We start from the raw sequence: 57,671 nt of genomic DNA on the forward strand, positions 1-57,671 counted from the left end.
CCATCAAGGGAAAGCGAAAACTCGCAACCTGGGATACCGACTACCTGATGGCAGCTCTCCAACTCCGTTAACCTGGATTCGTTGCCCTGAGACGCCTTCGCAACCCATTGCGCCGACTCGTTTCTTTCTCTAAACGCTCGCCATGAAGATAGCCAATCATCCCGACACCGTCCTGCCCGACACTGTCCTGCCCGACACCGTCCTGATTGTCGATTTCGGCAGCCAGTTCACGCAGCTCATCGCCAGGCGCATCCGCGAGGCCGGCGTTTTTTCCGAGATCGTGCCGTTCCAGTCGGCCGAAGCGGCGTTCAGGCGCATCAATCCGAAGGCGGTGATCCTCTCCGGCGGCCCCGCATCGACCGGCGACATCGGCAGCCCGCGCGCGCCGCAGATCGTCTTCGACGCCGGTGTGCCGGTGCTTGGCATCTGCTATGGCCAGATGGCCATGTGCGTGCAGATGGGCGGCGTCGCCGAAAGCTCCGACCATCGCGAATTCGGCCGTGCCTTCGTCGAGATCCAGAAGGACAGCCCGCTGTTCGAGGGCCTTTGGGCGCCCGGCCAGCGCCATCAGGTGTGGATGAGCCACGGCGACCGCGTCATCTCCCTGCCCAAGGGGTTCGAGGTGTTCGGCAAATCGGAAGGCTCGCCCTTCGCCATCTTTGGCAATGCCGAGCGCAAGATGTACGGCATCATGTTCCACCCCGAAGTGGTGCACACGCCGGACGGCGCCCGGCTGCTGCAAAACTTCGTCCACAAGATCGCCGGCATCGAGGGCGACTGGACGATGCGCGCCTACCGCGAGCACGCGGTCGAGACGATCCGCAAGCAGGTCGGCAAGGGCAAGGTCATCTGCGCGCTTTCGGGCGGCGTCGATTCCTCGGTCGCCGCACTCCTGATCCATGAGGCGGTCGGCGACCAGCTCACCTGCATCCTTGTCGACCATGGGCTGATGCGCAAGGACGAGGCATCGGGCGTGGTGGAGATGTTTCGCCAGCACTACAATCTGCCGCTCATCCTGGTCGATTCCTCGGACCGCTTTATCGGCGCGCTCGAGGGCGAGTCGGATCCGGAAAACAAGCGCAAGACCATTGGCCGGCTGTTCATCGAGGTGTTCGAGGAAGAGGCCGAGAAACTCGGCGGCGCCGATTTCCTGGCGCAGGGCACGCTCTATCCCGACGTCATCGAAAGCGTCTCCTTCACCGGCGGCCCTTCGGTGACGATCAAGTCGCACCACAATGTCGGCGGCCTGCCCGAGCGCATGAACATGCAACTGGTCGAGCCGCTGCGCGAACTGTTCAAGGACGAGGTCAGGGTGCTCGGCAAGGAACTCGGCCTGCCCGACAGCTTCATCGGCCGGCATCCGTTTCCCGGACCCGGTCTCGCCATCCGCTGCCCGGGCGGCATCACCCGCGAAAAGCTGGAGATCCTGCGCGAGGCCGATGCCATCTATCTCGACGAGATCCGCAAGGCCGGCCTCTACGACGCCATCTGGCAGGCCTTCGCCGTGCTGCTGCCGGTGCAGACCGTCGGCGTGATGGGCGACGGCCGCACCTATGAATTCGTCTGCGCGCTGCGCGCCGTCACCTCGGTCGACGGCATGACGGCGGATTTCTACCACTACGACATGGCGTTCCTCGGCGCCGCCGCCACCCGCATCATCAACGAGGTGCGCGGCATCAATCGCGTCGTCTACGACGTGACGAGCAAGCCGCCGGGCACAATCGAGTGGGAATAAAGCGGGCTCGTTCGACAGCATTCGGCGACTATCGGCGACACTTCATTAAGCGTCTGAATTGTAAGCTCTTTCGTCTCTATGCCTATCGCTGACTATCGCCCCTAAGCGGAATCATTTGGCGGTAGATCTGACGGCATTCCTTTTCGCGTCATCCTCGCTGCAGACTAATGCCGTCACTGCGCCGGACTCAAGCATTTTGGCATCTTTCAAGATAAAGCATTGAATCCAAAGGGCTCTCACAGAGCCTTGACGGTAAAAAGGATGACGGTAAAATTAGGCATTGAACAATCCTAGATGCGCCTCACTTGTCTCCTCCTATGCTCACCGACATCGCACTTAAGAAGCTGAAATCAAAAGATAAAATATACAAAGTCGCTGATCGTGACGGTATGTACGCGACCGTGGCTCCCACAGGGCAGATATCGTTCCGATACGACTACCGAGTGAATGGTCGGCGAGAGACAGTGACGCTGGGCCGCTATGGTGAGGGAGGCATCTCGCTAGCAGAGGCGCGTGACCGCTGTCTTGCCGCACGAAAAATGGTGGCAGCCGGAAAATCGCCAGCCCAGGAAAAGCAGCGTGACAAGCGGCGCCTGTCTGGGACGGCCACGTTCGGCGATGCCGGCAGAAGATGGTTTAAAGAGGCGAAGATGGCGGACAGCACGCGCTCCATGCGCAAAGCCGTGTTCGATCGAGACATCTTGCCGATTTGGGACAAAAGGCTCCTCACAGAAATAACATCGGACGATTTGCGGGCGCTCTGTGCAAAGGTCAGGGACCGTGGCGCACCAGCAACGGCCATTCATGTCCGGGATATCGTTAAGCAGGTCTATGGTTACGCCATTCTGCACGGCGAGAAGATCGCCAATCCGGCGGACGAGGTGGGACCGGCGTCGATAGCAACCTTCGAGGCGAAAGACCGGGCGTTGTCACCCGTAGAAATTCGAATCATGCTGAAAGAGTTGGAAAATGTGCCGACGTTGCCGACCATTCGGCTGGGCCTAAAGCTAATCCTGCTCACGATGGTTCGGAAAAGTGAGCTTCTGGACGCGACGTGGGATGAGGTCGACTTCGAGAACGCGATATGGAACATTCCCAAAGAGCGAATGAAGCGGAAGAAGCCACATAACGTCTACCTGTCCCGCCAGTCCCTCGACATCATGATTGCGCTCAAGACTTGCGCTGCGAACTCTCGATACGTGCTTCCATCTCGCTACGACGCCGACGAACCCATGTCGCGCGCGACTTTCAATCGGATTACCTCGGCGATTGTGGACCGCGCAAAAAAACAAGATCTGCCACTTGCTCCCTTTACGGTGCACGATCTACGGCGGACCGGCTCCACGCTCCTAAACGAGATCGGATTTAATCGCGACTGGATCGAAAAATGCCTTGCCCACGAAGACAGTCGCTCCTCCCGCGGCGTCTATAACAAGGCTGAATACGAACCGCAGCGGCGCCACATGCTGCAGGAATGGGCCGACATGATTGAAGCGTGGGCGGCTGGCAATAAACACGCACCCACACTGCAGCCGATTTCCGGGGCAGCCGTTATCCTCGATCCGATTTGATGGGCCTCGTCTTCCGTGACCGCACGTCAGGTCCCGGGGCCAGTTCGATTGAACCAGCAGAGGACGCGTTCCGCCGTTCCTCAATCCAGGCTTCGACTTCTCCCAGGTCCCAAACGACGCAGCGGGGGGTCAGATTGAACCGTCGGGGGAACTCGCCTCGTTGTTCCATTTCATAAATGGTCGTGTCCGATAACGGGACGATTTCTCTCAATTGCGGTCGGCGAACAGTTCGCACGACCTGTCGCGCCTCAATGTGCGGTAGAACCGGAAGGGAGCGATCCGCTGGCGCGGTCTCTACGCCTTGGCAGCTTTCGCATTGAGTTGCCTTCTGCCGTCTGACCATGTGCATACCGAAGGGCTCCTTCGGGCCAATGATCGTGCATCTGCTCCAATCTGGGTATAGCTCTCAACTACGACCACATCGTCTCCTTTGACCAGCAGGCGAGCTTTGGAGGCATCATGACAGCAAGGTCTGGAATCTTCTATCGCCATCTCGCCAGCTCATCCTCCGCACCATAGGGACGCCAACAGCCCCCTGCACTAGGCAGCAAAATGTCCACGTCGAACTCTCGCCGCTTGTAGCGCCCACAAGCCGAGTGCACACGGGCAATTTCAGGCAGGCCTGAATGGCCGTCCGCTCCGGATGACTCCGTTCGGAAGTGCTTTCGCGATACGAACTGGCGAGCCACCCCACGCCCGAGTTTCTACAATGTTGTGCCGTACCTCTAGCTCTTCCAGGTCGAAGGACGTACTAGAAGGACAGAAATACTGACTTATTTGCTCGTGCTTTCAACAGAACGGGAATCTCTGTTTACTTGCCAATCAAGTTCTGCATAAAAAAGAGGCAGGCGACCGATTCGGTAGCCTGCCTCTGTCTCTACGCGTACTCGCGGTAAATGTGGCGCCGAGTGGACGAACAAAGACCGCGAGTCCGCTCCCTAGCAGGTCGGTAGCTAGCGTCCTGAGGCTTCATTGGCAAGCCACAGGAGTAAAGACTAATGGCGAAGAATCCTCCCCTTCGGCCTGGTCAACCCGCTCCACGGTCAGGTCAGTACGAAATTACTGGCCCACGTGGCGGCAAAGGACCGGAAAGAACAGTGACTCGCAATGAGCCACTGCCGCCGACTCCGTCAAAAGGATCCACTTACAAGCTTGTGGATCCGACCAAGCACGGAAAATAAAGTGACGGCGGGCTTCGGCCCGCCGGTTTCACGATCAATTGAGGGACGAAATGGTCAAGAAGATTGAAGTTGTTAAAAGGCCTGCCGGTGACGGTAAGACTCGCACTGGCGCAACCAACGAAACAAAATCTCTGAGTACCGATCACTACAAAGCGCGGCTGGGCGTGAAACCAACTGGCGGCGGGAAGAAGTCTTGAGCCTCAGCAATTTGGCCGATCTCGTCACCGTGATCGGCTTTCCTCTTGGCTTGGTGGGCGTCGGACTAGTTTTGTACCAAATGAGAACGGACAAATTGTCAGCCTCGGCAGGAGCCGTGGCTACAATACACGAGAATATTCGCATACGGATCGACATGTTGTCCCGCTTAGAACCGACTCTCGGCGATAGCGAAAACCCTGAATGGACCGGTGCCTTTCGCGACCTCCTAAACGATCTGGAAGTAGCTTGCGCCACCTACCTAGATAGCCAATTCAGCGGTAGGACTGGAAAGCTGGCCGAATTCCTCATTCACGACATGTTGAAGTTGTTCCAAGATGATCAGTCGCTACGGGAGCATCTAAGGGCCGCAATCCACGATCCAGATACATTCGCTAACATCAGGGATTTTTTTGCTCTGAAGAAATAGACGGAGGTGACCGCAGGGCCATCAGAGCTGGTAGGCGGCACCGAGCCGGTCTGCGACATCCTCTCGCGTCGCTCCTACCGTTGATCCCAAGCGATCGGTGACGCGATATTCACGGATGCCCATGCCGCTCCAGTTCATCGCCTCGACGTGCATCGCCCAGAACGCCTGGACGGCGCGGTTGCGCACATCCGTGCTCACCGCAAAGCGCAGCCGAGCGCGCTTGTTCTGCCGCTTCGCTCGCGCTTCCAGGCGCTTCTGACGGTGCAATTCCGCCAGATATTCCGCCTGTTTGCGCGCCGCGTCGTTACCGGCGAAGTACTTCAGCCAGCGATCGAGCGTGTCCTTCGTCAGGCGATGCACACGGCAATATTCCGTCCGCGTCAGACCGCTGCGCTGCCACGCCTCGACGTGAACCACCCAATAGGACTGCCGCGCCCTGTTCTCGAAATGTCTCAAATTCACCGGAGATCCTCCATGCAACGAAGGAGCCCGACATGTCGCGCCATTGCACTACTCAATCTGGGTGCAGAGACCGGACGCTTACCGGCAGAAGACCGATGACAGGATACAAGAGCGCACATTGCGAGTCGGTTGGGTGTTTGTTTTTTTCTAACTTTTTTGACACGGGTCGCACATTGTGGCGCTTCGGCCTAATGTGCGCAGAGTATGTAGAGTTTTGTTTTCGAACCCTGTTTTGCACATTGCGGGATCGGTTCACAGCATAGTCGCGAATTTGCGTTTGGTCTGGCCATTCGCCAGACACGAGCGCGCCAGGCGCGGCCGTTCATCGCTAAAAGGCTTAGCGATAACCGGCGGTGGCGGGTTCTCGCGCTGTGCATGGGGTAGTCCGCAATGGCTTGCGATGCCAGCATCACCTGAGGCCTACCGGTGGCATCGGTGTTGGGCCGAGAAGGAGAAGAATGTTGGCCCTAGGCCGTCAGCGAGCTTTCGGTCTTTTTTCAACAGGTATTCGAGCGCGCGAAAGAACCAAGTGAGCGACTGCGGTGAGGCGGAAAGCTTGCCTCGTAGCGCAACTTCGTCTCCCCGTTGTAGGAGTCACCGGTTCAATTCGGTGGTGATTCGCATCGATGCTCAGGAAGTCGTGGGCTTCTCAAAACAGGGGACCATAGCGCAGATTCGTTTTATCGAACTACGGTCAGATTCGAGCTCTAGACAATGATCAGGCAGACTCGCGATCTAGGTCTGAGCACAGCGTTTGCGAGCCATTTTATGACGACCGGCCATGAGCCGGGGTGTGCCGGACGCACAAGTGCTGGAGCAGCTTTTTTGACGAGCGTTTTCGGGTCAGGGCCAAGCCTCGATGCACCAAAGGGTGATGTCGCGCGCCAGGCAACCGCTGCGCTGCGCGGTTACGGCTATCAGCTCTACGCATCAGGCTTGGCCTGGCTGGGTTTGGGTGATGGCGAGATCCTCCACCTCGAGGTGGCCGAAGACTATGCAGTCGCGACGCGCGACGCGCTCGCAGGAACCCAGGTAAAAGACACAGGCGGAAGCGCGAACGTCACCCTCCAGTCGGCGGATGTTCGCGCCGCAATCGATTCCTTCTTCGATCTCGTGCACCGCAATCCCAAGCGCGCTGTTTCGTTTCACTATCTGACCACGTCCGAAATCGGCGTGGAGCGAAGCAAGGCGCACCGCATCGCAGGAGGTGCCGCGCTTCATTATTGGCGCCGGGCCGCAGCGGGAGCCGATGTCGGGCCGTTACGCACGCTGGTGGCAGCGCTCGATCTGAAGCCGTCCACGAAAGCCCATCTCGAAGCACTGCCGGACGACGATGCGTTCCGGAGCGATTTCCTCCGACGCATTCACTGGGATTGTGGTGCACTGGGCATTGCAGGCGTGCGCGCCGAGCTTGAGGCTGGGCTTATCGAATATGTCGCATCCGCAAGACGGCTCTCGAGCCATACGGGGAGGGCTGTTTTGCCGGCGGTTGTTGAGCGCCTGCTGATGACGGCGGTCACCGACAATGCGCGACAATTGCGTCGTGCCGACCTCCTCGCGCTAATCGACGAGACAGCCATTGTTCCAGTTCCGCTGGAGCACCTATCGGCGGCGTTCCAGGGCGGCGGTGCAGGCGCGACCTTCACGCGGCCGGCCTTGCTGGTACCGGCGAACGACTTACCTCTTCCCGCGATCCGGGCTCCGCGAATAGACTTAGTCGCCGCGCTCGACACCGCACGCCGCACAGCAGGGGTTGCGATCGCGAGCGGCGCGACGGGATTGGGCAAGTCGCTCGCCGCGCGCGTCGTGGCAGACTGCTGTGAAGGGCGGTGGTCGATCGTCGACTTCCGCAACTTATCTCCCGCCGAGACCGCCGCACGGTTGTCGCTTCTGCAGGGGGAACTGGCTGCCACGTCCGCAACGCACCTTATTCTGGATGACGTGAACGAGATCGACGATCCTGCCGTACGTGATGCGCTGCTGCGCGTCGTCACCAGCCTTCGGCGACGTGATTGTACTGCGGTAATCACAAGCTATCGCGCACCGACCAAGGCTACCCTTTACCAACTGGCACCCGAGGCGCCCTCAGCAGTCGAGGTCGCGTATCTGGCTGAGGAGGAAGTTACCGAACTCGTCGCGTTGGCCGGCGGCGATACCAAATATGCCGGTGCCGTCTATCGCGCTGCGGCACGCGGCCATCCTCAGCTCACCATGGCGGCGCTGCTCCATCTCAAGTCAGCAAATTGGTCAAGGGCATCGATCGGCGCGGTGCTGGGCGGGCAGCTCCCCGACGAACTGGGCGCGGAACGGCGCGCAGCGCGACAACGCCTGATCGCGGCGTTTCCGACCGACGCACAGACGCTGCTGCTGCGCGCTAGCCTGATCCGCGGCGGGTTCGACCGCGCCCTTGCCCTAGAGATCGCGGGGCTGGAACCGATCGTACCGCTTCCCGGCCTTCTGCTCGACCAACTCGTTGGTCCTTGGATCGAGCCCTATCGGACAAAGCGAATGCGGGTTTCGCCATTGCTCGAAGATGCCGCTGAGGATGTGCTCACCGCAGCACAGTGTCGGTCCATTCATCGCTGCATAGCCGACTCAATGATGCAAGCCGAGAACATCTCCGTGCTGGATGCGCCCTCTGCTATGCATCACGCGCTAAAGAGCGAGGAGGGCGGTCTAGTCTTCGCCTTTGCGCAAAGCGTGATTACCTGCCCGGTCGGTACACTAGACCTCCTCGCTCCCTTCTTGGGCGAACTCCTGATATTCCCAGCCGATGCGCCAATCTTCCCGCAGGACCTCGCAGCCTCGGCGGTACTGCGATTGGCCCAATTGCAAGTTCTTCTCCCTTATGGGACACCCGAAAAAGCCCGCGCCGTCTGGGACGCGTTCGAGCGCGAGCGTGTCCATGTGAAGGGACCCGACCTGATCGAGGGCTTCGCGCTCTCCAAGCTTCTGCTCCATCCACGCACTGGCGAGCTTTTTGCCGATTGGTTGGATATCTTGCTTCGGTTTGACCGCTTGCTCGGAACCTCGCCTGCACTCGCCATTGTCAACCGTAACTTCAAGTCTCCGGCCGGCGGCGATCCGCATGTTAGCGGCGTGTTGCTGGCGGCGCAGCTTGGCAACATTCGGACTGTCGCCCGGTTCAAGGAGATTCTGGAGCGGCTCGACGGCGAGGCGTCCGCGACGCGCGACCGGATTTTCTCATCCTTTCAGCTTGGGCGCGGCGATATTTCGATACTGGTCAATCATGCTTGGCTCAAGGAATCGCGAACGGATAATTTCGACTGGGAGGCTGCTGCCCGCGACTATGCTGACTGCGCAGAACTCGCGATGCGCTGGGGCAATGCAGTGCTCGCGTCGCGCTGTGCGATTGCGCAGGCCATTTGCCTCGACGAGAACGGTGACGATGCCGAACGGGCACTTGCCTGCCTGGCACAAGCCGAGGACAAGTTCGGCTTCGACATCGCGCTTTCGCGAGCGCGGGCGAAGATCCACTGGCGTAGACGCGATCATGCGGCGGCGCTCCCGCTGCTAACCGCAGCCGCCGAAGCAGGCGGCCAGGATACAATCGAACGGGCCTATATCGCTCGGGAGGCTGGCATAAGCGCGGCAACGCTCGACGACTGGGCAGCCGCGCAGCAATGGTTCGAACGTGCTCAGGGGGAGGCTTCGACGCTCGACAAGATGCCTTCGGTGCGCGCGATGGCGATCGGGCTGCTCGCAGATACCGCCCATGCCGCTTATTGCGCGGGCCGGCCGGACATCGCAATCGTCAAGATGCGCGACGCCCTGTCCGCCCTGCCTGGGATCGACGCGGAGGGCACCCTAGCCGAAGCCCATTGCCACCGTGTCGTGCGCCATGGCCTGCTCTGGCTTTACCGCGAAATCACGGGGACCAAGGCCGGCGGTCAGGAAGAAGTGATCTATTCGCCGGGCTGCGCCAGCAACACCGAGCCGCTTGAAGCTATCCGCGAACATCCAGTCGCCGCCCTCGATCTCGCCTTCTACTTGCTCGCCGATGCGGACGAAGCACTCGCTGAACCCACCGGCTTCTATCGCGATTTTCGCGACTATCTCGTCGAGGGCCCGATCGTCTCGTCGGAGCTTTCAGCGGCGATCGCCGAGGATCGAAGGACCATCGCAGCCCACGATCCAACCCATTTCGTCGAGCGAGTGCGGCGCCATGCTTCGGTCGCCCGGATGGTCGCCTCCGGTGAGTGGCTCGAAGTCGGCGACGCGCTCAAGAACCCCAGACGCGGCATGATCCCGTTGGCGACGATCGGCGAAGACGTCGATGGGGATCTGCGCCGTGCGGCTGAAGACTATCTGCTGAGCTTCGCCACGGCCGCGGCGCTCGCCGGCGCGTTCGACGCGATCGACGCAGCTGTCCAAGAGGGATTGGCCTCGCCCGAGATCGGATCAATTCACCCCTTGCTTCGACGAATGAGCGGCGAAGTCACGGCAATCGCGACCGATCGAGATGGCGCGGCCAGCACGATTTGGCTGCTGCGCGAGGATCTAATGGCGCGCCCCGTGGCATTCTGCTGGGCAGGCGCGTGGTTACTGTTCCATGTCAATGCCTCGCGGCTCCCTGTCGGTGTTGCAGAGCCCCTCGTGGCGTGGATTTTCGCTGGGTGCGCCTATCTGGTCAGCAACGGCCGCTTCCGCCTCTCGCTTCCGGCGACCACGGTGCCGCCGGTCGAGGCTGTGCTTGCACGACCCGAGCGAACGATCGCGTCTGCCGCCGAGCTGCTTCTCACGCTCGCGCCCGCAGTGGCGACACGGTTCATTCCACAGGCGCGATCTACGCTGGAGAAGATCGCCGGAATCTCGCCGGAGTGAACGCTGCGATGAACTCCACCGCAATTCTGCAGGGGGTGTTGCTGCTCTCAGCCTCGTCCTCCGGCTCCATCGCGGCAATTACGGTTTGGCCCGAGCGTTACCCGGCTTCCGGACTGTCTTCTTGGTTTCTTTTGCCGGCACCTTTCGCCCAAGCCCGCTCGACTTAGTAGACAGCGTCGACCGTTGGGCAGCGTAGTTCGGCGCCACCATCGGGTAATCAATCTTCGACCCCCCACTTCTCACGATATTCATCCGGCGTCAGGCCATAGTGCTACCCGCGATCAGATCGATGTGAGAGCCTAGCCGGCGCCCCGCCATTTTCGGGAATGAACTCCACCCCCGCCACTTCCAACGCAGTGCGGATCGCCTTTCGATTCGCGATAGTAGTAGACGGTACGCCGTCCTCGGACTCCGCGCGTCTGACAGTTGCTACTCCTACGCTAGCAGCGGCGGCTAAATCCCCCGCGCTCCACCGCACCAACGCACGCGCAGCCCGCATCTGAGCACCGGTGACGGCCACCTTCTAGAAGCACTAGCACTGTCAAAAGTTTGGTTGTGCGGTAGCCATACGGCCAAGGCCGCCTGGATTGGCTTTTCGGTCTCGCCATCTCTGCGGTAAACCGATTATGCTGCTGACCAAAGCGACTGCCGCCATAATTGGAGACTACCCTGATGCATGAACGGAATGAAAATGCGAAGCGCGCCCGCGAAATCCTGAAGGCGTGCGGGATCGATATATGCACAGCCTTCGAGGCGCTGGATGGGCGGCAAATCGATGCGCTGCTCGCACATCTGGATCAGCATCGGTTCAACAAGTACGGCCCTATGAGCAAACTTCGTCAACCGCCGGGCAGCGTCAATTCGCGAGTGCGATCGTTTCACGGCCTGCTTCAGGGCCGCGCTGCACTCCGGCAGCCTCGAATCGCTGCATCAGTGGGTATTGAACTCAGGTCGGAGACTGAAGAGTAGCTTGGCGACCTGATCGCTTCCCTCAGCTAGCCGTCCGCAGTCGGTTAGTCCCATGTGCTCGGTGGCTACGGTGAAGAGATATCCCGCGATCTCGCTCGCGGTGGCGCCTGGGCGCAATTATATGGCTCGGACTGATGTCATATCCTGCATCACCACAGAGACCTTTGAAGGTTACGACTGCACTGCCGACTGTTCAGGCCATGAAGCAGGATACGATTGGGCGGAGCGAAATGGCGTAACGGAGGCCAATGACTGCGATGGCAACAGTGAATCCTTCAACCAAGGCTGTCAGGCGTTTGTGGAAGAGCAGCAGCCTTTGCCGACGAAGAAGACACATCCCACGAAAACGACGAGGACGATTCAGAATAGAAGTTCTTCATGATTGCTGATGGCGAGGAAGTTTCAGCGCTCTCGCCGAAATCGGGCTGCTGCTTGTGCTCTCTGGACTCGTAACCCCAACGGAAGCATTCTCCCCCTTGGGGAGATGGCGATGGGCAAGATTGTTCAGCCATGGGCTAGACGGCAAAGGGCATGGTGGCGTCCGTTCTTGAGCGGCCGCCTTGCAATCGTTTTAGGGCTACTTGGAGCAACGTCCCTCGCTTACGTCGCGACAGACGCTAGGCATGATCTTCCGCGTGTCCATCCTACGGCACTTCACCAAGCCGGATTACCTCGCGCAAGGTGGGCTGTGACATCAAGGGAACATCAACGAACGTGGCGAGCATATCTATCACATGCCCGGCCAAGAATATTATCTGTCCACTCGTGTGAATCCGGCTCGAGGGGAGCGCTGGTTCTGCTCGCAATGGGAAGCATGGTGGGCGGGTTGGCGAAAGACCAAGGTTTAATGGCGGCGCAAATTATGGCTCTCCATTGGTTCAATCCTCCGGTCTGAGCCAAGCTAGCGCTGCTGCGTATCGTCTTTCTCCACCACACCCTTGCAGCGGCTATCGCCGAAGCCGGATTGATTAGGGTCGATTTCGACCTCGACCAGACCACCTTTGTCGATCCCCTTTTTGCTGATCAATGTCCCAGCCGGAACAACACACGCCGCTAAGTTGAGGAGGCGTGTCACGTCAACAACAGAAATTGGCCGATCGTTCTGCAAATCAGGCCACCCGAGTTCAATGGTGCGCCGCGCCTGTGCAAACGCCCTCTGATCACACCAAACAACTATGCTATCGATAGCAGACCGGCCCCATAGGACTTCACTTGCAGTCGCGTGATCAGTGAGGAGCAGCAACACCCCGCCTGTAATGAGAAGTTTGGACATGCCAGCATCCTTTTGCTGAGATAGCATTTTAGATCGTAGCCAAGCAAGAAATCCGGAAACCCTTGAGGCATGAGCACGTCAGTTCTCAGAGACGCAAGGGCCTACGCTACCCTTCGGGCAGCAACCCTGAACGGATGATCCATATCGAAGGCGTCTGGGCGGATACATCGCTCGACCTGTTTCCATGTCACAGGATGGGCAATTGGGAAGCCGGGCCGAGCTCGTGGGGAGAACGCTCCGACCGCCGTGTTGCCTCGTCCGTTGCGAAAGTAATCGATAAAGATACGGCCCCTTCGGGCCGACGGTGCAGCGGACAGGAGATAACGATCCGGGTGAGTTTGAACGAGCCGCTGGGCGAACGACCGAGCGAGGGTCCGGGCATGATCGTGTGTGATCTTCGTCTCAAGCGGTGCCATCAAGTGAATACCCTTCCCGCCCGTCACCTTCGGCCAGCTCTCTAGGCCTTCTGCCTCCATGATGTCGCGGAGCTCTAGCGCACTCCCGATGACCTCATCCCATTCGACACTCTCGCCCGGATCGAGGTCTAGAACAATGCGGTCAGCATGTTCGATGTCGTCAACGGTGGCATTCCAAGGGTGCAGCTCAACAGCGTCCATCTCAACCAGCCCCAGCAACCCAGCAAGATCGTCAACCCACACCCGGACGCCTTCGCCACCCTCCCGCTTCTGCACCCGCAACTGATGTACTGCAGCAGGGATCTCCGGCAGCTTGCCCCTGTGATAGAAAGTCACCCCACGACTATGGCGGACAAGCTTGAGCGGTCGGCGACCCAGATGGACGAGTGCTCGATCGGCGACGTTCTCCCAGTAACGCGCAAGTTCATCTTTGGGAGGAGAGACGGCGTCCGGCAGCAGTTGCAGAATGTTCTCCGTAGGAATCCCATTTCTCGGGCAGCATTTCGTCTCTTTGAAGGGGCGGTCGGTTTTGCCGGTATCGTTGCGAGGTCCTCGCGGATGCCCTTGAACACTGCCTCACGCAAGATGCCGCGGTCCGTCACCCCACTGAATTGCACCTCGGCCAGTACATCTGGTCTGACCCACGTCGCTTTTGGCTTCACGATAGGCTCTGAGAGAGGTGATTTGCTGATTATCAGCGGGTCAAGCCGCTCTCGAAGCAGTTGCGCAATCTTGTGGGTATAGCCGCTGCGAGCCTTCCCGGCATAGAGTAATCGGTCGCCCCCGCGGCGCCCTATGTAGAGTGACGCAATGCGGCGCGGTCGAGCGCCGAGCTTCTCGACGAACGCCACGATAGGGAAAGTGTCGCTCTTGATGCATTTGACCTTGAGCCAACTGGTCTGAACGCCTGAGCGGTCCACGGCATCGGTGCGCTTGGACACGATGCCCTCCAATCCCATCCGGCAGGCATGTTCAAATACGTCCATACCGCTTAGCTCCAGATGCTCGGCATAGGTTAGTGTCGGGGCTGAGTCCCTCAGCAGCTTCTGTAGCGCGGCCTTGCGTTTCAGTAGTGGCTGCTGCCTGAGATCGCGCCCGTTGAGGTGGAGCAGGAGCAAAATGAATTGCGAGAGGTGCGGCACGAACGACTGCATGCATGTTGAGACACAGACCCGTCGCCACGAGAACGGCAGGGCATTCGAGTGAGACGGCTTGCTGAGATAAGAATGGTGCGGCGGGTGGTGTGGAGGGATGAGGACTGAGGAAGGCTGCTTTCGGCCGATAGTGTTGAAAAAGTCCGGGTTGCAGCAGTCCTGAAGCACTGATTCAATCTTCGTTGTAAGAGGAGATTGAGTCGATGATGGGCGAGCAAAGTGTGATGCAGGAGGAGCTGTTCTATGGCTTCAGCCTGCAGCGGCATGTGCCGGCGGACCACCTGCTCAGATCGATCGACCGCTTCGTCGATCTGTCCGCTATCCGCCAGCATCTGGCGCCCTTCTACAGCCCGATCGGCCGTCCCTCGATCGACCCTGAACTTCTGATCAGGATGCTGATCGTCGGCTATTGCTTCGGCATCCGCTCGGAGCGCCGGCTGTGCGAGGAGGTACATCTGAAGCTGGCCTATCGGTGGTTCTGCCGGCTTGGCCTCGAGGGTGATGTGCCGGACCACTCAACCTTCTCCAAGACCGCCACGGACGCTTCCGCGATGCTGATCTGCTACGCGAACTGTTCGAGACCGTCGTCCGACGCTGCATGGCAGAAGGGCTCGTTGGCGGCGAAGGCTTTGCGGTCGATGCCAGCATGATCGTCGCCGACGCGCAGCGTCAGCGCGGGATTGAAACAGCTGAGGAGCTCAAGCCAGAGGCCAAGCGGGCCGTGGCCGAATACCTCGCCACCTTGGATGATGCCACTTTCGGGGCCGCCACGCCGGTGAAGCCCAAGTTCGTCTCCCCTGTTGATCCCGCCGCGCGCTGGACTGCCGCTTGGGGTGGCCCAGCCGTCTATGCCTATTGCACGAACTATTTGATCGACGTGGAGCACGCCATCATCGTGGACGTGGAGCCCTCGACCGCGGTGCGCCAAGCCGAGGTGACGGCCGCTAAGACCATGATCGAGCGGGCGCACGACGAGCTCGGCCTCTGGCCGGAGCGGCTGATTGCCGACACCGGCTACGGCTCGGCCGAAATGCTGAACTGGTTGGTGCATGAGCGTGGGATCGAGCCGCATATCCCGGTCTTCGACAAGTCCAGGCGCAAGGATGGCACCTTCTCGCGCGACGACTTCACCTACGACCATAAGGCCGATACATACATCTGTCCTGGCGGGAAGACGCTCAGGCAGCGCCAGAAGACCTATCGGGTGCCGCACCCTCTCGTCGACGAGAATGGCATGATGCGCTATCGCGCCAGCAAGCTGGATTGCGACGCCTGTGCTCTGAAGCCCAGCTGTTGCCCGAAGGAGCCGGCGCGCGAGGTGCTGCGCTCGATCCATGAGGGCGCGCGCGACATGGCCCGCGACATCGCAAAGACAGACGCCTACCAGACCTCACGCTATCAGCGGAAGAAGGTGGAGATGCTGTTCGCGCACCTCAAGCGCATCCTGAAGCTCGATCGATTGCGATTGCGCGGCCCCTGTGGTGCCCGCGATGAGTTCCACCTTGCAGCCATCGCCCAGAACCTCAGGAAATTGGCCAAGATCTGTACCCTCGGGACATACGTCCGAGCCACTTAGGGCGAGGAGGTCGCGTCGACCTTAATCAAGACGCTTCGGTGCGAGTGGATCCACGGCTTCATCGCCGACTTCTTCAACACTATCGGCCCAATCCAGTCATTCCGGTGTACAGACTCTGGCGCAAAGCGGACTATCGCGGACGCGAACTTTTTGACCCGTGCGCGATGCCAGGCGGAGTCAAGGCTGAAGCCCACTAATGCACTCGCCGTAGTACGTTAGTGTGTCGTTCCCGGGCGCCGATATTGATACCGATGCGGGCAATCGTAGCGAAAATGTGAACTCCTGAATCCCGACTTCGGCGAGCATCAAGCTGAACCGACACTCAGTGGAACCGGGACGTCTGGCCGACTTGCAAGGAGTTGTCTTTCGCACCCATGCCGCCACGGATATCATTAGCTCGGCGGCAAATGCTCAAATTTGCATGAAATCGCGGTGGGTTCGCTGGCCATACTGGCGGGAGCCACGGCGCAACTTCCGCTGTAATAGAAGCAGAGCGCGTAGCACTATCGATTCTGCGGCATGGCAATCACCGAGCTAGAAGGGTTGCCAGCAACGGACGCCCAGCGCTTCAGCGAGCGAGCAATTGAGCACCTTCGTCTCGAGATCCCCAGAGTTTTTGATCTCCAACAGGTAGTCTCCCTCGTTGCAGCGGACCGTCCAGATGCCGGCATCATAATCGACGGAATCCCCCATGTAGATCATCTTGCTAGCGCCCGTGCAGGGATCGGCGTTCACGATAATTGATTGAAGTGCGGTAAGCCGATCCGCCTCCGATAGCCGCGATACGAGGTCATAGGCTCGGCCAGCGGGCGCATGGGCGGGAAGTAAGAGAGCATTATGGCAAGGCCAACCCGGTGCGACAAGGTGCTCAGCATAGGCTTTCACACGGAATGCCGTCGCTGTCCCGGTCGAGTTTCCCGCCCCAAGAGCAGCTGTTCAAATACCAATTTGCTTCATCGCATGAGCTGATTTGCGAACACGTCAATCGCGGCTGGCAGGACCAGCTTTGCGCAATTCGTGAGAACGAACTTCCTTTGCTTGAAGTCGCTCCCAGCAAATGAACGCTCTCCCAAATCAGGGATGGGCTGCTGCCGGACAAAAAGGATAGAGCCGCGATAAACCCAATTGCTGATTGCTTCATATTTCCCCCTTCGCGGACTGCCGCATTGACCGCAGCCCGACCCTCAAATCTCATTATCGCTTCGATCGTCTCCAACCAGCAGATCGAGCATCTGCTTCCGAGCAAAACCACCTCTCACCTTTCGATTCAGAAATTCGGGTGACGTCGTAGAATTTCTGGCCAGGCACATGATAGATGTTTTCGCCGCCCGCTGAAATGTTGCCTTTGATGTTGCAGCCTGAGTTGCCGTTGCCGATCGCAAAAAGCGGTGCCGGCGTCGCTTGCGGGTCGTCGCTATGCTGTGCTCGCCAGTCCCACGGAAATTGAAACGTCCCTACCCAAAGACCGGCCTTCGACGCCTTCGCCTTAGCTTGCTGCCCTGCATACGCACCATTGCTGTATGTCGGCCAATCGAGCGCTTGGCCATGCTCGACCATCCAAGCGGCGACACTGGAGCCGTCCGCGCGTCCGCAGTCGCCGACATAGCGGTCATAGCGATCCCACGTGACGAAAGTGCATTGGACCGGCTTTGACGCCGACAGGAAGCCATCCAGTGCTTCGGCAGAGCGGCGCCCGCACGGATATTCGAAACCCTTGGCGTCGTTGCAGTATTGGTGGCTCTCGGGCGCGTCGATACCATTGAAGCGGATGCGCTGCCCATGGATTTCAATTGTGTCGCCATCGATGACCGAAGCCACCCCAGAGATCGGGGCCGGAGCCGGCTTGGTCAAATTCTGTAGATTGATCTCAGGCAGCGAGCCTGTGTGTTGCATGACGAATTGCGTTGCCAAAGCCGAAGCTGCGGCCACGGTCACGAAAACCAGCCGCATAGGCACGCCCGACAACCAGCGCCGACGATGCCGCTTTGGCCCGCTGCGCTTCCGCCACTGGTCGGACCGATTATCGTAACGAGACCTGTCCAAGCCCATCATCATTATCGCGCCGCCTGAGCGGCTTTCGGCCGAACGCAGCGTCACCGAAATAAGAACCGCTGATAGGGCGGCGAAATACAAACGCCAATGCATGAAGGTATCCCCCGACACCAGATGGGATCATGCGCCTTTTGCACTTTGTTGTCGAATCTGCCGACGAACGGGCTTGCGCGCAGTCTTCCACTACGCGATGTTGCCGCCGGGCTGTAAAAGGGGTGGGGACTGTGAAGCGATTTGCTTTGACGATTTCAATGCTAGCTGGACTGGTGGCGTGCGCCACGCCGCCCGACAAGATCGCGGGCGTTCCGAACGCCGGCCCCTGCACGCAGGCGGACAGAGAGCGTTTGGCCATCGTATCAAATCAGCAAAACAAGGCTGTGACCGGGGACGCATTGGGCGTTTTTCTCATAGGCGTGCCGGTTTCCTCGATGTCGGGCGGCGACCACGAAACCGAGATCGCAATTCTCAAAGGGCGATGCGGCGCGCCAAAAACCTAATATCAGTGGCTTCGGCTCTAGGCGCGCCGTTGGCGTTCATCGGGTTAACCGGTTGACCGTTTCAACGATGGCTTTGGCAAGGGCTTCGCCCTCGTGTACGGGCTCTGGGCCGTAGAGTAGCAAAACGGCTTCCTCGCTAGTGTAGTGCACCCCGATTCTGAGACACGAGAAGGGTAACGGTTCTCCATTAAGGAGAGCTGATGAGGAAAGAAGACCCCGGGCGGCGGTTCAGTCGCGAATTCAAGATAGCTGCGGTGCAACGCATGGCTGCAGGCGCCAATGTGAGCAAATTGGCGCGGGAGCTCGGCATCTCTCGCAAGGGTCTCTATCAATGGCAGAAGCAGTTTCGTGCAGGCGGGCCAGCAGCTCTGCGCGGTGGCGTGGGTCCGCCGCGAGCGGTACGCTGGCTGGCGCATGACCCGGGCGGTGCAGCGCCGGCATTGCCGTCGGAAGCGCATGACGAGCTTTCGAAAGCATTGGCTCGGATCGGCGAACTGGAGCGTCTCGTCGGACAGCAGGCGGCCGACCTCGATTTTTTTCAAGAAGCCTTGCAGCACGTCGGGAAAGCGCACCAGCGGAGCGGCGCGCCTGGCGGGACGACATCTACGCGGTCATCCAGTCGATGATGGTGTCCGGGCTGCAAGGCATGATCGCGGTCGAGCGGATGTGCGGGCTGGCTGGCGTGAGCCGGTCAGGCTATTACCGGTACTGGCAGGCCTCGTCGCCACGCCGCGAGGAAGCAGGCTTGCGCGATGCCATTCAACGCCTGGCGCTGGCGAACCCACACTATGGCTATCGCCGGATTGCCGTGCTGCTGGGCCGGGAAGCCTGGCATGTGAACCACAAGCGCGTGCTGCGCCTGATGCGGGAGGACAACCTGCTTTGCCTGCGCAGGGCCGCTTTCGTGCCGATGACGACGAATTCCAAGCATGGCTGGCGGATCGTGCCCAATCTGGCAAGAGGCCTCGAACTGGCGGACATCGACCAACTCTGGGTCGCCGACATCACCTATGTCCACCTCGCCGAGGAATTCGCCTATCTGGCTGTCGTGCTCGATGCGTTCAGCCGCAAAGTCATCGGTTGGGCACTGGCGATCCATCTCAGGGCTGAACTGGCGATTGAGGCGCTCGACCAAGCGATTGCGGCGCGCAGGCCGGCACCGGGATCCATCATTCATCACAGCGATCGCGGCGTGCAATATGCCTGTGCCGAGTACGCCGCACGACTTGCGGCCCACGACATCCAGCCGAGCATGAGCCGGGTAGGCAATCCCTACGACAATGCCAAAGCCGAGCGCTTCATGCGAACGCTGAAGGAGGAGGAAGCCGACCGCAGAGCCTATCGCGACATCGACGATGCAAGGAACAGGATCGCGAATTCATCGACGTCGTGTACAACAAGCAGCGCCTACATTCCGCGATCGATTATCAATCGCCGGATGAATATGAATCCGGCCTAAAGCGATTGCGGCGGGAAGCCCCTGCGGCAATCTCAGAAACGGAGAACTGTTACTGATCTCTGTCTCACCCGAGGGGTGCACTACACTATGTGTCCAGAATGGACCTGAAAACGTTGGTGATCCCGACAGGAATCGAACCTGTGACCTACAGATTAGGAATTTGTCAGACGGCCTTTCCCATTGTTTCCCAATGCCGGTCGTTGTGCGATTTCGCTTGTTCTAACATGCTCAAGTTGTTGCATTTTTCGTACTTCGGGGCTATGATGGCGTAGACAAACCAACAGATCGAACATCGTGCAGTTTCCGTACTAATCCCGTACTAATTTCATGACAGACCTTCGACTCCCCCTTACAGACCGCGCCGTCGCAAGCCTCCAGCAGGCGTCTTCGGGCCAATATTTTGCTCGCGACACCGAACTGCAGGGCTTCTTGGTGCTCGTGGGCAAACGGAAAAAAACGTTCGTTGTCCAGGGTGATCGAATGAAGGCGGGCAAGCGTCTTTCCGTCCGCATGAAGGTTGCCGAAGTCGGAGAACTTACAACGCGTGCGGCGCGGGCGAAGGCCAAGGACATTCTCGGCAAGATCGCCAACGGCGTGGACCCTCGCGCCTCGACGCGCAAACGGGACGGCGATGCTGAAGCGGTTGATCTGCCGTCGATCACGAACCCCACGCTGCGCACAGCCTGGGAGCGCTATCGCGACGGGCATATGAAGAACAAAGGTCGCAGCGATGGCACGATCAACAACTATCGCGATCACATCGAGCGGCTGTTGGCCGACTGGCTTGACGAGCCGCTCTCCAAGCTCGGCGACGATCCTTCCCTGGTGACTGTGCGGCACGAAAAGCTCACCAAGAAGAACGGCGCCTATATCGCCAATGGGTGTATGCGGACGCTGCGCGCCGTCTACAACCATGCTCGCAAGGTTGCCCGCACGCTGCCTGCAGACAACCCCGTCTCAGCCATAGACTGGAATGCCGAGCATCGGCGCGACACCGCGCTGGGGCTTTCTGATCTGGAGGAATGGTTCACACAACTCGCGGCCTTGAAGAATCCTGTTCGGCGGGAGCTGCATCTGTTCATGCTGCTGTCAGGCCATCGCCCTGAGGCGATCAGGAAGGCGCGGGTCGAGCATGTCGACTTTCGCGCGCGTGTCCTGCACATACCCAGGCCGAAGGGTGGGGAGGTCAAAGCCTTCGACATACCGCTTTCGAGAGCCATGATCCGGTGCCTGGTTCGAGTGATGCGCATCGGTCGATCTCTCTACGCCAAGCAATCGTGTGAATGGCTCTTCCCAGCCGAGAGCAAAAGCGGTCACATTATCGAGCACAAGGAAAAGCGCAGCGATCTGTCGAAATGGGGGAATGACCTGCGGCAGACGTTCCGCACAATCGCGCAAGCCGCGAGCGTTGCGGAGCTTGATGTTCACCTTCTGATGAACCACTCGATCCCAGGCGTCAACGCAGGCTACATCACGCGCAACAAGTTGCTGAGCGACCCTCTGCGCCAGCAGCAGGAAGCGATCTCACATCGGATGCTTGAAGCTGGGCGGTCGCGAGGGAAAGAAACTAAGCGTTGCACATGCGTATGGCTCGCACTTCCAAGCAAGCGCTTGCTTTCTGATCCGGTGAGCAGCAAGGATTAGCAGCTTAAAACCTGCAGGGTGTGCGGCATTTGACGCACATTGTTGAACAGCCTCACCTCTCGACGTCGACAAGCCGGCTACGCTCGGAGGTCAAAAGCCGATCTGTTGCGGCGGAGCGCCACAGCAAACGCTAGCTTTCAAGAAATTTGGCCACCGTCACTCTTTGGCGAGGCAGTGCGTTCAATCCATTCTACGAGCGCTTGCGTTGGGCGCGAACTTGACCGTTTGGAATCTATTGATCCGGCAGGGTCAGTGAAAACCTGCGAAACATATGCGAGACGCTTATCCGCATCGGGCCGAGCTTGCCCTTGCTGTTGGTGTCATGACAGCTGAAGCAGTTGGGAGAACTCGTCTGAGTGAACGATTCCATCGACACGCTGGACAGCCGATTTTCGCCCCGCAGTTGGAAATAGTCGAGCGCCTGGCCCTCCTCAAAAGCCAGTCCCTCGTTCGGATTGCGCGGTTCGTCCATCCAAACCGTGCCGACCATGCTATAGCTGCTGAGCCATGGCTTTTTGTTCTTTGACCTCACACTCTTGTTCAGGTCGAAAACATCCTCATCCAGTCCCGTCACAGCAATATTCGGGTTGAACCCTGGCGCGCAACTGGAGAACGGAAACGCGCGGGCGATCGATGTCTTCGGCGTCACCGCAAACACCTGCATCGCGTCGTCGGTCACGGTGATGGATTGCGGCTTCTGGTTTACATCGGACCCTTGAGCCCCTGTCTGGTAAAGCATGTAGGGCTGATCGTCGGCCACGATTGTGTCGTCCTTCGGCTCCTCGGAGTTCTGGCAATAGGATGCGTCGACGGCGGTCGGGTTTCCCGCGCTCGATGGAGCGTTGCGATCATACTCGAAAGTCGCCCAGATCATTTCCGGGTGCTCGTCGGTGACGAAGACGACGTGCAAGCCGATCAAAGCGACGGAGACCTGTCGCAGCTTGCGCGTATCGTCGACAATCAGCTTGCCGGGTTTCTTCGGATCGGCAATCAACCATGGCACGTTGGCCACTACGACGATACGATCCGTTGGTGGGCTTTTTTCATCTACGATCTGCCAGGCCGCCTTGAACTCAACTACACCAGCAGGCAGTTCCTCCTTTGGGTCAGCCTTCTGCAGCTCTGCGGTGTTGTACTTCTTGGTCTCGATCAGGTTGGCAAAAGCCTTGTTCATAAAGATGTTGTAGAAGATTGGATGGCCGTTTTGGTCGATCAGCAGCTGGTTCGACCCAGCCTGCAGGATATCTTCGGCATTGTTGGCTTGTTTAGACTTCATCAGCCGCGGCGCCAACGACATGATGTGCGGCCCGGCATGCGCCTTAATGTCAACAGATGCGAACAGCCCAGCTCTACGGTCCTCCCCGAACACATCGGTATAGGATGGGTAGGAGATGAAGGCGGGGTTGTCCAAGTCGCCCTGTGTTGCATAGAGGAAGTGCTGCCAGGCACGTTGGTAGAATTCGCACTCTTCACCACGTCGCGGCTCGGTGTTGAGCGGCTCTGGCACCGTGGCGCCGGCGAACCACTCATCCGGCGCCATGCATTCCGCCTGAGCCAGGCCGGGTGCGGCCGCGAATAGGGTACATGCCAGGAAGCTCCATAATTTCCGGTTCATGATGTCCCTTTCCCAACACTGCCGAATTCCGGTGCCCCTGCCTTCAGCCAGTCCTCGATGTCGGAAAGAACTTGCGCGCCGGTCACGACCGTTCCGTTGTCGAGCTTGATCGAATAGCCCGTATCGGTCACGTAGGGCCCCTTGCGCGGCATCTGCGGCATCGCCGGCATCGTGCACCAGCCTGCTTTCAGGATCTGGTAGAAGGCAGAATTGACCAGATCGGTCTGGTTCAGGATTGGCACCGGCACTCCCGAGCACTTCTTGCCAGGCACGACTCCAGTGCTAAAAGAGGCGTAGTCGCCGTCCCAAAACACCCCATGTCCGCTGCCTTCGGGACCAAGGTTTCCCTTCGCCGCAATCTTGTTAAGGTAGTCTTGAATCACAATATAAGTGATGGCCATAGCTATCCCTGCTCGCTGTAGGCTGGCGAAGAATTCTAAAGCTATCTGGGTAGTTGAAGTTGAGCACTTTTTATATGTATTGACAAGAAGATATTCGGCCTCGGTTCGCGAAGGGCTCCAGCCTGTTTTCGAATCCGTTTCACAGCCAAAATAAACTCTGTCATTTCCACTTGAAATCTTCAACGCTCCGTGACCGTGCGGCAATCATGCTTGATCGTTGACGCGGCCCGTCAAGCTATTCTCTGGCTCTGTCTTGAGGAGCCTCAAACAATAATATTCCTTTCTATAACAAGGATGCGGGAAAACCGACCTCGTTCCGCGGGAATACTGCATAGTTGTCATAAGATTGGTGCACAGACGATACGGCGACGAAGTACTCTGTCCATGCTACATGCTGCCCATGCTCGATGCACGCATTGAGCTCCCGCGGTCGCGAGCCTAGAAATATACGAATGTCTAGCAACTTTTGATGGCCTCAGCGTGAGGGTTGATCTATGTTTTTTGAGGAGCGTTTGTGAAGTCCACTTCAAAAGGAGGACAGCATGCCCGTACAATTTTCGACCATACATTTTGTTAACAGGTCTCCAGACCTGACACTAACAATCGAAGCGCCGATTGGGTCCTTTCTTCTTACCGAACCTATTGCAAGAGACGCAGCACGCGATTTTACTGTCAACCTCGCCGATTGTCCGTCGACGCGCCTTCACGTCACCTCAACTAGTCACCCGGACTTTGATCAGACGTTTGCCATTGCGCCGCCGGATTCCGGGCGGCCCAGCTATCTCAAGACTTTGCGCGTCCTGTACCATGTGGGGGATTTTGAAGGGGTTTTTGAAGGCTCCACAGAAATTCGCGGCTAGGATGGCTCGCAGACGAAACTTCGCCTCGTACCGGAAGCGTTCCTAGGCCGACTATCTTCAATAGTCTCCTCCAATTCGGCCGAGCCGCCTCACGTCGGTCAACCCGCCTGCGAGCGGACATCGTAACGCCAGCATTGGTCAGGTCGCGACGTTGCGCGCGCCTAGCCGGCCGGGTCGTCCAGGCCCTGATGACCATTGACGGTGATGGCACGGTTCTGGGGCAGTGGGAATTTGACGTCGGGGGCGACACTGCGCTTTGAAGGCAGAGTGTCGTTTTACAGTCGAGCGTCGCATTTCATTGTGGGGTTCATGTCAAACAAATTGATCACATCGAACTGCCAATGGCTCACCGACTCATGAAGCTGGGTGCTGAGCAATTGCATAGATCGACAACAGGCCTTTTCCGACGCGCATGGGGACTGGGGGTGGCCAATGCTCAACTTGACTGGGGACGCTGCGGGCATCCCAAATCGACGGGTGCTGCTGCAGTGGCTGGGTGGTGCAGCAAGCACCGCGATCCTGCCCGCCTGCGCATCGTGGCCGCTGCCCCCAGGACGCTGCGTTGCAGACGGGCACGGCAACATCATCGATGTCCACTGCCACCTCTTCAATGCTTCGGACGTGTCGGTTGAAGGATTTGTCAGATATGTCGTGCTCGGTGAGCACCGGGAAGAGGTCTTCCCGGGACTAAAAGTTGCCGGGGCCGGCGGTATTGTCGATGCGCTGGTTGTGCTGCTGGTTCTGATCCTCAGTGCTGGTACGATTACTGCGAAGCAGGAAGCCGCCAATCTGCGCCGCGGTCAGCCGATGGAGAAGCCAGAGGACATGGAAAATCGCCAGACCGAGGCGGTTGCCGATGCTCTGCTTGCACTTGATCAAAGTCAGCGCACCCCAAACAAGGTCGTTCAATCGATCGCCGGCGACCAGGCCGTGCCCGACTATCCTGCGCTGCTCGACCAGATCTACGCCGAAGCCGGCATTGTGACGGCCAAGGCACGTGGAGAACCGCTCGACAAAGCCAAAGCGGTCGAGGTGGCCCGAGCGCTAAAGGGCAAGGGTTCGAAAATCGCACGTTACATAGACTTCGCCCGCCTTCTGCTTGGCAGCCGCGAGGCTATTGCTCGGGAATATATCCGGGTCTTCGCAGACAAGCGCTGCGTGCAGATGATCACGCCGAGCTTTCTCGATATGCATCGTTGGCTGGGCAAGGCGCCAATTTCGTCCATCGCTGAACAAGTGGACGTCATGGATGCGCTGCAGGTTACCATAGCGCAATCCACCACCGGTATGCACATGCACAGCATGGTGGGCTTCGACCCGCGCCGCTCGGCAGAAGACCGCAACGTGTTGAAGCTGGTTAAGCATGCCATCAGCGATTGCGGCTTCGTCGGCGTCAAACTCTATCCGCCGATGGGATTTCAGCCCATTGATAATGACAATCTCAAGGTTCCAAAAGAGCCGAAGGGTGCAAGTGGAGAGCGCATTGAACGAGCGCTTATGGAGCTATACGATTGGTGCGCGGCTGAGGATGTCCCGATCATGGCGCATGCGGAAAATAGCCTTGGTTCAGTCTGCGGCTATGGGCAGCGTGCAAGCCCCAAGTGGTGGCGGAAACTGCTGGCTATTCCGAAATATTCTCGCCTTCGAATCAATCTCGCCCATTTCGGCGGCTTCGACGAAGCACTCGACATCGGGGACAATGCGCCTCGGGGCCTAAGATGCGAGGCAGATAAGTACTCCGGGCCAGTGTGGGAGGACATTATCGGCGAGACGATCAAGGACGATGGTCGTGACTTCCTGTTCGCCGATTTGGCCTACCTCAGTGAACTGACTATCCCAGGTAGCCAAGAAGAAGAGCGCCCTGAAATCCGCCGCCGTTTAGAAGCGTTCCGCAGTGCCTATGATCCAGACGTGCGTCACCTGATGTACGGCACCGACTGGACCATGATCGCCAAGGAACTCGACAACAACAATTATCTTGCAAATCTCGACACCCAATTGAGTCCCGCTGGCTTCACGCCGGATCAGTTGCAGAATATCTACTGGCGCAACGCCGTTCGGTATCTAGGCTTGGGCCGCGGAGAAAAGACACGCGGCCGCTTGCAACGCTACTGCGCCAAAAGACAACTCCCTGACGCGTGGCTGATGGCCTTCGACGCAGTTTGAGTGGGAAAGTATTGGTGAATTGTGTTGACAGGTAGGCGTTGTTTGGCAGGCAGTTTCGTTGGTCCTTCAACAGTGATACGATGCAAATCATCGGATAATATAGACATCCAGTTCGCGCAATTGCATTGCCAGATGGCTCAATTTGATATTGTCTCATCGATGATTTTGCCGTCTGGGGCTGGACGGCAAGGTTCCCAGCCGTGACGTGGGCGAGAAAAATATATCGCGAATATTCTTTCCTTTCGATGTTAGTTGACTCGTTGCATACTTGAGTTCATCCTCCTCATGACCTTGGGCATTAATCGGTGGATTTGCTTGGTTTTGCCCAGAACAAGGAGGGTTTGATGCCGGGAATTGTGCGCCCGCTTTGTGCGGATTTCAGCTTCATTCCGGATAACGCGCCATTCCCCCCGGATTTTGACCTGGGCGGTTTTCACTTCCACTCCAACTCCACAAGCCAGTGGTTTGCGAATGCGACAGCTGCTGAGATCGGATTGCAGTTCTTTGACCAAGGAGTGGAAATCGATCTCCCTACTGCCGTGTCCGAGGTGAAGATGCGGATCGGCACCTTCGCGGGCAGAGTCGACATCCAGGCGCTGAACTCGGCCGGGGCGACAGTCGCAAACGTAGTCGTTCCGGGGACCAATAGCTATCAGGACATCGCTGTGCGTGGGATCGACATGGTCAAACTGTCTCTAAACGGCGGGGGCAATGAAGGCATTCTCGTCCGGGCCTGCGTCGAGGTCACAATCTGCCCGCCCGAATCGAAGACGTAAGACTCCTTGGTTTCAATTCGGATACGGCCACCTGACCGGCGTGTCGCTCGACCCCGCCCGGTCCATCCGGAACGGGCCCGGTCATGAACCCGCGCAAGTGGGCAGAGGGTTGCACGCCGGGAATCGTTTGCCCCAAGGGGTGTGCGCAAGCCCTCAAGACCCATAGCGGTTTGGCGAGTTGTCGACTTAAGCGCCGCGAATCCTCTTCGCGGCCGCCGTCATTTTGGGACTGCCTCTATGAACGCGAGCGTAAAGCCGGATCATCCAGAAACTAGACTACCCTTGTTTACAAGCTCATAGTCATTTACGACTTCCCGCGTCTTGCGAGGGCAGGAGGCTTTCCTTGCTCTGGGCCACTTATCTCGAAATTGATTTCTATGCTGCCTGCTTTCACGTCCAGCTTGATCTTCGTTATTCCATAGGGGAAGAATTTCTCGATTCCTTGCCCCGTGGCAATGAAACTCGACAATTGACCTATCTGATCCTTGAACGACTGGTTCACTATCCGTGCAGCAAGATGCAGTTGAAGTGAAGCTCCTGCAGCACTTACGAACAAATCGTGGATAGCCTCATTGCGCAGATCTTGCACATCGGGCCGATTGCTTTCTGTAGCTGCCGTCATCCAATCCTTTTGCTCAACAGCAGCGAAGAGACTCGGCCATTTCGCCTTCGAGAATTTGGGCAAACCAAGATTGAACATCATGTCAAGGAGCGCGTCCTGAGCATCGTTTGGATAGCTGTCGAGATCCGGGAAGCGAGTCTTGAGATCGGAAGCTGATCCCTCGAGATTTTCGCGAAGCATGGCCTTTGCGTCCGATTCCAGCAGCGTTAGTTTCGTGAACTGCTTGTAGTAGGATGCTGGCTTCCCTGCGGGTTTCGACTTGATGAGCGTCCACTCGTCTCGTTTGGCGTCTTCCTCGGCGTCGCTCCCACTGTCCTTGAGAGGAAGGGCCGCGGCTGCATCGGCGGTCGGGATCATACGCCCATAACCGATCGTTACCATTCCGACGGTATCAAGATAGAAATGCTCGACAAATCCTTCAAAGCCGGCCGTGCGGGTAACGGCTGAGTCACGAATTTGCATTCTATTCTACCCCTTCTGTTTCGTTTTTTCGGGATCGATTAAGCAACTAGCTTCGCCCACCATGATGCCCGTACGAAAATTGGCTGGAATGGCTCATTGAACCTTCAAGTTTTTTAGTGACAGCCGCGCGGCGAAGCGTGGACCAGTATCGACGAAATTCGTATCCGCGATCGTTCCGTAGCGCGGCTCGTCGAAATAACTCGCCGGCCGTAGTCGATCCACTTCCTCTGCAAAGATCGACCACTCATAGCTACGATACTCCTCATCGCTCATCTGGAAGACGGCCGTCCCGCTTGCACAACCGCAACCCGGCGAAACGATTTGTGGTCCTGCAAAAACAAGCTCGGAGTCCGGGACGGCGTCGTTCGCATCGATGCGGCGCTGCAGGAGAGAAAAGTACACCCGTGGCGCCTGCGCGGGAGAGGTTTCGGGGTGACCATTGTTGACGTCGGGTCCCGATGCAGTTCCCTCAAGTGTGGCGGTGACCTCGATCTGCTTGCGATCTTTGTCGACATATCTGGCGCTGGCGCTCAGCTTTCGCTCAGGCATGACCTGCGCCCACTCGACAACCGGTTCTGACACCTGCAGTGCGCGCGGCGCGTTCGGCTGGTATCGCACCAGTCCCAACCGCACGAATGGATACACCGCGCCGCACGGGTTCAGGTCGATGTCCGCGTACCAGATCTCCTGGTCCGGATCGAAGCGCGGCGCATAGGTGATGATCGATACCGCCATGAAGCCGCCAGGCGGCTGGGCTGCCCGCAGTTCCGCGGCATCGGCATCGGCGGGCACCGGCATCAGCACGTTTTTCACAAGCACAGCATCCTTCGGATGCTCCGCAGGAGGCTTAGTAAACACCGCCTGTTCGGTCACTCCCGGGAAATTATTCTTCGAGAGCAGCCAGCCTTGCACCGCGCCGTTGGTTCGTATCGGGTCGGCCCCCCAGCGAGTAACCCAAGCGCCGCCTATTCCTAGATCAGCATCCTGCAGTTCCTGAATGACGCTGCCGTCAGGCGGCAACGCACGCAGATTGATCTCCTTGCGGTCTGCCGGCTCCGGCCTCACCACGTCCTGGGACACTTTGCCCACGTCTTTGTCGAACAGATTCGGCGGCCAGATCACGACGCCGAGCCGCTCGCCTTCGCCGGATGAAAACCACGGCCGTTGCACGCGAATGCGCACCCGCACCGTCCGGCTGACGAAGACAGAAGGGATCTTGGCGCTGGGGGGCGTCGGCACATTGTCGCTCCAGACGAATGCCGGGATAGAGCTGAGCGAGACCACCCGAGCCGGACGCACCGTTGCTGGCAGCCATCGCCGGTCCATGATCACTTTGCTGATCGCAAGCTCAGCCTTCTCCTGATCGTCTTTGGTCGCGCCGGGCTGGATTGCTTTGGGTTCGCTGAGAACTTCCGGGAGCTCCCCGTACCGCGTGCGCAGCGCGGCCGCATGGCGTGAGATCGCGACGGCGGAAATCTCGATCCAGCGCGCGCATGCATCGGGAAACGCCGAGGGACGGGAGGCGCGCAACGGCTGATCCGACGCCTTAACCTCTTCATTCGGTTTCGGTTCAATCGCCTTGGCGTTGCGCTGGAAGTCGAGGAGATTGATGCGGACCTCGCCGCTCTTGCCTGGAAGAAATCCTTCGACTCTTAGCAACGTCACGGTTTCAGGCTCGAAGCTCACCGACCCGTCCTCGGCAGGGTCGAATCCAAACAATCGCTTTGCCTTGATTGGCTCCTGCGCGTCCGGCCTGGGCCACAGACCGCGGCTGCGGTCGTCGCGCGAGCGGCCGCGCTCGACGTCATCGAAGCGTCCTCGCGCTGCGGCAGTGCCCCGTGCGCGGATCTCTACTGCCTCGGTGCTCGGCCCGTGCACGGTCAAGGATCCGTCGAGCAAGACGTCGACGGCGTCCGGCATATGGTTTTCCTGTGTCCAGTTGGCTGATATGCACAAGTCGCCCGCTTTGCAGTCCTTGACCGGCCTGAGAATCTCGTCAATCAACTCTGTTTTCGCTCTCAGCAGTTGCCATTTCTGACCGGCAACGGCCAACGGCGCTTGCTGCGGCAGATCAACCGCGTGCACCGCTTCGATCTCCGTGACTGCTGCTATCTCTGGAATCGGCTCTTCCAACATGCGCATGCGCACGGCCGTCGCGAACTCCCGGATTAGCTCGGTAGGCGGCAACGGTAATCCCGCGAAGTCCGCTTCGGAGGCGCCCTCTCCGAAGCTCTTGTCGCTGATCGAAAGGGAGGTGAGAGACATCACGCCGTCCTTGAAGGCTTGCGTGACGTCGGGAACGGACAACACCTTTTTGTCATCCGTGGTTTTGCTTCCCTTCACGACGGCCATGGCCGCCAACGTGGCAGTGCCGGCCCAGATGTGCGTGAGAAAAGCCTCCGTGGGGACGCACCAGCAGCGGATCGACGCTTGCTCGCCCGGTGCGAGGGTCACAGTAACATGCGCGGCGGGGATTGTGCGCCCGGGCGGCGGCGTGTACGGGATATTCCCATATTCGACCTGGGTATTGACCTTGATCAGGTTTTCATCGCCCTTGCCGCGCACAACGTCGAGTACGACAGGGATGGCATCCGGGTAGTCGGGCGGAGCGGCGCCTTTGAACGTCTCCTTCGCGTAGAGCGCAACTGATCGTGTATCGACGCGGCGCGCTCGCTTTGTTTCAAATCCGTCTCCGCGGACCGCAACCTGAATGACCAGGGTGACAGCGGCGGGATCGGGGTAGTAGGGCTGCCGCTCGACCTCCTTCTCGCGATTGCTTGGCAACGGCCGAAATACGGCGGCACCTGAGCGGTCGTTCAGTCCGTCGGTTTTCGGCAGCACGCCCACGGCACTCCAGAGAATAGTGCGCTTTTTGTCGGGGTCGTTCTTGAATATCTCGGGGCCAGCGGTCTTGATCCGATGCAGAATCTCGCCCTCATCCGTCATCCACGCAGGCGTGGCCGCTACGGATTGGCCCGAAACGGGCTCGCCAGCACCGCGCGACGCGCGCGCGCGATACACAGGAAAGCCTCCCCAGGCTGCTCGATGATCGACACCCTGCAATCCTCCGCGGGGACGGGAGGCGATGATATAGGGACGCCACGCGATGCGCACCTTCGCCCATATTTGCCGCAATCCTTCCATCGTATTCGCGCGATCCATTGGTTTCGGCACGGGCGTGAACTCTTCAACGACTTCTTCTTCTTTATCGATCGGTGTCGTTTCCGAGTCGTTGGAATTCTCCGGATCGAGCAGCACGCGGGGATCGCACATCCTTATTCCCTGCTCCTTGATCCCCCGCTCGATGTCCTTGCCCTTCTTGCCGCGGAATGCATCGTGGAGCGCCGCGAAATCAAGCGTCACGGCTGGCGCTAAGATGACGCGACGATCAAACCCCACGCCAGCCAGGCGGGCTTGCTTGGCTAGATCGTCTGGTACATCGGCGATACGGCGATTGACGGGGTCGTCGAAGCTTCGGATCAACATCCGGCTCGCTTGCGGGACGGCGAATCGGCCCCTGAGCGCAACCTTCGTGTAGGTCGCTTGGCTCGTGAGGTCGCCGAAGAGCCAATCGGGTATCGCAACCGCAGGAGACTCAAGCCTCTCGTATCGAAGTAGCGGAGTTCCATGCTTGGCCGCTTTCGGCAGAGCTAGCTCTCCGTCGCGACTCTTCTCGTAGTGCCCTACGGCGCGATTGAGGGGGAGGGACACGCCTCCAGCGAAAAAGGGACGCAATCCGAAGTGATAGTGCCAACCAAAACGCAGAGGCGGCGGCGTCAGGGCGGCAGCCGTCGGCAAGTCGTAGCTGATGTCGATACGCAGATCATCAGGGCTGAGTTGGTGGCTCTCGACGCCGCAGGCAAGGCCGAGCGGGTTGCCGCGCCAAGTGCCGATGATTTCCTCCATAAAAACTGTCGTATGCGTGCGCGTATCGCTCTCTCCGAGCCAATCCCGCAAGGCGCACGGCGCTTGCAGCTGTGCGTCGTCAGCGTCAGTGCGGGCGTCCGGATCCGGATAGTGCCTGGTAATCTCACGGTTGAAATCTTCGGCGGGGACATGTGCCGGGACATTGTTGGTTGGTGAGTACCGGACCGCGCGATGCATCAATGTGTGCCAATAGTTTCGACCCTTTGAGATATCGTCGTTCTGGCGAACCCCGACATCGAGCTTGTATCCGGCAGTCAAGTCGGACGCGTCGAGAACGATATTGACGGTGCCGTCTTTCACTTTCGGATCAAACTGGCTGCGCTGAGCCGTCGAGTCGAGAAAGCGGGCGATACCGTGCAACTGCCGCCATCGATCGGTCAAAGCCAAGCCGCCGCCGCGCTGTGTGCCCAGTCGTTTGTCGGCCAACTCGTCACGGACTTTTGGCAGCAGGTCGGAATTCTTGGGATCGTCGAGCGTCGTCTGGTTTTCCGCCCGACGCTTCTCCTTGGCGTCATCGCCTCCGAGGGCCAGCACAGGATCGAGAGAGACGATCTGATACCGGTTCTCCGCGAGCCATTGTTGGCCTAGGTCGACAATACCGTCGATCTGCTCAAAGACGGCCAGTTCTCGTCCGTCGGACGCATTGTTCCTGACGCGGGCGTCGATCTCTTCGCGCGTGCAGAGCAGGAAATGGCCCGCAGTGTTCTTCATTTTGCTGTCAGCGGGCGCGCGCAGCTTAGCCGAGCTCCAGAGCCGCGAGCCTCCGTCTGCCGTCGCAAGCCTATGAAGCAGAAAGCGAGCTTGCTGCTGTGCCGGGGCAGGAAGCTCAGAGGGACCGGTGGGATCGCGGTCGAGCGCCGTTTCGGGGTACGCGTAGGCGCCGCCCGCCACGTCCTTATCTACAAGCGCACTTACGTCGCAGTCAAAATCGACAACAAAACGAAACAGCCGGCCGAGAGAAGGGTTGCTTTGCAGGGCAAACAGTCGCCGGCGTGCGAACTCGACCGCTACCGGATCGGCGGCGAGGACCATGTCGCCGCCATCGAACGGCGGCGTTCGCGAGGCCAGGCGGTACGCGGCGCCTGCCTCCTTGGATACGACGGGCTTGAGGTCCTTTCTCTTTTTCGCGTCGGTGAAGGTAGTTGAATCGCTGAAATGGAGGGCCGTCGCCAGGGGCGTCCGGGCTAGCAGCAGGCCATGCTTGCCGAGCAAGGCGTCGATCGCGTCCTTGGAAGATTTGCTCTCCTGATAAGTCTTTCGTGCCGATGCAAATTCGTCGGCCTGAATGCGGCTGTCTCTCAAGTCTTCGTAGGCTTTTTCGTCTTCGGCGACGGCTGCCAGGCGCGCGTCCGTTAGCGGCACCGTCTTCGGCCATGGACCGATGCGGTTCTTTAAACTCTTGATCTGAGAGCTCAGCGCATCGGCGGGCCTGGCCTGTGGCCTTGTGTCGATGGAGTCGCGCCTTAGCGTCGCCGCGGTATGCGCAGCACGTTCGAACGAAAGCTCGTTCACTCCCTTGTCGCGCCACGTTCCATGGATATCGGGAACCTTGTCCGAAAATGGTCCTGGTCCCTCGGGATCACGAAGCGCTGCTTCGAGCGGATCTCTCAGCGCAGGTCTGATGGCCGGGTCCAGTGCACTCTTGAGAGCTTCGAAACCCTCGTCGCCACCCATCACCTTTCGCCAGTACCCCACCAGCTTCTCTATATCCGCAACTGGGCCAATCCGTCGCAGCTTGTCCTTCGCCAGCTTCTTTATCTTCTTTGAGTCGAATATGCCGTCGGTCCGCCAGCTTTCATCCTTTCCAAGCGGGATGACATCGATACCGGCGCTGTCGCTCAGCAGCTTTTCGACCGACTTTGGCCAGTCCGCAAGGTCGTACTTTTTCGCGTCCTTGTCATAAACCGGGACAAACACAACCGTGAAACGCGCTTTTTTTCCATAAATTCCGGCAGCAACAACTTGTGCGGCAATGTTGACTGGGATTGCTACGGTCATGCGGGGAATCCATCGACGTCGGTGGCGAAATAGGTTTGGTAGGCGAGCCAATCCTCCTGCTGCGCCTTGGCCGCGCAACTCACGACGGCCGCGGGGAGAGCTTTCGCGTCATCGGCAAGCCGTAGGTCCTGGCTGACAAGAGCGGCCACGCTGCGGCTCCCGGACATTCCCGGTCCCATGCTCTTCTGTACGCCGACCTGGTAGCGCAGCTTGGCGAAACCGATGGAGAACGAGAAGGTGAAGACTGCGGAGCCTTGCATGCTGCCGCCCTGCCGATGCGATATGCGAACCATCAGCGTCGCACTGATCGCGAAGCAGGCGATGTGGGCCTCACCGCCCGCATAGAAGAAGCCTTCGATGACGCAGTCGTCTTCGCCATTCAACTTTGACATCTTGCGCAGATAGATACCTGTCGTGAGGCGGCCTTGTCCGCTCAACGGACCGAACTTGAAACCACCGCCGCCGCCGAATTCGAACGAAGCCGCAAACCCAATCAGCCTTTGCGCATCCGCATAGAGGGCGAGGAACCCGCCGCCAATGTATGGCGCGATCGACAGAAGTACCGGTCCATCCTCGCGCCCGATCGAGGCTACAAAGGTCGCGCGCGCTCCGTTGAATGGCAGCACACAAGCTGCGTTGATGGAAACATTTATGAACGAGACCGTGCCGATCGAGATTATGCCGAGATCGAGGCTATAGCCCGCCTCGATGCCCGGGACTTCGCTGCTGGGTCGCACATACGGTCCGCTGCCGCCGGGATTCATCAAGGCCTGCAGCGGTTTCAGGAAAGCGGCGTTCGGACCGAGCTCAAAATCCTTGTAGAGGATGTCGAAATCGGAGCCTTTGCCGCTTTCGTTGACAAATTGCGCACTGCTGAACATCAGCGTCACGACATCGAACAGGTTGATATCGAAGGGGTCGATCTTGCACGTCGCCCGGAAGCGCGGCGGTACCGTAGGCTCAAGCAGGTTGTAGACCGCACCTGCCGAAAGCGTGATCTGACTTCCCGGTCGCGGCAGGAAAATCGGTTTGTTGGCCGGAAAATCCTCAAGCTGCGCCTGCATGTCGTAGTTGAGCAGGATCCTCGCCGGCACCAACTCCTTGAGCTTCTCTTCGATGCGGCTCCGTACTCCCTCGAGGTCGACAATGCGCTTAAGATCGCCGCTAAGGACTGCAGCAGACGCATCGGCGAGTTGCTTTACGAGCCGTTGTGTCGAACCTCGGTTGCTGCTCCACAGTCCGAACAGGTCGGAAAGCGCCGTGAAGACGACCGCGTCGAACTTATTCGGATCGTTCGAGGCGAATACGGTTGCCAGCCCGTCCAATTCGACTTTCTCAGCCGTAAGGAAGTCTTCCTCGGGAACGTGCGGGGTCGGCAAACACGTCAGACCAGGCCAACTTGGGGCTGGGTCGCACGCTACCAGCAGCAGGGCACGAACTTTCTCGAACGTGAGCTGGCTGAGTTCATCGCCTATCGGCGTGGTTCCGCCCGCGTCCTTGTTGCTGCCCCCCAAGGCTTCCCAAACCGTCTTGCGCGCGTCAACGAGGGCAGTCTGGGCGCCGCTCAAGAACCTGAACACCGGGCTGAGGCCCTGGAACGCGATCAGGACTATTTGCTGGAGGTAAGGCTCGCCAGCCACGAGGAATGAACCAAGACCCTTCAGGACGGCCTGCTCTAGCCCTTGAACGATCTTCGACTGGATCGCGTCAATGATGTCCGGAACTTCGAGAACCTTCGCGAGCAATTCGTCCAAGTACTTTTGCGCGTTGGCAGGCGTGACCGCCTCGGCGACTTTGTTTTCCAGCGCTTTGATGATGCCGATATTCGCTCCGCCGTCACCATCGAGAATTACCTTGAGCGCGATCGCATCGTTTGTCGCGCCGTCAATGATCGCAATGATCCCATTGAGCTTGGAATTGCTCAGCCCGACCAGATCATCCCTGACTTTCTTCATCGGGCCGTCTGCATTGGTGGTCTGGCGCAACGCGGTCGCGTCGCGAGCCAGTTTGCACAGGGCGATCACCACTGTGCTCGCTTTCTTGGCCGCGTCGATCACGGCTTTACGGGCGTCGTCGGCTTCGGCGCTGGTGCCGGTAATCTTCGCCAACAACGCCTTCAGGTCGGCTGCGCGGAAGTGCGGGCTGCCAACCCCGGCAACGAAACCATGGAGCGCGTCGAGGAGCGTGCTGCGCATTCTGCCAAGGGCAGCGAAGGCATCCAGCCGCAGGCGGTCTGGAGTTGTGCTGCAAACGTCCGCCTGCAACTGAAGGAGCTGGTCAAGGGCACGCTGCAGCGCGTCGCGCACGTCAACCAGGGTACCGAGATCGCCATCGAGAGCCCTTGCGATTGCATTCACCTCTTCGGGATCTATGCCGACTTTCGCAACCGCCTTGGCGGCCGCGTCGAAGGCCTTGCCCATTTCAGTTCGCGCGGTATTGACGTCATTTGGCGAGGGCAGTTTGACTGCGTCGATCGTTGTTTTGACGATCGCCGCAAGCTTTCCGCACAGCTCGACGACCATGGCCAGGCTGTCGTCCACAATCGGCCGGATCAGATCGAGAGCCGCTGCCGTTGTGTCCTTCAAATCGCCTATGAGGTTACTAATGCTTGGCTCGGCGTGCCCAGCGAGTTTTTGCGCAGTCACGAGCAGCGCCCGCAACTCTTCGGTGGCGGCGTCGTACATCAGGCCTTTGATGCGTTCGGCTTCCTGATCGGCCGTACTGCCAACCGCTACCTTCCAATCCTTGTATGCGGCAGTGAGCGCCGCCTGCATTGGACCGGATTTCTTGATCTCCTCGATCAACGCATCGTTGAATGTTTTACCGAGAACTTTTGCGGCGTCCTCAGGACCTTTAGCCAGCAACACACCGAAGAAATCGGCGTCCGCCGCGGCCTTCACGAGTATGTCCTGAATTTTCTTATCGACTGCGTCCTGTTGGTCTGGGAAGCTCAAGACGATGGCATGCGTACCGGGCAGCGCGAACACGAGGTGACGCCAGGCCCGGAAGGCGGAATCGGCGAAAAGCGCCGCGAGCTTGTCGCTCAACCGGGTCGCGAATTGCTTCAGTTCTTCCAGATCTGGCGTGATGCCCTCAAGCAGCGAGGCGGCCCGTGCGATGACGTCACCGATGAATTTGTTGAACGCCTCACGCAACGCTTCATGCACGGGCGCGAGCGGATCGTTGGCGACACGCTCGATTGCGGCAACGAAGCGCCGGCCTGCGCCATAGATGACGGCGAAGGACGCAAGCAACGTCTCGATGTCGCGCGTCGTTTCGCTCGACGAGATCGCATCATCGAGCGCGTCTCTGAGTTCGCGATACGATCGGCCTACATCGGGATAGAGCCGCTCGATACGCGCGAGCGCCGCATTCTCCTCGAACACGGTGGCGGCATCCTGCTTGGTCGCGTCGAAGAATTGCCGGGCGAGAGTCAGAAGCGCTTCCCGCATCGGGACCAGCAGTCGGTCGCGCACCTTCGCGACGGCCGCTCCCGCATCGCCCCCCTGCGTCAGATCGGTGAGGAGTGCCGACGTGTATTGCGCCACCTCGCGGAACTGTGGCGCGCTCGACAGGCCGCCGCCGAGGAACGAGATCGCTTGCTTCAAGTCGAGGATACCGAGAATGGTGGCATCCCCGAAAAATGTCTTTGGCTCCGGCTTGTCCAGTCCTGTGGACGCGGGCGGCAGATCGGACAGTGCAAACTTCTTCAGAGAAGCGTGATAGTTGTTGTTGCCGACAGGCCCGCGTGTGCGCGACATCGCAACGAGCGCGGTATTAGGGCGCACCGCGCCGCCGGTGCGGTCGCCTCCCTCCTTGGGATCGAGCATGACCGGATTTCGAAAATCAAGATACACGTCGGTCTTCGCAGCTGGATCCAGCGGTCCGCCCTTCGGATCCTTGAGCGTTGCGGCCTCGGGAAAGCCGAAGGCCCTATATTCAGCGTCGAAAAACAGCGCGATCTCATCTGTCGGACGGCCGACGAGCCTATCCACTTGCGCGATACGCACAAGGCCCTCGGCCATGACAGGATAGAACGGAGGCTGGTCAACGCCTTGCAACAGCGGCCCGAAGTCAAAGAAATTGTTGTCGAATACAATTCGGCGTTCAGTGTCCTTGATACTTGGTGCAGCACTTTCCCGTCCCTCGGCCTCGATCACCCATCGCCGGGTTTCGAAACTGGTGCCGTCCGGCTCGCTCTCAGGGGCATAGCGGCGCTTGCTGCCGCCAAGTTGCAGGATACGGCGCTCGTCAACGGCCGTCCCGTTGGAAAGGAGATTATATTCGTCCTTCAGCACCCGCATGGTGCGCTCGTCGTTGGCCGCCGTATTGTCCACGAAGATCAGCGGCAGGCGCGTGCGTGCACCCCGGGAATCGATCTGCAGCTCGAAATTGACCTCACCGCCTTCTCGCGCGCGCACCCTTGGCCAGAAAACAAGACCCGGCAGCACCTGCCTGTCGTTCTTGTTCTCGCGCAGGAAGATGCGGCCGCTCCCCGCCTCCTCCCACCGCTTCGCCGTATCAGAGGGCGCGGCATCCGCAGGATCGAGGATATCCGGCGTGACTCGCGTGAGGATTTCCAGCAGTTCGACCGGCCAGCGCCGCCCCCCATTCGGTTGCGCCAGCGCCGGGAACGTCTTGATCGGGGTACCGATGCGCAGGAAGAAGCGCTGCACCAAGTATGCGACCGGACCGGCAGCGAGGCCACCTGGTCCCATCGTGAAGCGACGCTCGGTCAGTTTTACCAGCGATGCGCGGTGACCTAGGGGAAAGAGAAAGCCCTTGTAGGCGACCTCGACGCGGATATCCCGGCCGAGCCGGGTATTCTGCTGCCAGCGCTCGATCGAAAACGCGTCAAAAAGCGGATCTCCGGGCTTATGCGCCTTCGCCCACCCACCGACCGCTACGATCTTGGCGGATGCCGGGGGAACGAAATTCGTGTCGGCGTCAAAGCTGCCGCCAAGAGCGGTCAACGTGAGTTCGCCCACACCGAGCGGTTGCGGGCGATAGATTGCGGAATAGTCGTCCTCCGGCTGACCGTCCTTGAGCGCCTCGGTTGCTGCGTAGCGCAGCTTGAAGCCGGGTGGCGGATTGATCTGGCTGCCGTCCGCCAGAGTGCCGTCCTCCTTGCGCCGCCCGCGCACCGGCAACCCATAAAGCGAGGTCAGCGCCACCAACTCGTGCCGGTCTGCTACATCAAGCCCGGTGCGGAAGCGTTCTGGTACAATTTCCTGCGGATCGGGCTCCTGTCCCGACAGCGACCATACCTTCTCTGTTTCGCCGTACGGATCGCGTGCCGTAACTTCTCGCGCCATTGCCCACGGAGCCCACGGGCCGTGCGGCGGTCCGCCGAGTTTCGGATCGAGCAGTGCTTCCGGCCGGAAATCCGGCGACCAGACCGCACGCATGCTGGAGGAACCCGCGGCCTCATCGAGTTGGGCAAACCACAGCGGTACCGGCGCGCCCTGCGCCCATCCCCGGTCTTTCGCTTCCGTCAGCTTGGCGATCGGCGGCAATCCGAGTGGCGTTCGCCATGCGGCATCCTGGGCGGGCGAGAGCATCAGCCGGAACGGTATTTCGATAGAGGTTTCAAAAAGGCTCGGCGGTTGCACGCGCGCGGCGATCTCCGCCAAGCGCTGCGGCCCTGTCACTGAGCCGAGCCGCGCGAGCGGTCGCGGGCAGTCGGTTGCACCGGTCAGCGATCGCTGCTCGTCACGGCGCACCGCCCATGCATCGCCGCGCGAGATTCCCTGGTACAGGAGCCGTGCCGTCTCGTCGCGCGTTTCCTGCCGCGCCCAGCGTGGAGGCAACCGACCGTTGGCGATATCCTGGGCGGCTGCCTCCGCGGCGTCTCCATCCATAGTATCCGGTGCCCCGACGAGCGGCTCGAACACCTTCTCGGCTCGCCTAACAACGGCTAGGTCGAAGGCACCCCAGTTCGTCAACGCCTCGATCGTGAATGGAAATGCACCGGCAGGCGCTCCCTCACGCGAGTCCGGCCGTCCGCCTTCAAAATCGTCAGCCGGTATTCGAAAAACGAGACGTGAGGTACCGGAGACACGCGCCTCGGTCGGAATCTCGTACGGTTCGTCAATCGGATTCTTCGTGTCGAAATCGGCAACAACCGCCAATACCGCTTTTGCGGCCACTACTGGATTCGCCTTTAATTCAACCTCCGCAATCAGATTGCGTCGTCCACGCAGCGGCTTTGGCACACCAGCAGCTGCCTTGTAGATCTTACTGAAGGATGCATAGCGCGGATCAAGGCGTTCGCGCAGTTCTTCGCGCGCAGTGAAATAGGCGTCCCGATCTTTCGAATCGGTGGGAGGCGGCGCAGGTGATTGCGGTACGGGAGGTTCGGGAAAGCCCTCGCTGATATCCGCGTAGACATCGTAGTCCTTTCTGAGGTTGGCAATGATTGTCTCAGGAACTTCCACCTCGGGCACGATTCTGAGAGCCTGCGCCCGTTTCGCGCTCGTGCCCAGATCGTTGGGCGTAGCCAACTTCCGCGCCAGCTGACGCGCGACCCGTGCTGCTTCGAGATCAAGGTAGGCAGGCCCGACATATATCCTTTGATCCTTGGGAATGTTGGATTTCCACCCCTTGATCACATTGTCACGCTTGTTGGCTTCGTCGATTGCAACTTGGAAATCGTTGAAAAACTTCAGATACGGGTCATTCGCCGACATTCCAGCCGTTTGCCTTCTAGCGATGTCGTCGGTCCGCTTATTCAACCGGGTATTTTCATCGGCCGAGCGCAGAATTTCTGCTTCAGCTTCGGTGACCTCGGATCCCTTTGGCGGCAGCGGAAGTTCTGGCTCCGCCTTGAACTGACGCAGGTATGTCCGCTCGGCGATATGCTGCGGCGGAAACTCCACGACCAGCAGCGGCCGCGGATCCTGACGCGTTTCGTATCGGTCGGGATCGTTGGCAGGCAGAGCGGTGTCATTGCAGACCAGCGGTACGTCCTGGACAGGCTTCGGCTCGCCCCTCGGCACAAACGCGGCGATCCGCCGATCGGGCACCACCCACCATCCGGACCCGGAATATTCGAGCAGCAGACCCTGAAAGCGATATTTCAGGGCCAGAAGGTCGGCGGGCCGGCGAACCAGTAGCGACGCAGCACTGAGCGACAGCCGCGCCGGTAACGGCAGGTCGTTCGACGCTTTTGTCGCCCCGATGTGGACGAGAGCCTCAGCCTGCGGTGGGTTGGTCGACGGCGCGAGAGCGCCTATCCATGCAAAGCGCCTCGCAAGCTTGTCGATGTGGAAAAGGCATTCCGCTTCAGTGAACGTGAGGTGGCTGAACAATCGCGACGCACGTTCCGCAGCCGAAGCGACGGAAACATCCCCTCCGGTGGCACGCTGGCGCGCGATTTCGGAGAGGCGGGCGCTGCTGAGCGGAATGGCAGCCTCCTCTAGCGCGAGCGGGGCGGCAAAATGGTTGAGCGTCCTGGTGTCTTTTGGGCCTGTGCCTCCGATCCGGATCGACGGCACGCGCGCGGATACGCCCGATCGCGGCGCTATTGGCGGCAATGGTGCAACAGTGAACCGGCCGAAATACGTTTCAATGTGCATCTTGCGCTTCGTGGGCGTCAGCGAGGCGATCAGCCGGAGTTTGTCGTCCTCACCACGGGCATGCCATAGCATCCCCTTAAGATCACTAAACCGGCTCGGCTCCGCAGCTTGCTCACGGCGCAGATCGAGTGTCATCCCGAACATACGCAAGGCGAAGACGGGTCTTTGATCGCCCTGATTACGCCACCCAAGGAACGAAGGATCCCCGCCTTCTTGGATTGCGAGAGTGCCGCGCTCTCCGCCCGAATGACGACCGAGCGCAAGCGTACCGGTCCAGGCATCCGCAGGATTGGCCTTGGTCTGCTCGGCATCGTGCCGGACCAGTGCATACAGCACTCGCGGCGCGAGGCGCCGCTCATCTTCAGACGTGACTGCGGCCGGGCCTACTGCGCCATCGGGCGGGTCCGACAGAGTGCTGTCCGGCGCTGGCGGTGCGCCATCGCCGGAAAAAAGCGCGCGCACATCCTGCCGTTCCTCGCCCTTGGCGTCCTCATTGAGGATGAAAGCCTTCGTCGCGTCCGATCCCTTGCTGCCGGAAAAAACCGTGAATATGCATTCACGAAATTGAAGCGACACACCTTCGTCCGACAAGGCGCGGAAGCGGCTCTGTTTGGAGACCGCCGTCTCTTGTTCGCCGCGTGCCAGCTTTTTTCCGGCCCGCAGTATCCAGTAAAGCTCACGGTGAAAAGCGAGGCTGCTCTGGCTCGCTTTGCTGACGTCGAACGAGCCCCCGAACAGCGTTTTCGTCAGATCGGCGAGTTGAGATTTGCCAAGGTCGGCCCCGATTTCATCTATGCCATTGGCTGGGTCGGCTTTCAGGAATTCGATCAGATCCTTTCCAATCTGTAGGCGAACGTCTGTGTCGCGACGCAGGACGAGGGACATAGAAGGCGGCTCGGCCCCCACCTTCAGCGGATCGAATGCCGGATCCCATTTCAGCTCGATGCGCAGAGCAAAATTGTAGCTGCCGGGCAACGCGCATTGTGCGATGTCGGCGCGCCAACCATCATTTGTGCGGCGCAGCACGAAGCGACCGCCCCCATTCGGCAGATCTGGATCTGTGAAAGTGGAAGTGTGCAGCGTCCAGGCGTAGCGTTTGCCTGCTTCAAACCAAGCAATAACGAGGCCGCGGCGCGTCCTATCCTCATAGGCGACATCAAGGAAATAATCTTGGGCTCCGGCTCCGGCTGCGGCAAGCGGCGTAGCGACGAGAGTGGCGCTGCTACCTACGAGAAAGTCGCGCCTCGTGACGCCGCCAAGCTTTGCTCTCTCGTGACTGCCTGAAAGGGGCGAACGTAAGTCGCTCGAATTCCGTCGATCGGAACGTGCGCCGTCGTCCGTGTCGTCGTTCAGCCATTCGCGTTCATCTACCATCCCGCGCGCCCCCGCTTTGTGATATCTTCGCCCCCTCTGTTCCCCGTCCAGCGGAGAGTGTTCAGAGTCGTCACCCGGCAATAAGACTCACATCTCGCCGACGCACTACCAAGTTGGCGCGAAGCGACGTGGATGTAGTAAGCTCAGCGTTATAGGTCGTATGAAGACGACGCAGACCCAGCCCCGCTGATTCCGCGATGGTTCGACTGAAATCGGTACTTCAACTGCCCGCCCTTTTTGTAGAGCGCCACGGCTATTGGCTTTTAGAGAATACTCATTCAACGCCACTTGTTTTGTACTGTCAATCCACGGCTTCAACAAATTCCCCGCATGCTGGTCGCTGGACTGTCCGCCTTACGTGTCCTGTCAACCTTCAGCAGTCTGTCACCGGCGTCTGAGCCTGCGAGCTTGGCGTAGGATTTAAACTTACAAGCGGCCTCCTTTTCTTTGGGCTAGTCGCTTAATGTCCTCACGTACGCCACCGCTGGAAGCCGGCGTGGTAGCTGCGCGGCAGAAGAGTGATGGCGACGCCTACCAGGTAACTGGCCGCCGCATGTTGCAATGGCAGCTAGGCGCTGCATCCTCGCCACTCCCGATGACGGATCAACCGCCCGGAAGCGGACGTCGCTTGACCGCGTCGTTAACGAGCTTGGCTTCTCTGCTGGGGATGGAATCACCGCCCCATCGCTCGAACTCGGACTGACGCTCAAACAGGCGCGGCTGGCGAAGGGCTTAACCCAAGACGAACTCGCCAAGCGCATCGGCCTATCGCAGAATGCGCTGAGCATGATCGAGAACGGCCGGGGAAGTGATGGTCCGACTTGGACGACCGTTTCGCGTATCTGCGAAGCGCTGGGGATCGAGCCGTCATTTCTACCCACCGATGCGCGCCAGCCCGTTGCGAATGATGTAGAGGTCCGGATGTTCAAGGCGTCAAAGGGACCCAAGGCCAAGGTACGGGAAGCCGATCTCGGTGAGGCGGCTGCAGCGGTCGCATTGAGTCTGCTCTCGAAGGAGGTCACGACGTGGCTTAGAGCCGCCTTAAGCAATGCCGGACTTGGCCTGGACAAGCTGCCGACGCGCCTCGTCGGTTCGCGCTTCCTGTCGCTGGCGCCGCATTCTGGAACGAGGATCAAGGCCACCGACGATCCGCTTGTCGTGATCGCGGTCGTCGGGGCCGGGGTCGAGATACGCGCGGTGGCGCTGCGCGAGGGGAGTGGGAAGACGCTGATCAACGACAGCGTCGCATTTGTCAGTAGGGCCGGCACTGTCGAGGTCGGCAATACGAGCAATGAAAGCTCGGTCGTCTTTGCCTTGCAGGCAACACAGTTGCTCAAGGACCGCGAAGGCGTCGTTGGTCCGCTGCGATCTGATCAGAGGCAGAGCCGAGGGCTTTGAGGCCGCAGTGCTTCGTTTGGGCTGTGGCTTGCCACACCGCGAAGCGCTGGACTCAGACCTGGCAGTCTCGAGATGGAAGACGACTGTTCGCCCGATCCGCCTACTGACGTGGTGGAGGATCAGCCTGCATCTGCTCGCGAAGAACATTGCCTGCGGCGTCAAGCGGCATGATCCCAGGCGAACATTGCGGCGGCGTATAGAATTTGGCCGCGATGCAAACGGGCGGGGTGTCTCCCGGGAGGTCGCCGAGGCGGCAGGCACGACACATCCGGTAAATGGCCGCCTCCACCTGTAGGGAATAGTCGAGCGCCGAAACGGCAGGCTCGTCCGGCCGGAACAGCGAGCCGCTCTTGATGTTGTCGAACCATACATCGACGTGCTGCTTGACCTTTGCGGGATCGCCGATGTTGGCCATGTTGAAGGTGAAGCCGAGAATACCCAACGAAGACCGCGGCGTGCGGGCGGCGGCGTGGCATGAGAGGCACGACGACCTGATGTTATCGGCAGGTCCGTTGGCCCGGCCATTGAAACCGAGGGTCAGGCGCTGGCCCCATCCGTACATTTTCATATGCAGATCGGGATTAATCCAACTCTGGGCGATAGCTTGGTCATAGATTTCCGGGTCATTGCCCCACTGCAACGACACCGGCACAAGATTGTCGAAGAGACCATCACCGGTGATGGGGCCAATCCAGCCGAAGGTGCCGAAAATCCATCCCGTCTCGGCGGCGTCTGCATCCTTTACGGAAATGTCGACCTGCAGAAGGCGCACGGTGCGCTTCTGGCGGCTCTCCACCGGCGGAGGCGGGTTCATGCCGCCGGTGCCGGCGGCATCGATAATCGCCTCGTAGGAGGGCGCGCCGACGAGATGGGCCACCTCTCCCGGATCGGCGTCGGTAAAGAGGAACTTCACCGACACAGTTCCTTCGGGAAAATTGAGGCTCTGCGGCAGAGACGGCACGCAAGGGTCTGCAAAGACCTGGCCGAGCACCGTCGCGCCGGGGGCGTTATAGAAGCCGACCGCCCAGACTTGAAAGCCGCCGCTGCTAGTCGGTGAAAGATCACCTGGATCTGGCCCTCGCTCTTTGGTCAGGCCCATCAGTGGCTCGCGACCGTTGGTGGTGTAGTCGAGCCATAGAGAAGTCCACCATTCCTCAGCGCCGGTCCCAACGAGCGCCATACCCGATCGGCTGAAAGATGAGCGCGCTGTCGACAGGACAGCCTCCATGTAGCGGGCTGGTTCGGCCCGGAAATCGATACCTTTCCACGGCATCGTGGGCGTTGCGGCAGCGGCCGGGTAGTCCGTACGCCACTGCGCCTTGGGAAAACCGCCAACATCCATGGTGCTGCCGGTGAAACTGGCGCAGGAGGCTGCGAAGGTGTCTGTGCCGCTGCCCAGAACGAGGAACAGAAGGCACGCGAGGAAGCGAAGCATGACCACCTCCGATCAAAAGTCAGCCTATGTTGCCGAACGATGCAGTTCTTTCGGCTCATTGTAAAGCCAGTATTGTCCGCAAGATTTGCTGCACGTCCAACGCGGCTATTTGGTTTTGCATTAGGGGATCGGCGGTTTCCTTCCCCTGACAACGGTGAGATCCTCGGCTATATATGTGGCTTGGCACTCGCTGAGTGCGAAGCGTCAACACATCTCTGATGTTCGCGACAGCGGGGCTTTTGCGTTGCTTATCAACGCATCTGATTGGACCACATTTTGCCAAGACCCGCAGAATCTGAGGTAGGAGCATCACGAGGTTCTTTGAGAGGTCGCTGCTGGGCGATGTACTTGCGTGGACGACCAGCATCGTGAACTTCTACTACGCTGCCAATGCAGGTCTGGGGGACTTGCCAGTCGAAAATCGTGGATAGGTCAGGGAGCGTATGCATGAGAGATAGGGCAGCAGAGCGCGCCTAGGCATTCAGAATTCTGGTTTGGGAGAGTCTTGCGCACATTTGCCCTTCTTATCGAAAGATTGCGTGTCCTCTTGGGCGAAGGTGACAAACAGTTACACAAAGGCCCAGGCCTTTCTTGAACTGTGCCGGGATAAGACCCTGCGCTAGAGACCGGCCGGCAACGAACGCGATTGAACAATCGCCTGGATGACTGCGGGGCCGGGTTGGGCTTTGGCCGCAGTGATCGCAGCCTTCAGCTCGGGCATAGTGTTCGCCGTCGCAACCTGTGTGATCCCCATGCCACGTGCGACCTCGATATAATCCCAGCGCGAAATGACAGAGAAGGGCAGGGGATCGTGTTTTGGATCGCTATAGTAGCGTTTATCGAGAAGATACTGCTCATAACCGTAAAGACCATTGTCGACGATCAAGACTATGACATTGAGTTTCAGACGCGCCATCGTCGACAAAGACTGTGCGGTCATTTGAAAGCCGCCATCGCCGCATATCACGAAAGGGCGCTTTCTTTTGGCGACAGCAGCACCTACCGCTGCTGCAACGGAATGCCCGATCGAGGCCCAGATTGCGTTCGCCATGAAACAATCTTGGCCACTCATCTGAATACGTGCGGCCGAATAGATTCCGAGAAAAGTATCTGCAATCGTCAGGTATGAAGGATCAAGGCCAGCGAGTTGCTCGACGACACGAAACAGATCGTCGTAGGTCATGCCGTTTGCTGCGGATGCAATGACAGGCGCGGGCTGAGATGGCGTCCGCGGAGGTTGCGGGACAAGATCGCGATCGCCGTCCCACGCGGCCTCACCCTGCTCGCGCACCCTGTAGGGCCCGGACGGCGGAGCCGTTGGCTGGCTCGTCTCCATCATCGTATTCTTGTCAAGCTGTGCCAGCAGTTCCGTGAAACTTAGCTGCTCTGCGGCACCGCCGCGGCTATAGATATTGCCATCCCACACGCGGATTGTCTTTTTGTGTTGCGCAATCATGATGCTGGCATGGCCTGAGCCGAAGACAGCCCCCAGCGACACGATCAGGTCGGCGCCACTTATGGCGGCCTTGAGAGGTGATGGTGCCTTTTCGCCGTTGAAGACCCCTATGAATTGCGGATGTGCTTCCAGCAAAACTGTGCGCTCAAGAAGCGTCGTCGCCCACGGGATCTTGAGCTTGTCGATGACCGCGAGCATGGTCGTGGCCATTCCGTATCGTTGTACTTCGACACCGACGATCAACACTGGCGCTTTGGCTGCCTTTATGGCTTGAACGATTGCCTTGGCTGATTTGGCAGCAACCCCCGCTGGAACTGTGAGGTCCAATTTTCCTGCCGGAGGCGCACAGGCGGATGCAAGAACACCTTGTGGAATCTCAAGATAGACAGGCAGCTTCCGGGTAATGGCAGTGCTGATCGCCTGGTCAATTTTGGCGGGGACGGCCGCGAGCGTCGTAACGTTCGCAGAAGGCCGTTACAGGCCGGAATACGTCGAGATCGGTATGAGCTCGTCCCATCGAGTGGGAGTACACAACTCCCGTGCTGGTCTGATCGCTGATGTTCCTTTCTGACGGCCCTCCGTTGATCACAACAACAGGGCTGCGTTCGACAAAGGCTCCTGCGATGGCATTGACGAGACTGAGGGTGCCAACGCCATAGGACACTGCGACACCGGCGAGTCCGCGGATTCGCGCATAACCGTCCGCGGCATAGCCAGCTTCCAGATCGCTGCTGGTGACAATTGCTGAGAATCCTGACGTGCTTTCGGCGGCATCGTACAGGTCAGCGCAATAGACTGAGGGGACACCAAAAAGCGCATCTGCTTTCTGCTCCTTCAGACGATCGACAATATAATTGGCGACTGTATAAACCATAAGCGTGGCCTCACTTGTTGCGCATCAGCCATGGGCGATCGTCAGCTGTAGTGAATAGGAGGCCAGCAAACACGTCCTCGGCCATCTTCCGGATATGCTCGCACATCGACGGAACCGGATTTTCATCGTTGACACCACATTCGTACGACCCGCCGACCACCACATGATCTGACCGCGGAAAAACATAGGTCTGGTCAGTGCTGTAAAGATAATCTAGCCCCGGTTGCGCTTTCAGGAGCACGAGCTGACCTTTGATCGGCACGATGTCCTTGTCCTGAAACAATACGCCGGCACCATGGCCTGTGCAGTTGATGATGGTCGGCTCTGCAAGATTGGTGACGTCCGCGGCGTTGCCAAAGACCTTGTGTTGTGGGATCACGCCGGCCGTGCGCAAATCAGATCTCAGCCGCGCGAGGAAAACAGGAGGCTCCACGAGGAGTGTCTTGTAGCCGTATCCTTTGGACTTGAGTTTCGCGAACGGCAATTGCGGGTATTCGTCGGGTGCGGGTATAATGTCCTTTGGCACCTTGTCGAAGGTCGCGCTCAGTTTTTTGGTATAGTTGGTCCGGTATGAGACGCCGAAATTTCGGCCAATCCGTTGCTCGTGCATGCGATACGCAACGCGAAGAATATCCTCGAACTGCTGCTTCGCGGCGGCATTCGAGTGGTCAAATTCGACCACGGAGGGCGCCCATTGTCCGCCCGCGACGTCTGATGTCGTGCCGGTCAGCCGATCGGCATAGATGCTGACCGTGTAGTCTTTCGTCAGAAGCGTCGCGGCCGTCAGGCCCATGACACCGGCGCCGACCACCGCCACGCGCGTGCCCGGTGCGGCGTGTTGCCCTACGATCTTCACAACGGCATCTGCGCATCCCCAACTCATGGTGATCCCGGCACCTCCATGACCATAGTTGTGGACTACAAATTTGGGTCCGATCGTCTCTGCGGAGAGTCTGAATGACCCTTTGCGATATGGGCGGACCCCCGCCTTGTAGATACAGTCAGGTGCGGTACAGCTGAAGTCCGGTGACGGTAGGATTGTCTTCGCCATCATGTCCTTGTCCCCCAGGTATGTCTAAGAAGCCAAATTATCTCTTTCACAGCGGGATACTTCGCGCGAAATGAAATAGGTTTGTCGGGTCGAAAGCGCGTTTGACGGCCTTCAGTCGTCCAAAATTCTGGCCCCAATACGCGTTTTGCCAGTTAGGAAGATCGGCATCGATGTAGTTGACGTAGGCTTTCCCGGGAACATGGGGACGCATTGCTTGGTAAAAGGCATTGGCCTCGGCCACGCGAGCTTGGGTGCTGGCAGCGCTATCCCACCCGGAATAGTAGTGGATCATGTATTTGATGCTTCTTCGGTGAGGAAAAGCGCTCTCGCCTTCGCCCATAGCGTCGATCGCGCCGCCATAAGCATTCAGGATCGTCGCAATATGTGTGGAGGATTGCCCCGTGATCTGGTTCAACAACGCGTTCATTCCTGATGCCGACAAGGCAGGCACGAAATCGGACTTCTCCTTTTGGTAAGCCGGGTCTGGGTCACTCCCGGCAAAGTACTGCACGGCGTTCCAGAAACTCATTGTTCTGAATGTGCGCGGTTTGCTCAGGGGTTCGATTCTTTCGAGCGCCCGGAGATCCCTGTCAATGATGTCCGCTGGCGCAATACTCTGACCAAGGCAGCGCAGCGACACGGTGTTCGCATCAATCTTCGCGATCTTCAACAATGCGGTCGTCCCCCTATGGGCCATTGGTGCCCATTGCTGCCAAGCATCGACGATGCGAAGCGCCCGGCTGACCGGGAGTGACCACGACTGACCGAAGACGATCACAGATCCAATAGGATGCACCGAAAAGGTGAACTCAGTGGCGATGCCGAACGAGCCGCCGCCGCCGCCGCGACTGGCCCAATAGAGATCCGGATTTGTTGTCTTGGTGGCCGTAATAGTTGCGCCAGCTGCACTGACCATGTCCAGGGATTGAAGATTGTCACTGGCGAGCCCATAAGCGCGGGAAAGCAACCCATAGCCTCCCCCCAGGGCATGGCCGCCAATTCCGACGCTCGGACACGAACCTGCTGCAAATGCAACGCGTTTGCCTTTCAGGAAATTTTGGATATCGCCGATAGTGGCGCCTGCCCCGACCGTAACCGTGAGATTGGGCTTGTCGAACGTGACCTTGTTGAGACTGCGGATGTCGATGACAACGCTGCTGCTGTTGGAGTAGCCCTCGTAAGAATGCCCACCGCTGCGCACGGCGAAGGCCAGACCATTGTCCTTCACCCATCTAAGGACGGCGGCGACCGCTTCGGCTGTTGAACAAACGGCAAATAATGCCGGCGCCACCTGGGTTCTCGCGTTATAAACCTTGAGCCGAGTGGCATAGCCGAGGTCTCCGGGGCGGAGCATTCGGCATCCTGGTATGTTGGGAAGCCGCGGCAATTTCCGGGCCTTTGCTGCCCTGATTGCTGTTGCGATGTCTTCCGGCTCGGTCAGCTGCTCCTGGGGGCTCCCGGCCATCCATGGGAACAGATAAGGGCTTTCCATTGATCAATTCCCCGAACTCGTACAATGCGAATGGCCTGCTACCAGTTGGTTCTATTTTTACTACGCGAGCCGAAGTTACGGATGCGCGACGATACCGTAATATCGCGACCGATATGCAACCCTACGTGAATTTTTGGATCAACCGCGGAGGTGCGACGTGGGAAAAACAACGGCTCGCGCTGCAAATAGATTTATTATGCTCAGCATCCACCCATCTGCTGGCGTTTCATATATCTAATAAGGTTCCTCCAATTTCTTTTTCGGTAATGATAATATATTTCTGAAGGAACGCCATAGTTGTTTTCTGATTTCGGCCGGTGCCTTAGCGAGACCGGGAGGGGGAACCCAGCGGCGATCGTGGCAACCAGCCGAATTGCCGGGCTGTCACCAATCCGCGGAGACTTTGTCCATGCTGAGAATCGGCTCCGAATTACAGTTGAGTGCCTCCGACCTGGTCGGCTACTTGAACTGCGGCCACCTGACTGCGCTTGACGTTCAGGTGGCGGAGGGCACGCTCGAAAAGCCGAAGATCTGGGATCCGCTACGCGAGATATTGCAGCAGCGAGGCGCCGCCCACGAGACGGCCTATGTCGATCACCTGCGCGCGTCCGGCTTTACGGTCGCCGTCATCGAGGGCAAGGGCATCGATGACGGCTCAGTAGCCGCCACGATCGAAGCGATGCGCGCCGGCGCGCAGATCATCGTGCAGGCCGCGCTGCGCGCGCTGCCCTTCACGGGCCGGGCCGATATCCTCCGGCGCGTCGAGACGCCAAGCGATCTCGGCGCCTGGTCCTATGAAGTCGTTGACACCAAGCTCGCCCGCGAAACCAAGGGCGGGACGGTGCTGCAGCTCTGCCTCTATTCTGACCTCGTCGGGCAAGTGCAGGGCCTCGTACCAGAATGCGCCTACGTTGTCGCGCCCCTCACCGGCTTCGAGCCGGAGGTCTTCCGGGTCAGCGACTATGCTGCCTACTACCGCAATGTCCGGGAACGCTTTGCCGCGTCCTTGAACGCAAACGGCGGTACCTATCCGGAGCCCGTCGCTCATTGCGACATCTGCCGCTGGCGGGGCCGATGCGACGACCAGCGCCACCAAGACGATCACCTCTCCCTTGTTGCCGGGATCACGACAGTGCAGCGCGGCGAGCTCGCCGGCCACGACGTCGCCACCATGACGGCGCTAGCCGAGCTCCCCCTTCCACTGCCGTGGAAGCCGGAGCGCGGCGCCGCCTCGTCCTACAATCGCATCCGGGAGCAGGCCCGGATCCAGGTCGCGGGGCGCGCGGCCGGGCAGTTGCTCCACGAAGCGCTGCCGATTGAACCGGGCTTCGGTATGTGCCGGCTGCCGGAGCCGGACGACGGCGACATCTTCTTCGATCTCGAAGGCGACCCCTTCGTCGGCGAAGGCGGCCTCGAATATCTCTTCGGCTACGCCTTCAAGGACACGGAGGGCGTGCTCACCTACGTTGCCGACTGGTGCCTCACGCCGGCCGATGAAAAGGCCGCCTTTGAACGCTTCGTCGATTTCGTGATCGAGCGGCGAGCGCACCATCCCGGCATGCACATTTATCATTACGCGGCCTATGAGGTGGGCGCGCTCAAACGCCTGATGGGGCGCTACGCCACGCGCGAGGAAGAGATCGACACGCTGCTGCGCGGGCAGGTCCTGGTCGATCTCTACGCGGTGATCCGCCACGCCATCCGCGCCAGCGTCGAGAGCTATTCCATCAAGAAGCTGGAGCCGCTCTACGAATTCACGCGCGCGGTGTCGCTGCCCGATGCCAACTATGCCTTGAGCAGGGTCCAGGCCTGCCTTGAGCTTGGGGACGCAGGCGGCCTCAATGCAGACGATCGGGCCATCGTTACGGGTTACAACCAAGATGACTGCGTCTCGACGGCGCGGCTTCGCGACTGGCTGGAAGGCCTGCGCGCGGACGCGATTGCCTCCGGTGTGGAGGTTCCCCGGCCGGCTTTGCCTGAAGAGGACGCTCCGCCGAATATTACTGTCTGGCAGGCGCGGATCGATGCGGCAGTGGCCAATTTGACCGATGGCATACCGGTGGACGCCGCGGAACGCAGCGCCGAGCAGCAGGCGCTCTACGTGCTGGCGAATGTGCTCGACTGGCATCGCCGGGAGGAGAAGGCGATCTGGTGGGAATACTTCCGGCTGGCGGCGCTGTCCGCGGACGAGCTGGAGGACGAGCGGGCAGGCATCGCCGGCCTCGAGTTCGTGGATACCGTGGGCGGAACCGCCAAGGCCCCTATCCACCGCTATCGATTTCCCCCGCAGGACGCGGAGTTTCGCGGCGGCGAGGATTTGCGCAGCGTCGGCGGCGAGCGGTTCGGCAAAGTCGAGGCCGTCGACCTGGATCATCGCTTCATCGACATCAAGAAGCGGGGCGACACCGCCGGTTTTCACCCCGAAGCTGTCTTCGCCCATACCTACATCGACACGGCTGTTCTGGCCGAGTCCCTGGTGCAGATCGGCGAGTATGTGGCCGATCACGGGATCGCCGGTCCCGGTACCTATAAGGCTGCCCGCGATCTGCTGCTGCTGCAGCCGCCAGATGCCGGCGGCGCGGCGCTGCGCCAGCCGGGCGAGGGCGCGGTCGATGCGGCCTGCCGCCTCGTCCCGGGCTTGCAGGGCGTGCTCGCCATCCAAGGGCCACCTGGCGCGGGCAAGACCCATGCCGGCGCCCACGCAATCCTTGCGCTGGTCAGGGCCGGCCTTTGCGTCGGGGTGACCGCCAACAGCCACAAGGTCATTCGCCACCTGCTCGCGAAGGGCGCCGAGGAAGCGGAGAAGGAGGGCTTCGACCTGCAGTGCCTGCACAAGGTCACGGACGCGGAAGACAATGTCCCGCACCTCACTTTCACGACGAAGAACCCCGAAGCCCTCGGCGCCTTTGCAAGCGGCTACAACGTCCTTGGCGGCACCGGTTTCCTGTGGGCCAGGCCTGATGCGGCCGGTCTCGTTGACGTGCTCTTCGTCGATGAGGCCGCGCAGATGTCACTCGCCAACGTGCTTGCCATATCGCCGGCCGCAGCCGGCCTTGTCCTGCTCGGGGATCCACAGCAGCTCGAGCAGCCGATGCAGGGTTCGCACCCGGACGGTACGGACGTCTCGGCCCTCGACCACCTTCTCGGCGGACGGCAGACCATCGCCGAGGAGGAGGGCCTATTCCTCGATCAGACCTGGCGCCTCCACCCCGACATCTGCCGGTTCACCTCCGAACTGTTTTACGAAAGCCGCCTCCTTCCCCGTCCCGGTCTTGAGAACCAGGCCATCCTGATGGACGGCCCGCTTGGCGGAACTGGCCTGCGTTATGTCGGGGTGCAGCACAGCGGCAACCAGAATTCCAGCCCGGAGGAGGCCGACCGCATCCGCGATATTGTGAACGGAATCCTCGCTTCGGGTGGACGACATCCTGATCATCGCGCCCTACAACGCGCAGGTCTTTGAAATCCAGGAGCGCCTCCCCGGCGCGCGGGTCGGGACCGTGGACAAGTTCCAGGGGCAGGAAGCGCCCATCGTAATCTACTCCGTCACGACCTCCAGTCATGCCGATGCCCCGCGTGGCATGGAGTTCCTCTACAGCGCGAACCGCCTCAATGTGGCCACCTCCCGCGCCAAGGCCCTGTGCATTCTCATCGCCAATCCGGCGGTGTTCGAACCGGAATGTCGGACGCCGCGCCAGATGCAGCTTGCCAACGGCTTCTGCCGCTATCTGGAAATGGCCGATGTGGTCGATCCATAAGTTCCTCGTAGTGGCGCATGCATGGAGGCCGCGTATGCCGATGATGGTGATGTCGCTCACGGACGAACGCGGATGATCGTCTTCCCCGAGCGTCGCTCGGTCGGGTTGAAGGCGGAAACGGCATCGTCTAGGGTCGAGATGTTGCCGATGTTCGTCCGCAGTCGTCCGTCCCGCACCCGCTGGACGATCTCACTCAGTTGAGCACGATCGGACTCGACAACGAAGTCGACCGCCAGGCCGTTGGCGGGCCGCGCGTCGGGCGGCCCGACGACGGTCACCAGTGTCCCTCCGGCTCGAATCAGGCCTGCGGACCGTTTCTGGATGTCGCCGCCGATGACATCGAACACTAGATCGACGCCGCCGACGTCTTCCAGTGCGTCGTTCTCGAGGTCGACGAACTCGTTCGCGCCGAAGTCGAGAGCCTTCTGACGGTCGGCAGCGCGTCCCGTGCCAATGACATAGGCGCCGGCCTCCCGCGCGAGTTGCGTCACCATCGACCCGACTGCGCCGGCCGCACCGTGCGCAAGGACGCTCTGCCCGGCCTGAAGGCGGCCATGGTCGAACAGACCCTGCCATGCGGTCAGGCCCGAGATCGGCAAACTGGCGCCTACCGTGAAGTCGACGTCGCCCGGCAGCGGCGCGAGGTTACGTGCCTCGACGGCCACATACTCCGCCAGGGTGCCGTCGCGATACCAATCGGCGAGACCGAACACCCGCTGGCCCACCGACAGTCCCGTCGTACCATAGCCGAGGGCGGTGACCACTCCGGCCAGCTCGTGCCCGGGGATCGATGGCGTCCGGTCACGGTCGAGGCGATCGGTCCAGGTCGAGGGCCACGTCAGCTCAGTCGGGACGAATCCCGACGCATGAACCTGAACGACGACGTCGTTTATCGCTGCCTGTGGCTCGGGTCGCTCCGCCAGCTTCATCCCGGCCGTTCCCGCAGCCTGATCCGTTACTGCGATTGCCTTCATCGGAATTGTCTCCTCGGTCATCAGTCACGTGGCGATGGTCGGTACATATGTCCGGCTCTGGTCATGAAACAGGACCAAGATTTTGGCGGGAATAATGGTACCATTGCGCCATGGCAGAGACAGCGAGCCACGTAGCCCTGCTTGCAATATTAAGAACTATATATATCTTAGGAGGGCGACCTGGTCGAGGTGCGGCGGTTCAAGAAGACCGGTTTGGGAGGCTTCGCCGACGATGTCGTCGCTGCAGGACGCGCGGCGAGCTTGGCGGGGCGCGATGCCGATCGTGAACGGGTGCGCTCACTGTGGATCGAATATTTGGAGGTCCGGCTCCCGGCGCTCGGCGATGAGAAGCTTGTCGATTATCTCGAAACCCGCTCGGTCTGGCGCGAAGAAGGGGACTGGACGGTGTTTCGGACAGTGGACGAGCCTTGCGTCGCTTACACGGCCTCCGTGGCGCCCGATGGCACGGTCGAGCTTATCGCGCTCGCGGCATGTGACCGCTTTCCGGCCGCTCGGACGAGCAATGGTGGCAGAGCGTGGTGCGGCCGCGCGTGCAGCAACTATGAGTAGATCTGAGATGACCGACATGACCGACCTTGACCAGATTGTTCCCGCGAGCGCCAAGAAGGCGCGCCGTTCGCTCGCCCGACGGGCAGACCGGGCGGGCAATACCGAGACACTGCGCAGCTCGCTTGACCGCGTCGTTAACGAGCTTGGCTTCTCTGCTGGGGATGGAATCACCGCCCCATCGCTCGAACTCGGACTGACGCTCAAACAGGCGCGGCTGGCGAAGGGCTTAACCCAAGACGAACTCGCCAAGCGCATCGGCCTATCGCAGAATGCGCTGAGCATGATCGAGAACGGCCGGGGAAGTGATGGTCCGACTTGGACGACCGTTTCGCGTATCTGCGAAGCGCTGGGGATCGAGCCGTCATTTCTACCCACCGATGCGCGCCAGCCCGTTGCGAATGATGTAGAGGTCCGGATGTTCAAGGCGTCAAAGGGACCCAAGGCCAAGGTACGGGAAGCCGATCTCGGTGAGGCGGCTGCAGCGGTCGCATTGAGTCTGCTCTCGAAGGAGGTCACGACGTGGCTTAGAGCCGCCTTAAGCAATGCCGGACTTGGCCTGGACAAGCTGCCGACGCGCCTCGTCGGTTCGCGCTTCCTGTCGCTGGCGCCGCATTCTGGAACGAGGATCAAGGCCACCGACGATCCGCTTGTCGTGATCGCGGTCGTCGGGGCCGGGGTCGAGATACGCGCGGTGGCGCTGCGCGAGGGGAGTGGGAAGACGCTGATCAACGACAGCGTCGCATTGGTCAGCAGGGCCGGCACTGTCGAGGTCGGCAATACGAGCAATGAAAGCTCGGTCGTCTTTGCCTTGCCGGCAACGCAGTTGCTCAAGGACGGCGAAGTGATAGCGTCGTGACAGCGGTCTGGACCTGGGTCGCGGGCAACGCCGACTGGTTGTCGGCCCTATGCGGCCTGTTATCGGCGTTCGTACTGGCTTGGCCGCTCATCGGCGAACTTCCCAAGCGCCGACGTCACGATGTCGTGCGCAAAATAACGCGCAAACCAAAGTCCGCCCCGCGGGCGGGATTTGAGGACGACAGCGGCGACGTCGAGACGCTCGAGGGCGAAATGACCAGCGACCGCATGGGCGGCTACGCGGCTGCGGCCGGGACCGTCGCCGCCGGTTTGGTTCTGCTCGCCCTTTCATTCGGCTTAGCTCTCATCTACGCGATCAACAAACCATGATGCGATAGGTGAAGCCGCCTGGCAGCTCAGCGGTTCATCTCGGCCGTTCCGCCTGCTTCTGTAATCATCCAGAAGCTGACATGGCTGCGGGAGGACCGCGGCCTACACGCTTATATGCCAAGATCTAGCCGATCTTTTCCCGCTTTTTTAGAACGCTTCAATGTGCACCGGAGTTGAGCCGAGGCGGCAAAGAGGACCATCGCCTCTCGGCAAATTTCGGGCGGTCGATCAGCGTCGGTAG

41 protein-coding genes and 2 pseudogenes (1 of these 43 running past the window's edge) are annotated in these 57,671 nt (G+C 59.7%); 21 read left to right on the forward strand and 22 right to left on the reverse strand.

Annotated features, from left to right (window positions below):
• The first annotated feature begins 142 nt into the window (after positions 1 to 142).
• A complete protein-coding gene (guaA, locus tag AC0L16_RS28040; RefSeq protein WP_473624581.1) occupies positions 143 to 1,735 on the forward strand; it encodes a glutamine-hydrolyzing GMP synthase in 1,593 nt (530 codons plus the stop codon).
• A 317-nt stretch (positions 1,736 to 2,052) separates the two neighbouring features.
• Positions 2,053 to 3,306 (forward strand): tyrosine-type recombinase/integrase, encoded by a 1,254-nt coding sequence (locus AC0L16_RS28045; protein WP_473624582.1) that lies wholly within the window; start codon positions 2,053 to 2,055, stop codon positions 3,304 to 3,306.
• Here the strand turns inward: AC0L16_RS28045 and AC0L16_RS28050 are convergent.
• A complete protein-coding gene (locus AC0L16_RS28050; RefSeq protein WP_473624584.1) occupies positions 3,287 to 3,655 on the reverse strand; it encodes a helix-turn-helix transcriptional regulator in 369 nt (122 codons plus the stop codon). The genes AC0L16_RS28045 and AC0L16_RS28050 overlap by 20 nt on opposite strands.
• An 882-nt stretch (positions 3,656 to 4,537) precedes the next feature.
• On the opposite strand from AC0L16_RS28050, the gene AC0L16_RS28055 reads away from it, so the two are divergent.
• Positions 4,538 to 4,684 (forward strand): hypothetical protein, encoded by a 147-nt coding sequence (locus tag AC0L16_RS28055; RefSeq protein ID WP_473624585.1) that lies wholly within the window; start codon positions 4,538 to 4,540, stop codon positions 4,682 to 4,684.
• Positions 4,681 to 5,112 carry a hypothetical protein gene (locus AC0L16_RS28060; protein WP_473624587.1) on the forward strand — a complete coding sequence of 144 codons (432 nt, stop codon included), beginning with the start codon at positions 4,681 to 4,683 and terminating at the stop codon, positions 5,110 to 5,112. The genes AC0L16_RS28055 and AC0L16_RS28060 overlap by 4 nt, the downstream gene beginning before the upstream one ends.
• 21 nt (positions 5,113 to 5,133) lie before the next feature.
• Here the strand turns inward: AC0L16_RS28060 and tnpA are convergent, their stop codons facing one another.
• Complete coding sequence (gene tnpA / locus AC0L16_RS28065) at positions 5,134 to 5,574, reverse strand: IS66 family insertion sequence element accessory protein TnpA (RefSeq protein WP_473624589.1); 441 nt, start codon at positions 5,572 to 5,574, stop codon at positions 5,134 to 5,136.
• A gap of 825 nt (positions 5,575 to 6,399) precedes the next feature.
• Between tnpA and AC0L16_RS28070 the strand changes: the two genes are divergently transcribed.
• Positions 6,400 to 10,419: a hypothetical protein gene (locus AC0L16_RS28070; protein ID WP_473624590.1), complete on the forward strand. Its 4,020-nt coding sequence runs from the start codon at positions 6,400 to 6,402 to the stop codon at positions 10,417 to 10,419.
• Between the two features lie 78 nt (positions 10,420 to 10,497).
• Here AC0L16_RS28070 and AC0L16_RS28075 read toward each other — a convergent pair.
• Both AC0L16_RS28075 and AC0L16_RS28080 read right to left on the reverse strand, forming a co-directional pair.
• Positions 10,498 to 10,690, reverse strand: a pseudogene (locus AC0L16_RS28075) (MucR family transcriptional regulator); the annotation flags it as partial.
• Positions 10,691 to 10,918 (reverse strand): helix-turn-helix domain-containing protein, encoded by a 228-nt coding sequence (locus AC0L16_RS28080; protein WP_473624645.1) that lies wholly within the window; start codon positions 10,916 to 10,918, stop codon positions 10,691 to 10,693.
• Between the two features lie 173 nt (positions 10,919 to 11,091).
• On the opposite strand from AC0L16_RS28080, the gene AC0L16_RS28085 reads away from it, so the two are divergent.
• Both AC0L16_RS28085 and AC0L16_RS28090 read left to right on the forward strand, forming a co-directional pair.
• Positions 11,092 to 11,388, forward strand: coding sequence for a hypothetical protein (locus AC0L16_RS28085; protein WP_473624591.1), 297 nt, complete (start codon positions 11,092 to 11,094; stop codon positions 11,386 to 11,388).
• A 734-nt stretch (positions 11,389 to 12,122) separates the two neighbouring features.
• Positions 12,123 to 12,236 carry a hypothetical protein gene (locus tag AC0L16_RS28090; RefSeq protein ID WP_473624593.1) on the forward strand — a complete coding sequence of 38 codons (114 nt, stop codon included), beginning with the start codon at positions 12,123 to 12,125 and terminating at the stop codon, positions 12,234 to 12,236.
• Positions 12,237 to 12,289: 53 nt separating this feature from the next.
• On the opposite strand, the gene AC0L16_RS28095 is transcribed toward AC0L16_RS28090, so the two are convergent.
• The 3 genes from AC0L16_RS28095 to AC0L16_RS28105 form a co-directional block, all read right to left on the reverse strand.
• Positions 12,290 to 12,661 carry a hypothetical protein gene (locus AC0L16_RS28095; protein ID WP_473624594.1) on the reverse strand — a complete coding sequence of 124 codons (372 nt, stop codon included), beginning with the start codon at positions 12,659 to 12,661 and terminating at the stop codon, positions 12,290 to 12,292.
• Positions 12,662 to 12,762: 101 nt separating this feature from the next.
• Entirely contained in the window at positions 12,763 to 13,455 is a 693-nt protein-coding gene (gene ligD / locus AC0L16_RS28100; RefSeq protein WP_473624647.1) for a non-homologous end-joining DNA ligase LigD, read from the reverse strand.
• Positions 13,410 to 14,231 carry an ATP dependent DNA ligase gene (locus AC0L16_RS28105; RefSeq protein WP_473624596.1) on the reverse strand — a complete coding sequence of 274 codons (822 nt, stop codon included), beginning with the start codon at positions 14,229 to 14,231 and terminating at the stop codon, positions 13,410 to 13,412. Before AC0L16_RS28105 ends, ligD begins: the two co-directional genes overlap by 46 nt.
• Positions 14,232 to 14,434: 203 nt before the next feature.
• On the opposite strand from AC0L16_RS28105, the pseudogene AC0L16_RS28110 reads away from it, so the two are divergent.
• Positions 14,435 to 15,807 (forward strand): annotated as a pseudogene (locus AC0L16_RS28110) (transposase).
• 534 nt (positions 15,808 to 16,341) lie between these two features.
• On the opposite strand, the gene AC0L16_RS28115 reads toward AC0L16_RS28110, so the two are convergent.
• The 3 genes from AC0L16_RS28115 to AC0L16_RS28125 form a co-directional block, all read right to left on the reverse strand.
• A complete protein-coding gene (locus AC0L16_RS28115) occupies positions 16,342 to 16,500 on the reverse strand; it encodes a hypothetical protein (protein ID WP_473624597.1) in 159 nt (52 codons plus the stop codon).
• 175 nt (positions 16,501 to 16,675) lie between these two features.
• Positions 16,676 to 17,002, reverse strand: a complete 327-nt coding sequence (locus AC0L16_RS28120; RefSeq protein ID WP_473624648.1) for an excalibur calcium-binding domain-containing protein — start codon at positions 17,000 to 17,002, stop codon at positions 16,676 to 16,678.
• Entirely contained in the window at positions 17,002 to 17,970 is a 969-nt protein-coding gene (locus AC0L16_RS28125) for a thermonuclease family protein (protein WP_473624598.1), read from the reverse strand. The genes AC0L16_RS28120 and AC0L16_RS28125 overlap by 1 nt, the downstream gene beginning before the upstream one ends.
• Before the next feature lie 113 nt (positions 17,971 to 18,083).
• On the opposite strand from AC0L16_RS28125, the gene AC0L16_RS28130 reads away from it, so the two are divergent.
• The 4 genes from AC0L16_RS28130 to AC0L16_RS28145 all read left to right on the forward strand — a co-directional run bounded on the left by AC0L16_RS28130 (position 18,084) and on the right by AC0L16_RS28145 (position 21,459).
• Entirely contained in the window at positions 18,084 to 18,356 is a 273-nt protein-coding gene (locus AC0L16_RS28130; RefSeq protein ID WP_473487103.1) for a hypothetical protein, read from the forward strand.
• Positions 18,357 to 18,556: 200 nt separating this feature from the next.
• Positions 18,557 to 18,982 (forward strand): transposase, encoded by a 426-nt coding sequence (locus AC0L16_RS28135; protein ID WP_473624600.1) that lies wholly within the window; start codon positions 18,557 to 18,559, stop codon positions 18,980 to 18,982.
• Complete coding sequence (locus AC0L16_RS28140; protein ID WP_473624601.1) at positions 18,979 to 19,815, forward strand: IS3 family transposase; 837 nt, start codon at positions 18,979 to 18,981, stop codon at positions 19,813 to 19,815. The genes AC0L16_RS28135 and AC0L16_RS28140 overlap by 4 nt, the downstream gene beginning before the upstream one ends.
• A gap of 327 nt (positions 19,816 to 20,142) precedes the next feature.
• Entirely contained in the window at positions 20,143 to 21,459 is a 1,317-nt protein-coding gene (locus AC0L16_RS28145; protein ID WP_473624603.1) for a tyrosine-type recombinase/integrase, read from the forward strand.
• A 232-nt stretch (positions 21,460 to 21,691) separates the two neighbouring features.
• Here the strand turns inward: AC0L16_RS28145 and AC0L16_RS28150 are convergent, their stop codons facing one another.
• Together AC0L16_RS28150 and AC0L16_RS28155 are read right to left on the reverse strand one after the other, a co-directional pair.
• Positions 21,692 to 23,074, reverse strand: coding sequence for a hypothetical protein (locus tag AC0L16_RS28150; protein WP_473624605.1), 1,383 nt, complete (start codon positions 23,072 to 23,074; stop codon positions 21,692 to 21,694).
• The gene (locus AC0L16_RS28155) at positions 23,071 to 23,475 is read right to left on the reverse strand and encodes a hypothetical protein (RefSeq protein WP_473624606.1); all 405 of its coding nucleotides are present in this window, start codon (positions 23,473 to 23,475) and stop codon (positions 23,071 to 23,073) included. The genes AC0L16_RS28150 and AC0L16_RS28155 overlap by 4 nt, the downstream gene beginning before the upstream one ends.
• A 542-nt stretch (positions 23,476 to 24,017) precedes the next feature.
• Between AC0L16_RS28155 and AC0L16_RS28160 the strand changes: the two genes are divergently transcribed.
• From AC0L16_RS28160 to AC0L16_RS28170, 3 genes are all read left to right on the forward strand, one after another.
• Entirely contained in the window at positions 24,018 to 24,335 is a 318-nt protein-coding gene (locus AC0L16_RS28160) for a hypothetical protein (protein ID WP_473624607.1), read from the forward strand.
• Between the two features lie 432 nt (positions 24,336 to 24,767).
• Positions 24,768 to 26,501 carry an amidohydrolase family protein gene (locus AC0L16_RS28165; RefSeq protein WP_473624609.1) on the forward strand — a complete coding sequence of 578 codons (1,734 nt, stop codon included), beginning with the start codon at positions 24,768 to 24,770 and terminating at the stop codon, positions 26,499 to 26,501.
• A gap of 305 nt (positions 26,502 to 26,806) precedes the next feature.
• Entirely contained in the window at positions 26,807 to 27,277 is a 471-nt protein-coding gene (locus AC0L16_RS28170) for a hypothetical protein (RefSeq protein WP_473624610.1), read from the forward strand.
• A gap of 304 nt (positions 27,278 to 27,581) precedes the next feature.
• On the opposite strand, the gene AC0L16_RS28175 is transcribed toward AC0L16_RS28170, so the two are convergent.
• From AC0L16_RS28175 to AC0L16_RS28185, 3 genes are all read right to left on the reverse strand, one after another.
• Positions 27,582 to 28,361 carry a glycoside hydrolase family protein gene (locus AC0L16_RS28175; protein ID WP_473624611.1) on the reverse strand — a complete coding sequence of 260 codons (780 nt, stop codon included), beginning with the start codon at positions 28,359 to 28,361 and terminating at the stop codon, positions 27,582 to 27,584.
• A 93-nt stretch (positions 28,362 to 28,454) separates the two neighbouring features.
• Complete coding sequence (locus AC0L16_RS28180) at positions 28,455 to 34,286, reverse strand: hypothetical protein (protein WP_473624613.1); 5,832 nt, start codon at positions 34,284 to 34,286, stop codon at positions 28,455 to 28,457.
• A complete protein-coding gene (locus tag AC0L16_RS28185; protein WP_473624614.1) occupies positions 34,283 to 43,237 on the reverse strand; it encodes a phage tail family protein in 8,955 nt (2,984 codons plus the stop codon). The genes AC0L16_RS28180 and AC0L16_RS28185 overlap by 4 nt, the downstream gene beginning before the upstream one ends.
• A 561-nt stretch (positions 43,238 to 43,798) precedes the next feature.
• On the opposite strand from AC0L16_RS28185, the gene AC0L16_RS28190 reads away from it, so the two are divergent.
• Entirely contained in the window at positions 43,799 to 44,635 is an 837-nt protein-coding gene (locus tag AC0L16_RS28190) for a helix-turn-helix domain-containing protein (RefSeq protein ID WP_473624616.1), read from the forward strand.
• 100 nt (positions 44,636 to 44,735) lie between these two features.
• On the opposite strand, the gene AC0L16_RS28195 is transcribed toward AC0L16_RS28190, so the two are convergent.
• From AC0L16_RS28195 to AC0L16_RS28215, 5 genes are all read right to left on the reverse strand, one after another.
• Positions 44,736 to 46,070, reverse strand: a complete 1,335-nt coding sequence (locus AC0L16_RS28195; RefSeq protein WP_473624617.1) for a hypothetical protein — start codon at positions 46,068 to 46,070, stop codon at positions 44,736 to 44,738.
• 619 nt (positions 46,071 to 46,689) lie between these two features.
• Complete coding sequence (locus AC0L16_RS28200) at positions 46,690 to 47,853, reverse strand: thiamine pyrophosphate-dependent enzyme (protein ID WP_473624618.1); 1,164 nt, start codon at positions 47,851 to 47,853, stop codon at positions 46,690 to 46,692.
• Positions 47,854 to 47,950: 97 nt separating this feature from the next.
• Positions 47,951 to 48,400, reverse strand: coding sequence for a thiamine pyrophosphate-binding protein (locus AC0L16_RS28205; RefSeq protein ID WP_473624620.1), 450 nt, complete (start codon positions 48,398 to 48,400; stop codon positions 47,951 to 47,953).
• 10 nt (positions 48,401 to 48,410) lie between these two features.
• Positions 48,411 to 49,256 (reverse strand): FAD-dependent oxidoreductase, encoded by an 846-nt coding sequence (locus AC0L16_RS28210; RefSeq protein WP_473624621.1) that lies wholly within the window; start codon positions 49,254 to 49,256, stop codon positions 48,411 to 48,413.
• A 241-nt stretch (positions 49,257 to 49,497) separates the two neighbouring features.
• The gene (locus tag AC0L16_RS28215) at positions 49,498 to 50,943 is read right to left on the reverse strand and encodes an FAD-binding oxidoreductase (protein ID WP_473624622.1); all 1,446 of its coding nucleotides are present in this window, start codon (positions 50,941 to 50,943) and stop codon (positions 49,498 to 49,500) included.
• 409 nt (positions 50,944 to 51,352) lie between these two features.
• On the opposite strand from AC0L16_RS28215, the gene AC0L16_RS28220 reads away from it, so the two are divergent.
• Both AC0L16_RS28220 and AC0L16_RS28225 read left to right on the forward strand, forming a co-directional pair.
• The gene (locus tag AC0L16_RS28220; RefSeq protein WP_473624623.1) at positions 51,353 to 54,406 is read left to right on the forward strand and encodes a TM0106 family RecB-like putative nuclease; all 3,054 of its coding nucleotides are present in this window, start codon (positions 51,353 to 51,355) and stop codon (positions 54,404 to 54,406) included.
• A complete protein-coding gene (locus tag AC0L16_RS28225; RefSeq protein WP_473624625.1) occupies positions 54,360 to 54,701 on the forward strand; it encodes an AAA domain-containing protein in 342 nt (113 codons plus the stop codon). Before AC0L16_RS28220 ends, AC0L16_RS28225 begins: the two co-directional genes overlap by 47 nt.
• Positions 54,702 to 54,757: 56 nt before the next feature.
• Here the strand turns inward: AC0L16_RS28225 and AC0L16_RS28230 are convergent, their stop codons facing one another.
• The gene (locus AC0L16_RS28230) at positions 54,758 to 55,675 is read right to left on the reverse strand and encodes an NADP-dependent oxidoreductase (RefSeq protein WP_473624626.1); all 918 of its coding nucleotides are present in this window, start codon (positions 55,673 to 55,675) and stop codon (positions 54,758 to 54,760) included.
• Between the two features lie 189 nt (positions 55,676 to 55,864).
• On the opposite strand from AC0L16_RS28230, the gene AC0L16_RS28235 reads away from it, so the two are divergent.
• From AC0L16_RS28235 to AC0L16_RS28245, 3 genes are read left to right on the forward strand one after another with little or no spacing between them, the layout of a single operon-like run.
• Complete coding sequence (locus tag AC0L16_RS28235; RefSeq protein WP_473624628.1) at positions 55,865 to 56,245, forward strand: hypothetical protein; 381 nt, start codon at positions 55,865 to 55,867, stop codon at positions 56,243 to 56,245.
• Positions 56,246 to 56,252: 7 nt separating this feature from the next.
• Positions 56,253 to 57,101 carry a helix-turn-helix domain-containing protein gene (locus tag AC0L16_RS28240; protein WP_473624629.1) on the forward strand — a complete coding sequence of 283 codons (849 nt, stop codon included), beginning with the start codon at positions 56,253 to 56,255 and terminating at the stop codon, positions 57,099 to 57,101.
• Positions 57,098 to 57,430, forward strand: a complete 333-nt coding sequence (locus AC0L16_RS28245; protein ID WP_473624630.1) for a hypothetical protein — start codon at positions 57,098 to 57,100, stop codon at positions 57,428 to 57,430. The genes AC0L16_RS28240 and AC0L16_RS28245 overlap by 4 nt, the downstream gene beginning before the upstream one ends.
• Positions 57,431 to 57,658: 228 nt before the next feature.
• Here the strand turns inward: AC0L16_RS28245 and AC0L16_RS28250 are convergent, their stop codons facing one another.
• A protein-coding gene (locus tag AC0L16_RS28250; RefSeq protein WP_473624632.1) for a hypothetical protein crosses the window boundary here: on the reverse strand, positions 57,659 to 57,671 show its 3' portion. It continues 713 nt past the right edge of the window; the window shows 13 of its 726 coding nt (coding positions 714–726); its start codon lies off the right edge, out of view — the gene reads right to left on this strand; it ends in the stop codon at positions 57,659 to 57,661.

The organism is Mesorhizobium sp. WSM4848 (genome assembly GCF_055811375.1).

Bases quoted from the DNA above. Each gene is read 5' to 3' on its own strand.
- AC0L16_RS28105 (WP_473624596.1), bottom strand. From the start codon at position 14,231: ATGCAGTCGTTCGTGCCGCACCTCTCGCAATTCATTTTGCTCCTGCTC.
- AC0L16_RS28055 (WP_473624585.1), top strand. From the start codon at position 4,538: ATGGTCAAGAAGATTGAAGTTGTTAAAAGGCCTGCCGGTGACGGTAAG.
- AC0L16_RS28085 (WP_473624591.1), top strand. From the start codon at position 11,092: ATGCATGAACGGAATGAAAATGCGAAGCGCGCCCGCGAAATCCTGAAG.
- AC0L16_RS28145 (WP_473624603.1), top strand. From the start codon at position 20,143: ATGACAGACCTTCGACTCCCCCTTACAGACCGCGCCGTCGCAAGCCTC.
- AC0L16_RS28050 (WP_473624584.1), bottom strand. From the start codon at position 3,655: ATGCACATGGTCAGACGGCAGAAGGCAACTCAATGCGAAAGCTGCCAA.
- AC0L16_RS28190 (WP_473624616.1), top strand. From the start codon at position 43,799: ATGGCAGCTAGGCGCTGCATCCTCGCCACTCCCGATGACGGATCAACC.
- guaA (WP_473624581.1), top strand. From the start codon at position 143: ATGAAGATAGCCAATCATCCCGACACCGTCCTGCCCGACACTGTCCTG.
- AC0L16_RS28165 (WP_473624609.1), top strand. From the start codon at position 24,768: ATGCTCAACTTGACTGGGGACGCTGCGGGCATCCCAAATCGACGGGTG.
- AC0L16_RS28185 (WP_473624614.1), bottom strand. From the start codon at position 43,237: ATGGTAGATGAACGCGAATGGCTGAACGACGACACGGACGACGGCGCA.
- AC0L16_RS28220 (WP_473624623.1), top strand. From the start codon at position 51,353: ATGCTGAGAATCGGCTCCGAATTACAGTTGAGTGCCTCCGACCTGGTC.
- AC0L16_RS28135 (WP_473624600.1), top strand. From the start codon at position 18,557: ATGAGGAAAGAAGACCCCGGGCGGCGGTTCAGTCGCGAATTCAAGATA.
- AC0L16_RS28175 (WP_473624611.1), bottom strand. From the start codon at position 28,361: ATGCAAATTCGTGACTCAGCCGTTACCCGCACGGCCGGCTTTGAAGGA.
- AC0L16_RS28205 (WP_473624620.1), bottom strand. From the start codon at position 48,400: ATGGTTTATACAGTCGCCAATTATATTGTCGATCGTCTGAAGGAGCAG.
- AC0L16_RS28230 (WP_473624626.1), bottom strand. From the start codon at position 55,675: ATGAAGGCAATCGCAGTAACGGATCAGGCTGCGGGAACGGCCGGGATG.
- AC0L16_RS28195 (WP_473624617.1), bottom strand. From the start codon at position 46,070: ATGCTTCGCTTCCTCGCGTGCCTTCTGTTCCTCGTTCTGGGCAGCGGC.
- AC0L16_RS28150 (WP_473624605.1), bottom strand. From the start codon at position 23,074: ATGAACCGGAAATTATGGAGCTTCCTGGCATGTACCCTATTCGCGGCC.
- AC0L16_RS28045 (WP_473624582.1), top strand. From the start codon at position 2,053: ATGCTCACCGACATCGCACTTAAGAAGCTGAAATCAAAAGATAAAATA.
- AC0L16_RS28160 (WP_473624607.1), top strand. From the start codon at position 24,018: ATGCCCGTACAATTTTCGACCATACATTTTGTTAACAGGTCTCCAGAC.
- AC0L16_RS28180 (WP_473624613.1), bottom strand. From the start codon at position 34,286: ATGACCGTAGCAATCCCAGTCAACATTGCCGCACAAGTTGTTGCTGCC.
- AC0L16_RS28155 (WP_473624606.1), bottom strand. From the start codon at position 23,475: ATGGCCATCACTTATATTGTGATTCAAGACTACCTTAACAAGATTGCG.
- AC0L16_RS28080 (WP_473624645.1), bottom strand. From the start codon at position 10,918: ATGCGGGCTGCGCGTGCGTTGGTGCGGTGGAGCGCGGGGGATTTAGCC.
- AC0L16_RS28095 (WP_473624594.1), bottom strand. From the start codon at position 12,661: ATGTCCAAACTTCTCATTACAGGCGGGGTGTTGCTGCTCCTCACTGAT.
- AC0L16_RS28115 (WP_473624597.1), bottom strand. From the start codon at position 16,500: ATGGGGGATTCCGTCGATTATGATGCCGGCATCTGGACGGTCCGCTGC.
- AC0L16_RS28090 (WP_473624593.1), top strand. From the start codon at position 12,123: ATGCCCGGCCAAGAATATTATCTGTCCACTCGTGTGAATCCGGCTCGA.
- AC0L16_RS28120 (WP_473624648.1), bottom strand. From the start codon at position 17,002: ATGAGATTTGAGGGTCGGGCTGCGGTCAATGCGGCAGTCCGCGAAGGG.
- AC0L16_RS28240 (WP_473624629.1), top strand. From the start codon at position 56,253: ATGACCGACATGACCGACCTTGACCAGATTGTTCCCGCGAGCGCCAAG.
- AC0L16_RS28215 (WP_473624622.1), bottom strand. From the start codon at position 50,943: ATGGAAAGCCCTTATCTGTTCCCATGGATGGCCGGGAGCCCCCAGGAG.
- AC0L16_RS28140 (WP_473624601.1), top strand. From the start codon at position 18,979: ATGATGGTGTCCGGGCTGCAAGGCATGATCGCGGTCGAGCGGATGTGC.